The following is a 57,671-nucleotide window of genomic DNA, read 5'->3' as shown; positions in this document are numbered from 1 at the left end:
ACGCATAGCTGCAAAGTATATCTTATTCATCCCTCAGCATAAGAAGCGCTGCGAATTCATCATGTGTAAGTCTGCCGAAGAAGCTGTGCAGATCAACATCGGCGATTGCCTGCCTAATTGCAGCTTCCTCGTACCTGATTCCGGTCAGCAGAAGCTCGAGATCGGCTACATCCCGGACACCGAAAAAGTCACCATAAAGCTTGATGCCCTCGATATGACCATTCTCCACATAAAGACGGACATCAATAATGCCGGAGGTGAACTTACGTGCTCTCTCCAGATTAAATTTAGGCGACCGGCCGTAATTCCATTCCCAGTTCCGGTAACGTTCCTCCGCAAGCTGTTCGACAGCCTGCCAGTCCGCATCTGTCAGGGGGTACCGGGGAACCGCTTCCGGCTCGCACTGGAACAGCTCCCTCAGCAGCATGCTGCGAAATTCCTCCAACGAAATCTTAGTCTCCAGAAACTCCGAAATATTCGCCACCCGTCCCCGAACCGACTTGGTGCCTTTGGATTCAATCTTGATGGGTTTGACGCGCAGCGCGGAAGCAACATGCTCCATGGCAGAGTCGAACAGCAGCGTGCCGTGGCTGAACATCCGGCCTTTGCTGGCAAATTGGGCATTTCCGGATATTTTCCGCTCTCCGACCTGAATGTCATTGCGTCCGGTCAGCTCAGCTTCTACGCCCAGCTTCTGGAGAGCATCGATGACGGGCTTGGTAAATTTGGCGAAGTTGTGAAAGGACTCTCCGTCATCATTGGTAATAAAGCTGAAATTCAGGTTGCCAAGGTCATGATATACTGCACCCCCTCCTGACAGCCGGCGGACAACATGAATTCCTTGGTCATGCACATAATCCGTGTTAATTTCTTCCACGGTATTTTGATTTTTGCCGATAATAATGGATGGCTCATTCACATAGAACAGCAGATAGCTCTCCGGCATCGGCAGATTGCGAAGTGCATATTCCTCCAGTGCGAGATTGATTGAGGGATCGGTAATCCCTTTGTTATCGATAAACAGCATAGGTTCATCCTCCAGAAAATGAGATATTGCTTTCATTACAGCAGGACAGCCTTGGAAAGTCAAATGAGGTTTAGATGAACAGCTGCTGATCTTAATGTCAGCTGCTAGATTTTACGCAGGGAATCCGAGCCGCAAGGTCTGCTTGACGATTATGATAGCGCTTTTCTATAATGAAACCTAGTTTTATCATTATACCCTTAGGGTAATCCAGGAGGACGGAAGGGAGGCAATCGCATGGCATTTGAAGGTCAGCCGGTGCTGCCGGCCGTACGCAAGGTGAAGGATTTTGAGAAGCTTATGAAGCTGACCCATACGTATATCATTTTGCTGGATTGCCATATCAGTCAGCTATCCTCGCTTGTCGGTCTTGCCAAAGCAAATGGCAAAAAGGTGCTCCTGCATGCCGATCTTATTGAAGGTCTGAAGAATGATGAATATGCGGCGGAATATCTCTGCCAGGTCATTAAGCCTGAAGGAATTATTTCGACACGCAGCGGGGTTATAACCAAGACTAAACAGAACGGCTTGCTCGCCATTCAGCGTCTGTTCCTGCTGGATACGAATGCACTGGAAAAAAGCTATGTTCTTCTTGAACGTACTCGGCCGGATTTCATTGAAGTTCTGCCCGGCGTTATCCCTCATATCATTGCTGAGGTGCTGGAGCGTACAGGTATTCCAATTATTGCCGGCGGGCTTATCCGGTCGGCAGAGGATGTAACGCAGGCGCTTCAAGCAGGCGCCTCGGCTGTAACCTCCTCAAATTTTGGTCTGTGGAACCATCAATTTTCCTAAGATAGGGGAGCTTGCTTATGAAGCAGGGCTATGTTCTGGCGTTGGACCAGGGTACAACGAGTACAAGAGCAATCATATTTAATCATGACGGCGCCATTGTCAGCAGCGCGCAGCAGGAGATCAAGCAGCATTTTCCACAACCGGGGTGGGTTGAGCATAATGCGAACGATATCTGGCTGTCGGCACTTGGCGTTATGGCAGCAGCACTATCAGACGGGGACATCCGCCCTGAAGATATTACGGCCATTGGCATTACCAATCAGCGGGAAACAGCCGTGGTGTGGGACCGGCATACAGGCCGTCCGATCCACAATGCGATCGTATGGCAGTCCAGACAGACGGCTGAGATCTGTGAAGAGCTCAAGGAGGCAGGTCACGAGTCTATGGTCCGGAGTAAAACCGGCCTGCTGATTGATCCGTACTTCTCGGGAACGAAGGTTAAGTGGATTCTCAATCATGTGGAAGGCGCCAGAGAACGGGCGGGCAAGGGGGATCTCCTCTTTGGTACGATTGACACATGGCTGGTCTGGAAGCTGACTGGCGGCGCTGTGCATGTAACCGATTACACCAATGCCTCACGCACGATGCTGTACAACATTTATGATCTGCGATGGGATGATGACCTGCTTCAGATGCTTGACATTCCGCATACCATGCTGCCGGAGGTCCGCAACAGCTCGGAGGTATATGGAACTACGGTAGAGCACCACTTCTTCGGAAAAAGAATTCCGGTTGCGGGCATGGCCGGCGACCAGCAGGCTGCGCTGTTCGGCCAGGCTTGCTATGATGAAGGTGCTGTAAAAAACACATACGGTACTGGCTGCTTCATGCTGATGAATACGGGGTCAAAGCCGATCCGTTCCGAGCATGGGCTGCTGACAACGATAGCCTGGGGGCTTGGCGGCCGTATTCATTACGCACTCGAGGGCAGTGTGTTTGTGGCAGGCTCAGCGATCCAATGGCTTCGTGACGGGCTGCGCATGATCCGATCGGCTTCCGATACGGAGATGTACGCTTCAAGGGTGGAATCTACGGAGGGGGTTTATGTTGTCCCTGCTTTTGTTGGTCTAGGAACCCCTTACTGGGAGAGTGACGTTCGCGGAGCTGTATTCGGACTTACCAGGGGGACCTCTAAGGAGCATTTCATCCGGGCGGTTATAGAATCCCTGGCCTTTCAAAGTAAGGATGTGCTGATGGCGATGATCGAAGATTCCGGTCTTGAGCTGCAGACGCTGCGTGTGGACGGGGGAGCCGTACGAAATGATTTTCTGATGCAGTTTCAGAGCGACCTGCTGGGTGTTCCGGTGGAGCGACCGGTCATAAACGAAACGACTGCGCTTGGGGCTGCGTATCTGGCCGGGCTTGCAGTAGGCTTCTGGAGCAGCACGGAGGAAATCTGCGGCAAGCACCGGATGGAGCGGATGTTTGAGCCGGCCATGGAGAATGAACGAAGGCAGCAGTTGTACGGCGGATGGAAAAAAGCGATCCAGGCGGCGATCGCCTTCCAGTAACTATATTAGGCGTCCGGCCTGGTTGGCACCGTAACCCCCTTGTGTTATAATTATCACAACAAGTTAATATACCGGTCGGAGATTAGGAGAGACCACGAAGCCTTGCCCTTCATTTACATTTGGGCAGGGGGTTCGTGGTTTCTTTTTTTTGTTTTCCGGGGAAGGCAGCATCATTCAGAACATGGGGGGAATATGGGATGAACGGAAGTTTCTCAAGCTTGGAAAGAACGAATGTGCTGGAGCAGCTGGAGCATGAGCAGTATGATGTACTGATTATTGGAGGCGGGATAACAGGCGCTGGAATCGCGCTGGATGCTGCAACAAGGGGTATGAAGACGGCGCTTATTGAGATGCAGGACTTCGCGGCAGGTACTTCAAGCCGCTCAACTAAGCTGGTTCATGGCGGATTGCGTTACTTAAAGCAGTTGGAAGTTAAGATGGTGGCCGAGGTAGGCAAGGAGCGTGAGGTTGTCTACCGGAACGGGCAGCATGTGACAACTCCTGAGCGGATGCTGCTGCCCTTTCATAAGGGGGGGACCTTCGGCTCGTTTACAACCTCGCTCGGCCTTATGGTCTATGACCGCCTGGCAGGCGTGAAGAGGTCGGAACGACGCGTTATGCTGAGCCGTGAGGAGACACTTGCCCGTGAGCCGCTGCTCAAGCAGGAAGGCCTTCTTGGGGGCGGGGATTATGTGGAGTACCGGACCGATGATGCCAGACTGACAATTGAGGTTCTGAAGCGTGCTGTGGAACGAGGGGCTTGTGCGGCCAATTACCTCAAAGCTGAGAAGCTGTTGTATGAGGAAGGCAAGCTGTGCGGACTGCAGGCGCGAGATATGATTGAGGGAGACACGCTGACGATCCGGGCCCGGAAAATCGTGAATGCAGCTGGTCCCTGGGTTGACTCCATCCGTGAGCTCGACAAGTCAAAGAAGGGTAAGACTCTCCGTTTAACGAAGGGAGTTCATCTGGTCTTCGATCAGTCTCGGTTCCCGCTACGTCAAGCGGTATACTTCGATACGCCTGACAAGAGAATGGTGTTCGCCATACCACGGGACGGCAAGACATATGTCGGAACAACGGATACCGATTATAGCGGCGATATTGCGCATCCAACGATGTCAGCTGCAGACCGTGATTATATACTGCAGTCGATTCGGTATATGTTTCCGGATGTACGTGTTACCGGGTCTGATGTGGAATCAAGCTGGGCAGGCCTTCGTCCGCTCATCTATGAGGAAGGCAAGTCACCGTCGGAGGTTTCACGCAAGGATGAAATTTTCCTCTCTCCCTCTGGTCTCTTGACCATTGCCGGAGGCAAGCTAACCGGCTACCGGAAGATGGCCGAAACGGTCACCGACCGGATCGCGGCTCAGCTCGCCGCCGAAGGTGCTGGGTCCTTTGGTCCATGCGTGACAGCAGCACTGCCGATAAGCGGCGGAGACTTTGCAAAATGGGGAGATTTCGATAAGTTTGTATTGGCGATGACAGCTGAAGGGACCTCCCTTGGTCTGAGCAAGGAGGCTGCGGAGCGTCTGGTCAGAAGGTACGGAAGCAATGTAGGCTGGATATTCGGGCGAATGAATGGCTTTGCACAGGAGGCAGCTGAATACAATCTGCCCGTTGATGTATATGCCGAGCTGATGTATGCAATTGAGGAGGAAATGGCCGTTACACCGGTCGACTACTTCATGAGGCGTACTGGTACGCTGTTCTTTGATATTGATTATGTTACGCGGTGGATGAACCCTGTTTTATCCGTCATGGCTGACAGGCTGGGCTGGAGTGAGCAGCGTGCAGCGGCATACCGCTGTGATTTGGAACGGCAGCTGCATGATGCGGTAGTTCCTTCTGAGGAAACAGCGGAGGCAGCTGCGGGCATACTGTAAGCCCATCCTAATACAGGTCTGTACTGTACAATCTAACAGCCGATGCTATAATATGGTAACAGTTGATGCTGACAGGGGGCCGATTATAAATGGTGATGCAGCGAGGTAACTGCCCGGTGCAGTTGAGCGCAATCTGATAACAGATTGTACCGGGCTTGAGTGCTTGTTATCGGATGGCTTGTTCGACTGTACCGGTTCTCACGAATGAAACTTGTGAGAGGGGCACGAACAGGATGACAGAATACAAGAAACTATGGATGATAGAAGAAGAGAGAATATTTGAGGGCTGGAATTTTAGTTTTTTTGAGGGAAGAGTTGATGAAGACCCCCTTCATTGGGATTACAGAGATATTGTAAAGCGCTCGATCTCATCAGATAAGACGATACTGGATATGGGAACAGGCGGCGGCGAGTTTCTGCTGTCACTTCATCCGCCCAGCGGCCGCACTTATGCGACTGAAGCGTATCGTCCGAACTACGAGCTGTGCAAGCGAAGGCTTCCGCCCCATGGGATAGATGTCACCTTCATTGTTAAGGATGAGGAGCTGCCGTACGATTCGGGATGCTTTGATCTGGTAATGAACCGGCATGAAGCCTATTCGCCGAAGGAAGTGAAGCGAATCCTGAAGCCCGGGGGCATGTTCATAACCCAGCAGGTGGGAGGGCGGAACAACCGGGAGCTGTCAGCTTACCTGCTGGGCGATGAAGCGGCCAAGGTGGACGATGAATGGAAGCTGGAAGGCGCCATTAGGCAGTTAGCCGAAGCAGGCTTTGAAATTTTGCAGCAGGAGGAGCAATTTCCGGTCATTCGTTTTCGTGATGTGGGCGCTCTCGTCTATTACGCGAAAATTATTGAATGGGAATTTCCTGGCTTCACAGTCGAGAAATGCTTTGACAGACTAACTTCGCTGCAGGAGAGACTTGAGCGCCAAGGCTACGTGGAAAGTATGGAGCACCGTTTCTTAATTGTGGCGAGGAAACCTTACAGGCTAGATTAAGAAGAATATAGCTGTAAATAAAAAGGGGTGTCCTGAAAGTCGTGAAGACTGAGGACACCCCTTGCTTTATTTGTTATGCCTGAGCGGATCCGCGCCGCCGGATGATTAGTACGGCGATCAGAATTACAATCAGCAGGCCTGCATAAGGTAAACTCTGCTGTATATAACCTGCCTCTTCTTTATCCGGCAATGGCTGTCCATCGACCTCAACCTGTATCAGGCCATTTGAGGAGCGAATGGAAATATCCGCGATGTTTACTTCATTATTAATATTCTTGAGATCGAGCCACTTGGCATTTTTGATCGTGAGCATTTCATCAACCAGCGATTGCAGCAAATCAAACCCGAGATAGGGATGATAGAATCCCGCGATGTAGGAGTCCGTGTAGTTCTCATAAATGGCGGCTTTCTCCATCATGGCATCGACACCATTCTGATCACCGCTCTCTACATATCCAATCGTCTCGGGGAGCAGTCTCATGCCCTTCAGATAGCTGGGGTAGCTCTCATAGATCGGCGCATAATTGCTTGTCCAGGTCAAATCGGATAACTGGATCTGGCCGACATAGGTAGAAAAATGCTTCGCAACGGTCGCATAACCGGTTGATGACATCGCATAGTGAGGCGCTTCAAAGGCAAGCGGATAAAGCTTTAGGTCAATCAGCTCCTGCACGCCTTTCTCCAGCGTCTCCTTCACATAACGTTCCTCAAAGGCCTGTCCTTTCTTTAGATAGGCTTCGTAGGCTTCCTCTGTGTCAAAGTCATTCCTGCCGTACGATTGCTCATGAGCTGCCTGCGTGATCGGGTGATCATGCTCTGCGTCCCAATATTCGAAGCCCTCGCCTGTCTCGGAGTTCCTGTATTGATGGCGGTACCCGTGGAGTACGATGCTGCCGCCGTTATCCTGCGCATAACGAAGGGCTTTGACGAGCCTTGGCGAATCCTCCAAATGAATTTCCTTCAGTGTCTCGGGATTTGTATAGACCGGTATAACCGACAGCATATACGGAATGTTCTTGCTCTTCAAATACTTTGCAATCTCCATTACCTTCTTATGTTCTGTCTTCGGGTGGATGTCCTCCAAGCGAAGATAAAGGGTTGGCTGGCGAACGCCCTCCTGACCGAAGAAGGAAAATAAAGACTCACCAAGCAGATAGCCGATTGGATTGAATAACGATGCAGTGGCCAGATAATAGGAGTCGCCTTTGCGGGCAAGCAGAGGCACCTCACCTTGAGCCGTCGTTCCGGAAAGCAGCGTTTCGGCGTCCTGGCTGATTTGCACTTCAGCCGCAAGGCGCTCTTCTGGAAGCACGACGGTCTCGCTGGAGCCTGTAACAGTGACCGCGCTCATGAGAACCGAGCTATTGCGGGTTACGAAAGCGTACCTTCCGGGAAACTGCCTGACATTCTCATTGATCAGCATAACGGGACCCTTGAAGTTGTCGACGAATATAATAAGCTCAGCCGGCAGCTCCTTCTGCTGCAGACCGTAATAGAAGAGATGAGTGTATGTATCACCTGACACACTGGCAATATCTTCATCCGAGATGACCGTACTGTTCTTGGAGAAGTGTCCTGCCAGCATATCGAGAATCCTAACCTGGTGAATATCTTCCTTCTGCGCAAGGCTGTATATGATAAGCGCTCTTATATCTTTAGCGGAGGCTGGCTGGGGGCTGGCAGCTGTGACACTCCCGTGCGGATGGGATAGAAACGAAATAATCATCGCAATTAACATACACAAGATCATCGATTTTCTCATTAGAATTGTCTCCTATGATAATAATTAAAGAAACAGAGGATTAGTTTCTCATTCCTATAAATATTATCCATTGGACTGCTTAACGTCAAATAAAACTTTGGGACCATTGACGTGGATCATCGACCTTTCGCCTTGTGTTCCTTTATAATATAGTAAGACTATAGTTTGAGACACCGGAGGTGCCGGGTTGAAGATTAGACATTATATTACAGCAGCTGCAGTGATTTGTGCCGTGGGATTGAGTGCTTATCTCTATAGGATCGAGCTGGAGAAGGAGGTGTCTCCGACGGAAACATTTATCAGGACTTCAATGATTAATTCTAATGGCACCCTTGCAACCTACCTTCAGGAGGCAGAGAGTGAACACCCGGACCTTGCAGCCGGCAGGGAAGCGCTGTCCGAATCGTTAGGACTCTGGATGCAATATGCAGTGAGAGAAGAGGACGAAGAGCTGTTCCAGAACAGCTATCAGGTGCTGAAGAATATCTTCATGGGACCTGACCCGTATATTAAATGGAAGCTGCAGCCGGACGGTCATGCTCTCGTAACGACGAATGCGCTTGGCGACGATCTGAGAATTGTAGGGGCCCTGCTTGAGGCTTATAAGCAATGGGAAGTGCAGGACTATGTGAATACAGCGGGCAGGATTACCCGGAATTTATTGGCACAAGGGCAAATGAACGGCTATCTTACGGATTTTCATGATTTTAAGCTCCATGTAAGCTCGACTACCCTTAGCCTTGTCTATGTGGATACTGCATCCCTAAAAGCAATGCTCGATCATCGGCTGATTAGTCAGTCCGAGTATGATAACTATGTGAGCCTGCTTGACAGCATGCCGTCAGAGGGGCCGTTCTTTCCAAAATCATACGATGTCATAACGCAAGCGTATTCCTTTGACTCATCTGTGAACATCCTGGATCAGTTGATTGTTGCCATACATGCAGACGAGGCGGGAAGGGAAACGGGGGCGTTAATGAATTTTCTGCAAGCTGAGCTTCAGGAGAGATCCCTGTTTTACGGCCGTTATGATGCACGAAGTCTTGAGCCTGACGTCTCCTATGAATCCCCCTCCGCTTACGGGCTCGCCATACTGCTTGCTCTTCAAACGGGTGACCGTGAGTTTGCAGAGAAAATTTGGGAACGGCTGAGGGAGATGCGAGGACAGGACGAGCGGTATAAGGGAGGTTATGTATACGAAGGAAACACGCATATCTTTGACAACCTTTTCCCATTACTAGCCGAATCTGCGTTAAAATAGGTCCAATTAACTATTTCATGCTTGTCGAACACTGTTATAAGATAGGCAGTATAAACCAATAAACTCTATCTACAAAGGCAAAATTGCCGAAAGGCAATGACGCAAAGCAACGGGTCTAAGGCGCAAGCTAAGACAGCCGGGCTGCCGGTTTTATATAAATCGTGAGGAGTGGTCCCTATTTTCCGCATACTGTCATCAGGACGCCGTATAATGGCTGGTCTTGCCGTAATATTAGCGGTAAGTGCCGCGGCGCCTGCCGCCCAGGCATCAGCCGTCACCTTTTCCCCAACAGAAACCTTTATCCAATCCCATATGTATAATTCCAATGGTACCATTGCCACTCGACTGAGCTCCACTCAATCGTCGTCAGACCCTAACATGGCTGGCGGGCGTGAGTCTCTGTCCGAATCTCTGGGTTTGTGGATGACCTATGCCGTTCTCAAAAATGATGCTGCTTTGTTTAAGAGCGGTTTTGACCAATTACAGCGCAATTACTTGTCAACATCTGGGCTTGTCTATTGGAAGCTGTCTGCAGACGGGACAAGCGGAGTAACGACGAATGCGCTGATCGATGACCACAAGATTATTGACGCGCTGTACAGCGCGAATCAGAAGTGGGGAAATCCGGAATACAAGCTGCTTGCTGACAAGCTGAGTACATACAGCAGGATGAATAACGGGCGTAACGGTCTCTTCACAGATTATTATGATGAAAACTCTGGTTATGTATCTGAATCGGTAACACTCTCTTATATTGTGCCTACGGCACTGAAACGGATGTACAATGCTCGCCAGATTGACAAGTCGGTTATGAACCAGAATTTAAACCTGTTGAAGACGATGCCGACTGACGGGACATTCTTCCCTAAAAATTATAATATAAAAACCAAGCAGTTTACTTATGATTCAACCGTTAACATGATTGATCAGATGTATATAGCCTTGCACCGTGCGCAGAACGGACTGGCCTCGCCGGCTCTCTACAAGCTGGTGAAGAAGGACTTCTATGCATACAAATACCTCGTTGCAGGCTATAATCGGGCTTCTGCTGCACCAAGTGTTACCTTCGAATGCCCGGCGCTCTATGGCTTAACCATTATGTATGCACTGGAGACGGGTGACCGCAGCTTCGCATTGGATCTGTATAATCGGATGATCGTCTGGCGTGTGAATGATCCCCAGGATTCCATGTATGGCGGTTATGTCAGCGGTGGAGATTCCTACTCCTTCGATAATCTCTATGCCCTGCTGGCGGAACAAGCATTAATTAATCTTAAGCTCATCTAAACAATAAAAAGGCATGCCGTGTCCTTGCGACACTGGGCATGCCTTTATGTTTACGGGAAAGTAGTCGGCTTATTATTGCTTAAGCTCTAGAATCGTACTGTCTTGTCCCACACGACATCTTCTTTCTTCCAAGCCTTCTTGATCTGTAAGTAGATCGCACGGGCAAGCAGAACCATGAACAGCTGTGCGTAAGTAAAGTACATAATAACGGCTATAAACATATTCTTGGGTGTCAATGACCGGTCTACAGTCAGAGCGCTTAACAGCTGCATCAGATAAACGAGGTAGGATTGGAACCAGAGAATAAGCAAGGGCGTTGTAATATCGGTTCCCGCTTTGCCGAGGAGCCCCAGAATGAACCATATGTCAGAGATAATGAGCAGCAGGACAAAACCTACATACACAATAAGCTGATGGAAGGAATGGGCGAAGGTGCGTCCTTTAAACCAGCTGGGCTTGCGCAGACTCTTCAGAATAATATACAGGTTCCCCTCCATCCAGCGGGTACGCTGCTTGAGCCAAACGCGGAACGTCTCGGGTTCCTGCTCCCAGGTCCTGGATTCAGGGACGATGGGCAGCAGGCCGCCTGCCGCCGTAATGGTCATGGTCAGGTCGGCATCCTCAGCAAGCGCGTAAGGGTCCCATCCGCCGTTCTTGATCATTGTTTCCCTGGATACAAGCATGTTCGTCCCTGTTAGTGAGCCGGTCTTGAACATCAGCCAGCGGCCGCTCTGCATCAGGAGCTGGAAGACTTTGAACTCCATTGCAATCATTCGGGTAAGCCAGTTCTTCGTTTCGTTAACTGTCCACACATATCCGACCGCGCCGACAGCCCCGGGAACCTGCTCAGCCCGCTCAACAAGCAGCTTCAGTGCTTGCGGCTCGGGCTGGTTGTCAGCATCATAGACGCAGATATAGTCGGAATCGGATATGGAGAGTCCGTAGTTCAGCACCCGTGACTTACCGCTCGGCTTGCCGGGTGGTACATGGATGTGCTTGATCCGGGGGAATGTGCTGGCATAGAAATCCGCGATCTCTCCGGTCTCATCCTTGGAATTGTCATTGAGCAGGTAAATGACCAGCTCGCCGGGATACTCGAGCTTCACCATCGCATCCAGCGTTTCGGCCAAGACCTTGCCTTCATTATGTGCGGGAATAAAGATGCTGACGCTCGGATACTTTTCCAGCGGCTTGAAGGTATTCGGTTTGGAACGGTACAGAATGCCTGCTACTGTAAGGATCGAATAAAACACAAGCAGGGTCCAGAATAGTGTGGAGCTGACAATCATAATTAAGGTCGTGTTCACTATGGGCCTCCTTCAGCCGTACATGGTGTATTAGGCCACTATAGCCTGCGTTTCGCTCCAATTATCAGGCAGTTCCAGCAGGCTGGTTTCATAGAAGCTCTCCGGAACGTTCACCTCTTGGTGCAGGTAAGCCTTGAAGCGTTCCTCTACGATCAGGGCGCCATCACGGTTTGTGTTTTGCAGCAGAATGACGAGCTCATAGTCAGATACTTTTCCAACGAGATCATACTGCTCTCTTACCGATTTCAATGCAGCTGTGGCAAAGGCGTGGAACACGCTTTTCTTCGCAAATTCTTTGCCGGCCGCATTAATTTTGATCCTCAGCAGATAGCCTTGTTCCTTACGGCGACGCATGGCTACGAAGATCGATTCCATGCGGTACATGAACTCATTAATTGTCAGCACCGAGGCATCCTTCTCATACTTTCGCAGTTCCTGCAGCTCCTCATCCATCTCGGTGTAAGCCTGTCCATACTTAACAAGCTGGGAGACGGTCAGCCACAGGCATATCACACAAGCCATGAAAGCCAGATTGGTCAGAATAGCGTGTGCTTGCTCTGAGCTGTCCCATTCGTTCATGTAGCCTTGAAAGGCCAGCCAGAAGCCAGTTCCCAGCATTTCGACAACAAGCAGGGCAAAGCTTTGGAGCGGTTTCAGGTAGGCGAAGCATACAGCTGACAGTACGACAATGGTGCAGAAGGCCAGCAGCTCTTCACCTTCCGCCGAAGCTACTAGAGCCACAGCGGCACCCACAGTTAAAATAAACAGCCATACAATCAGTCTTTCGCGTTTCATTGGGTCACCTTCTTAATGAGAGTTCAAACCATATTATCCAGCTAATTATAAATGAAATAATACATAAAGCCCATCATAATTCGACAAATATTATCATATTTTTATGTTAATTAGATTTAGTGCTACTAATGACCTATTGAATTGTGAAAGACAATCATTGGGCAGTTTTCTTTGATGCCTGTCCCTGCTGCCAGAAGCCGCTCATTATAATATGAACCGTCCCCCGGCACAACTGGGCGATGGTCTGAGCGCTCGCCATGCATAGGTCCGGTTGCAAGAACCAACCGAGGTCTGATTCAGAATTTACACCCCTCTTATAAGATGGAGTTGGATAATCTTGCAGAAAAGAGGGTGTTTAGTTTGGGCAATCAGCAGGCACAAGAATGCATACATCCGGTAAAGCTGTTTCAAGGCGAGAAGTGGATGCTTCTGACTGGGGTGCTGGGCTTTATCCTTGCCGGTATCTGCGCGGTATGGGTGATGCTCTATGGGGGTCCGGTGGCGCCTGACGGCGATGTATCAAAGGCAATATCATTTAATGCGGCTCTCGGGATCTTCCTTATCTCAACAGCAGCGATTGCTCCCTTGTCAGGCATGGGGAGGAGAAGTCTTGCCGTCTTCCGCTGGTCCTACATTATATTGGCCCTGTATGGCTACTTCACGGAAACGATTCAGAATTTTCGCGGACTAAATCCGAGGTTTACGGAGGGCGGAACGGCTTTGGACAGCTTTATCAGCTTGTTATTCGTCATCGATGCTTTGCTTTTGCTGCTCCTGTATGTTTGTTTTGCTATTCCGTTCTTCAGCGGCAAGGCTGCGAAGAGACGACCGCTGCTTGTCATGGCTGTGCGGTATGCCATGGCGGCAACAATGATATCCTTTGTTGCCGGGATCTGGCTCTCGGTTAACGAGGGCCGGTTCACCGGGACGGAAGGAAATATTATATGGCTGCACGGCTTTGGGTTTCATGCGCTGCAGGCTGTGCCCTTGGTGGCCTGGCTGGGGGAGCGTTCCAGCTTAAGTGAGGCTGCACGCCGCCTATTGGTTCATTGGACTGGAATTGCTTACACATTAGGGCTGTTATTTATCGGCTGGCAGACTTATCTTGGTGAGGCGGTGTTTAGCTGGTCTATACTATCGGTCCTGGGTGCATTGAGCTTTCTGGCCGCTCTGCTGCCTCTACTGATGCTGCTGCGCAGCATTTTACAGCAGCCTGACAAACATGCTGTAAGGGGATGACGAGCTCATGAGACACAGCGCTGCCATTGCCTGTTGCTGCCGGAGAACGTACAATAAAGAGGTCAGGACTAACTAGTGAACGGAGGATGGTTCATGAGTGAATCAAATCGTCTGCCTCGCAGTACCCCGGAAGAACAGGGAATATCATCCGCTGCTGTTGAAGCTTTTCTCAATGCTGTGGAAGCCAGCGGTCAGGAGCTCCACAGCTTTATGCTTGTGCGTGGAGGGAAGGTCACTGCTGAAGGGTGGTGGCATCCGTATAAACCGGATGAACCGCATCAGATGTTCTCAGTGAGCAAGAGTTTTACAGCGACAGCGATCGGGTTAGCCGTTAATGAAGGACTTCTGTCAGTAGACGATAAGGTTCTTTCATTTTTCCCCGAGAAAGCGCCTTCAATACCTTCGGAGAATCTGCAGGAGATGCGTGTGCATGATTTGCTTGCAATGGGAACGGGTCATGAAACCGATGTGACAGGTCCGATGATTCAATGTGAGGATGGCGACTGGATCAAAGCATTTCTTGAGCAGCCGGTCCAGCATAAGCCGGGCACGCATTTTGCATATGACAGCGGTGCCAGCCATATGCTTTCCGCAATTCTGCAGAAGGTGGCCGGTGTAACGCTGTTTGACTATTTGCAGACAAGGCTGTTTCAGCCGCTCGGGATCTCGACAGCAGTATGGGATACGTGGCCGGATGGGACCACAGTCGGCGGATATGGTTTGAGGACAACAACAGAATCGATAGCCAAGCTGGGACAGTTATACCTGCAGGACGGTGTCTGGAATGGCCGGCAGCTGGTTCCTTCGGAGTGGATCAGACAGTCCTCCATGAAGCAGATTGATAACGGCAGCGACCCGGATAATGACTGGCATCAGGGCTATGGCTACCAGTTCTGGCTGTGCCGTCATGACGTGTACCGGGCTGCCGGCATGTTTGGTCAATATATCTTCGTAATGCCAAAGCAGAATGCCGTCGTAGCGATTACAAGCGGGCTGCAGGAGGAGAAGCCGATATTGGATGCCGTGTGGGAGCATCTGCTGCCTGCCATGAAGGAACAGCCCTTGCCGCCTGCGCAAGCTGCGTACAGCAGTCTTGCAGCCAGGCTTCGCAGTCTGAGACTTGATCATGCTCCAGCTGAGGCCAATGGTGGGGAGCTTGTTAATCAGCCGGATGATGTGCTGCAAATCCCAGCGGGACGGACCTATCATTTTGACGATGACCAGAGCTTTATCAAGACGTTTGAGCTTCAAGTCGATGGCAGTTTTATAACACTGATTAAGGATGAAGATGAGCACTTCTCTTTTGGACTGGATGATTGGAAGGAAGGCCGTGCCGAGGCAGGGGTGATGAAGGGGGAGCGAATGCTCGGCCGGGCCTTTGTCTATCGGAAAGCTGGAAGCCTTGTTCTGGAGCTGAACTTCCGGTTCATTGAAACACCTCTAAATATGCGGATGGTATGCAGGTTTGAGGGAAGGGAGCTGCAAGCAGCCATAACCCAGAATATAGGACTGCAGTCTGGTGTCCCCGAGAAGGCTGCGGGAAGGTATGCAGAATAATGCAGCCTGCCCCCCGTTCAGCTGAAGAACCGGACATACGCTTGAACGAACGCGTCAGCCTGCGGCGCATGCTGGCCTTCTTCGTGCCGCTTGGATTATCGGCAAGCCTAGTAGCCTTGTCGCATGTAATTGTCAACGGAACATTATCCCGCTCCTTGAACCCTGAAGCAACGATCGCGGGCTACACCATTGCGATGAGCTTGTTCATCATTACCGAGCGTCCAGTCGTCTTCCTGAGACAAACCTGTTCGGCGCTTGCAGGCGACCGGGTCGCTTTTCGGGCGGTCGGGTGGGTGACGCTCTACCTGCTGCTGTTCACTCTGGTGTTCGGCTCGGTTATGTCTTATTCGCCTCTCGGGGCCGCACTGTTCCGAGGCGTGTATACCATTGGAGACGAGCTTGTGGCAGAAGTGCTTAAAGGATACCGGGTTCTCTTCCTCGTGACGGTATTTTCAGCGATACGCTGTTTATACCACGGAATAATTATCCGGAATATGCAGACCAAGTGGCTGACAATCGGCATGGTTGTACGGCTTGCGGCTATGTATCTGCTTTCCCTCTATTTTATAAGCTCCGGGCATGAGATAGACGGTCGGACCGGGGCGCTTATCTTCCTGGCTGGGATGATGGTGGAGGCGCTGGTCAGCTGGCTGGAAGGCAGGCGGATCTACAGAGTTATGCCTGAGAAGCACGCTTCATCGGGTGTAAGCAGGGTGCGGGATGTCTTTCCGTTTTACCGTCCGCTGATTATGACCTCTTTCCTGTCAGTTCTTATCGGGCCGTCGATTAATGCCATGCTGGGCAAAACGTCACAGATTGAGCTCGCCATCGCTTCCTATGCGATTGCCCTCAGTGTCACGACGCTGATTACGAGCTTCTATACGTATGTGCACCAGATTGTCTTAAATTTCTATCAGGAAGATCCCCGGGGAGTCTGGCGGTTCGCCCTGCTGTTTCACACGGTTCCGGCTCTGCTTGTAGCCCTGCTGGCTTTCACGCCAGCTGGTCCTGTTATAGTGGGCTTTGTGATCGGGGGCGAGGGACAGCTGCTGGATGAAAGCCTCCGCGTATTGCGCGTCTTCGTGCTGTTTGCACTGGTATTCCCCTGGGTAGACTTCGGTAACGGGCTTGTCATGCTGCGCAAACAGACCCGGCTGATGGCATTCTCCCAGCTTGGGAATGTCATCGTTACCGTCGCGGCCCTGCTGGTGGCTGCAGCAGCCGTTCCCGGCTGGAACGGCATGGTCGGTGCTCTGGCGCAGTCATGCGGCCTGGCTGCAGAGGGGCTTGTACTGCTAGTGCTGCTTCGGCGGCTGAAGGAGTAGATAATGCATATGCAAGAGGCCGCATCCGGTTCGTGATGCGGCCTTTTTAGCCTAGATATAGAATTTATCTCCCTTCGTACCCTATATGGAGGGAGGATGCGGGATTGGAGCAAGCTGTGAACGCTTGTATGCTGCAGGGGTCATGCCGCTTACCTTCTTGAACATACGGTGAAAATGCGGCAGGCTCTCAAACCCGCAGCGTTCTGCAATCTGACCGACATTATCATCAGTTGCGACCAGCAGCTCCTTCGCAAGAATAACCCGTTTGGCCGTCACATATTCGGTTACATTCATGCCGGTCAGCTGCTTGAAGACTCTTGAAAAATGGGCTGGGGTGACAGCGGCCCGTTTTGCCAGCTCGGTCAAGCCCAGCTGTCCGGCCGGATTCTCATCAATATACTGCAGCATGCTTCTCATCCACAGCGGCCGGGTGGCATGCTCGGCCGAATGCTCGCTGCCCGCAGGAGTTAACTGCCTGTTCAAGAAGAGCAGTATTTGCTGGAGCAGCAGAAGAACCGCCTGACGGTAGCCGGTTAGCTGTTTGACGTGCTCGGTGTGAATTGCATCGATCCACTGCTCGAGCTGCCGCTGGTCATCCGCCTGCAGCCGCAAGCGGTAGCTCTGCTGCTTGCGTGCATGCTCGAAGCAGCGCAGATAGGTAAAGGCCTCGCCCAGGGCCGGCTGTTGCACAAGCGCCCCGCTGAAGAAAATGGCGGTTGAGACAATCCGGTCATCCGGGTCCGGGAGGGAGCGGTGGATGGAATTGGACGGGAGCATGAACAAGTCGCCCTGCCGCATGTCATACAGGGTCCGGTCGACAAAGAACGAACCGCTGCCCGCGTAGATGTACACCAGCTCATACCACTCATGCAGATGGTCCGGCAGCTCGGTGAGCGGGTGCTTCGTATCACGATAGTTATATTCAAATGGAAAAGGAGTTTGCAGGTCAAACTGCTTCCGCACCGGCTTCATCCGCCCAAACCTCCTTCAAGGATCGCAGTATTACAGCTAGAATATCAAAAAAGAGTATAAATGTGTGGGAATTCGTTATTTTATCCTGATTTTATTCCTTTTATAATGAAGGAAGCTGGTAAAGTAAAGCGCTATCATAGCTGTAAAGGAGCTGAAATGCCGCTGTGCGTATTGATGCCCATCAGCATTACTGGTCGATTGAACGAGGCGATTACGGGTGGATAACGCCGGATATTCCGGTGCTGTACCGGGATTATCTTCCGGAGCATCTGAAGCCGGAGCTTGCACGACACCGTATAGACCGGACGATACTCGTTCAGGCTGCGCCGACCGAAGCAGAGACGGAATATATGCTGGGATTGGCTGAGCGTTACGATTCCATCGGCGGAGTGGTCGGCTGGCTGGATCCGGCGGAGCCAGCCTGTCTCTCTCAATGCAGCCGGCTCAGGCAGCATCCTAAGCTGGTCGGGTTCAGAGTCATGATTCAGGAGATGAAGGATGCAGCGGAATGGCTTACTCCCTTGTTTATTGAGCATATGAGCTATCTCGCAAAACAGAAAATCCCGGTTGACCTGCTTGTCACCGCATCTCAGCTGAATGATACGCTGCGGCTTCTCGAACAGGCACCTGGCCTTCAGGGGGTGCTGGATCATCTGGGAAAGCCGCGGATAGCGGCAGGGGAGCTGGAGCCTTGGCGCAGCCAGTTGGCTGAAGTGGCTGCCCACCCGGGGATGTACTGCAAGCTGTCAGGCATGGTCACTGAAGCCGATCACCAGGCATGGCAGCCGGATGATTTTGTGCCGTATGTGCGTCATGCGGCCGAAGTATTCGGACCTTACCGCGTTATGTTCGGCAGCGACTGGCCGGTATGCCGCATGGCGGCCGAGTACGGGGATGTGGTTAACGTGCTGCTGTCCGCGCTGCCAGGTAGCTGGGGCGAGCCTGAGTACGACCGATTATTCGGACTAAACGCAAAGGAGTTCTATCAATTATGAGTGAACAGGTTCTGACGAAAGAGCTGTTGAATGCCGGGCAGCAGGAGCTTCTTCCTGCAGTCAAGGACAGTCCGGTAACGATGCTGCAGATTGGGGAAGGCAACTTCCTGCGCGGGTTTGTGGACTGGATGATTCATGAAGCCCGCAAGCAGGGACGCTATGAAGGCAGTATTGCCGTGACGCAGCCCCGGCCATCGGGGAGCGCCAAGCTCGCTGAGCTGGCGGGGCAGGACGGCTTGTATACCCTTGTAACCCGGGGGCTGGAGAATGGCAGGCAGGTAGAGCGCAAGGATGTTATCTCGGTATTCTCGCAAGTTATTGACCCTTACAAGGATTGGGAAAGGTTTCTGGCGCTGGCGGAGAGCGCCGAGCTGCAGGTTGTCGTCTCCAATACGACGGAAGCGGGCCTTGTCTACCGGCAAGAGGAGCTGAAGGAAGGCCAGCCTATCCTCTCGTTTCCCGGGAAAATGGCTTATTTCCTGTATCGGCGTTACGAGGCTTTTGGCGGAGCGCCTGACAAGGGGCTGGTGTTCCTGCCTTGTGAGCTGCTTGAACGCAACGGGGATGAGCTCAAGGCCTGCATCCTTCGTTATTGTACGGATTGGCAGCTGCCGCAGGCGTTCATACAGTGGGTAACCAGCTGCAGCCGCTTCTTGAACTCTCTGGTCGACCGGATTGTTACCGGTTATCCGGATGAACAGGCTGAGCAGTGGTTTGAGGAGTGGGGCTACCGGGATGCGATGCTCAATACGGCGGAGCCGTATCACTTCTGGGCAATCGAAGCGGAGCAGGAGCTGGAAGGTCTGCTTCCGTTAAAAACCGCTGGCTTTAATGTGGTATGGACCGATGATCTGAAGCCGTACCAGCAGCGGAAAGTGAGAATTCTCAACGGTGCCCACACGCTGATGACGCCAACTGCCATCCTGCACGGCTTCAGGTATGTGAGAGAAGTGATGGAGGATCTAGAATTTGGGCGCTATGTACGTGAAGCAGTAAATGAGGACATCATACCGTCTATGCCGATGGACCGTGCCGAACTGCTCGACTACGCAGAAACTGTGTTCGAGCGGTTCAGTAATCCGTTCATCAAACACCGGCTATCTGATATTGCCATGAACAGCGTGAGTAAATTTAAAGTGCGCCTGCTGCCGAGCATCGCTTATTACGCAGAACAGGGCCAGCCAGTGCCTAACAGGCTGGCCCGCGCACTGGCAGGTCTGCTCCGTTACGTGAAGGTTAGGCAGGATGGCGGCGGCTATGTGGGACGTACATTAACGGGTGAAATTTATGAGGTACGAGACGACGTACAGGTGCTTGAACAGTTTGCCGCAGTCTGGAAGAAGACGGAAGAAGCAGGCCTGCCGGCAGCTGAGACGGCGCGCGAGCTGCTGAGTTTGCCAGTATGGGGAGCGGATCTGTCGAGCTGGCCAGGACTTGCGGAAGCTGTCAGCCGCTGCCTGGAAGAATGGAGCTGATAAGATGAGCAGGTGGATACGTCTTCATGAGCAGGATCATGTCGTGATTGCGCTGGAGGAAATTCCGGCGGGAGCAAGATTGAAAGGGATTACTCCTGGTGGGGAGAACGGAGGGGAGTGGTTGACTGCAGCTGATACCATCCCCAAGGGACATAAGATACTGACCCGCAGGGTGAGGGCGGGAGAGCACATTCATAAATTCGGCTATTCCATTGGCGTGGCTAAGCAGGATATTGAGCCGGGAACCTGGGTGCATACGCACAACCTTGCAAGCGGGCTGAAGGGGATATTGGATTATTCGTATGAGCCGGATCAGGATCAGACCGGGCGGCCCGCTGCGGAAACAGCAGCGGGCGTATCGGCGGAAGCCGCAGCCGGCCCAGCTGACAAGCCTGCAGGCCTTGCTGCTGACGATGCCTTGCCAGTCAAGAATGTGCCGGCTTCTCAAACCTTTAAGGGCTATGTGCGCAGCAACGGTGAGGTCGGTATCCGAAATGAAATCTGGATCATTAATACAGTAGGCTGCATTAATAAGACCTGCGAAATTCTGGCGCGACGCGGCAGTACCATATTCGAAGGCCGGGTAGACGGCATTTACCATTTTGCGCATCCGTTCGGCTGCTCTCAGCTTGGGGATGATTTGACATATACGCAGAAGCTGCTGGCCTCGCTCGTCAACCACCCGAACGCCGCTGGCGTACTTGTGGTCGGGCTTGGCTGTGAGAACAATCAGATTGACGCGTTTAAGTCTGTCATCGGTAATGCTGATCCGAAGCGTGTAAAATTTATGAAGTCACAGGATGAAGAGGATGAGCTCGAGGCTGGACTCGAACTGCTGGAGGAACTGGTCGTTTATGCAGAACGCTTTCAACGCGAGCCTGTACCGGTATCCAAGCTGAAGCTGGGCCTCAAGTGCGGGGGGTCGGACGGCTTGTCCGGGATTACGGCCAACCCGCTCGTAGGCGCTGTTTCCGACAAGCTGATAGCAGCCGGCGGAACTGCAATCCTGACAGAGGTTCCCGAAATGTTCGGAGCCGAGACTATTCTGATGAACCGGGCCGCAGATGAGCAGGTGTTCAGCCGGATCGTTAGTCTGGTAAACGATTTTAAGCAGTATTTTATCCGCCATGGCCAGGAGGTCTATGAGAACCCGTCTCCCGGGAACAAAGCAGGCGGAATCAGCACACTGGAGGAAAAGTCGCTCGGCTGCACACAGAAGGGCGGGCATGCGACCGTTACAGATGTACTGCCGTATGGCGGACGCGCTTCCCTGCCAGGGCTTACGCTGCTGGAAGCGCCGGGTAATGACCTTGTCTCCGTCACAGCGCTGTCCGCAGCAGGAGCTCATATCGTGCTCTTCACAACGGGGCGCGGCACACCGTTCGGCGGGCCGGTTCCTACTGTGAAGATTTCAACGAACAGCGAGCTGGCGGCGCGTAAGCGCAACTGGATAGATTTTAACGCGGGCAGGCTGCTGGAGGGTGTATCGATGGAATCGTTGACTGACTCGCTGTGGGCATACCTGATCTCACTCGCTTCCGGCGAGGTTCAGACGCACAATGAAGCCAATGGCTTCAAAGAAATAGCGATCTTCAAGGATGGCGTCATTCTATAGCGTAGTTTGACATCGGGAGGGAAAACGGATGAAATACAGGCCGCTTGGCAGCACGGGCGAGGATGTGTCGGTACTCAGCTTTGGCGCTTCATCACTTGGTTCCGTATTCCGGGAAACCGATGACCTGGAGAGCATACGTACCGTGCATGCAGCTCTCGATGGCGGAATCAACCTGGTCGATGTATCTCCCTATTATGGGCTTACCAAGGCGGAGACGGTGCTTGGTGAGGCGCTGCGCCAGGTGCCTCGCGATCGGTATTTACTTGCAACCAAGGCGGGAAGATATGGCGAGCGGGAGTTTGATTACAGCCGGGATCGTATCCTTCGCAGTGTAGAGGAGAGCTGCATGCGGCTCCATACGGATTATGTGGATATTCTCTTCTTGCATGATATTGAGTTTGTTCCCTATGAAGAAGTGGCTGCAGAAGCGTTCGACGTATTGAGAGAGCTGAAGCAGCAGGGAAAAATAAGGTTCAGCGGCGTATCCGGCCTGCCATTAACCGTACTGGCAAGGGCGCTGGAGGATGAGGCAGCGCCTGTCGATGTCATTCTCTCCTATCGCCATTATGCGCTGAACGACACAACTTTGCTCGGTCTGCTGCCTTTACTCGAGGCCAAGCGGGCCGGATTAGTCAACGCTTCACCGCTGTCGATGGGGCTGCTGTGCATGCGCCCTGCGCCGCAATGGCACCCGGCATCAGAGGATATCCGGCGCGCCTGCCGGGAGGCAGCCTGTTACTGCGAATCGCATGGCAGCGATATTGCGAAGCTTGCCATACAGTTCGCTACAGCAGATATACGAATTCCTACGACGCTTGTGAGCACTGCCAGCAGCGATAATATTATCCGCAACATCAGCTGGACGGATGAGCCGCTCGATGAGGAGCTGCTGCACGAGGTACTCGATATATTGGCGCCAGTGCAGGGTATGAGCTGGCCAAGCGGGCGGGAGGAATATAACCAACAGATAAGAGCCTGAACCCAGCATTATTAGGGCCAGGGACGAAGGAGCTGGGATACATGCAAGCCATCGTATGTGAAAAGGCGGGCCGGCTTATAACGGCCGAACGTCCGGTACCCGTCCCGGCCGCCGGAGAGGCGCTGATCCGGATTCGGAGGATCGGGGTGTGCGGCACAGATTTGCATGCCTACCAGGGCAATCAGCCTTATTTCACCTATCCGCGTGTGCTGGGCCATGAGCTTGCAGGGGTAGTTGAAGCAGTCGCGCCCGAGATGGATCGAGAGTGTGGGGTTATAGGGCTGGACGGGAAGCAGTCCGCTCTTCATAGAGGCGATCAGGTCTGCCTGATACCTTATCTGCACTGCGGCTCCTGCATTGCCTGCCGGTCCGGAAAGACGAACTGCTGCAGCAAGATGCGGGTAATGGGGGTACATGTGGACGGAGGCATGCAGGAATGGGTTACTGTTCCGCTGGCTAATCTGATCCGTACGAACGGACTGACACTGGAGCAGACTGCCGTTATGGAGCCGCTCAGCATCGGGATGCATGCTGTCAGGCGGGCTGATCTGAAGCGCGGGGAGGACGTGCTGGTTATTGGCAGCGGTCCCATCGGTCTGGGTGTCATGACTGCGGCCAAAAGAAGAGGCGCACGGGTTATTGCCATGGATTTGAGCGCGGACAGGCTGGCGCAAAGCAGGGTGTGGGCAGGAACGGATGAGACAGTCCTGGCCGGTGAAAACGCAGAGCGGCGCATTGCGGAGCTTACGGGCGGAGATTTTCCGACGGCAGTCTTTGATGCCACGGGCAGCAGGCATTCCATGACTGCGGCCTTCCGTTATGTAGCCCACGGGGGAAGATTGATATATGTCGGACTTGTGAAGGATGAGCTAACCTTTAGCGATCCGGAGTTTCACAAACGGGAGATGACTCTGATGGGAAGCCGCAATGCAACCATAGAGGATTTTCTGCTGGCTGCGGATTCGCTGCGCTCTGGTCATGCTAACGCGGGAGAATATATTACGCACCGTTGTCCGTTTGATCAGGCTGCAGAGCGGTTCCACGAATGGACCGGTCCGACAGCCAAGGTGCAAAAGGCGATGATTGAGCTTTGAGGGGATCGCGTGAGTCTAAGGAAAAGCTTCGACAACGGCTGAAGGTCAGGTATACTGATAGAAAACAAGCCAGGCATGAACAGGTAATTTGAGAGGAGTTTTCTTATCATGAACCAACCGAATGCAAACCATAAAGCCGTATTCTTCGATTTGGATGATACACTGTACGACCAGCTGATCCCGTTCCATAACGCCGCCGAGCGTTATGTTCCCGGAGAGCTGCTGGCCAAGGTGCCGGCATCTGATCTGTTCCGTACCATGCGCAAGCACAGCGATGCGCTCTGGGAGCCCTATTTGCGGGGGGAGCTGCCGCTTGATGTTATGCGAGTTCAGCGAATTCAAAAAGCTTTTGCCGAGTTCGACATCCATCTCGAAGAAGAGGCCTGCTCCAAGATCCAGGACGAATACCTGGCTGAGCAGGGGCGGATCAAGCTCCTTCCAGGCATCGCGGACTGCCTGACCGAGTTGAAGCAGAGCGGCTGGACGATCGGCGTGATTACGAACGGTCCGGCAGAACATCAGCGCCGCAAGGCGGCTGCCCTGCAGATTGATTGGTTTATTCCAGAAGAGCATATTTTCATCTCCGGTGCCGTAGGCATAGCCAAGCCTGACGCACGTATCTTTGAGCATGCAAACCGGGTTACGGGTACACAACCCGAGAACAGCATCTATATCGGCGATTCATGGGCTAATGATGTCGTAGGTGCACGGGCGGCCGGCTGGCAGTGCATCTGGTATAACAAGCGGGGAGCGGAGCCGGGTGAAGGACAGATGCCGGAAGTAACAGTAACTACATTTGAAGGGCTTGCTTCCCGTTTATATGGTCTTGCTGCAGAGAGGGAAGAGGCTCTGCCCGAAGGAAGGATGAAGCAGAAATGATAGACAGGGAAGAAATATTATTGTGGCCGGATGGGGCGCCGCTGGCAAATGGAACCGGACCGGAGCACGAGCCGGCTCTGACTCTCTACCCTGCACAGGGAAAGCCAAGCGGAGCAGCAGTTATTGTATGTCCCGGCGGCGGATATGTGTACCGCGCAGAGCATGAGGGCGGGCCGGTCGCGGAACGTCTGTCCAGGCTGGGAATCGCTGCATTCGTGCTTCGCTACCGGGTGGCGCCTTACCGTTATCCGTGTGCCAAGCTGGATGTACAGCGCGCAATACGGACAATCAGACACCGCGCATCTGAGCTCCGTATTGACCCGGCGCGGGTAGGCGTGCTGGGATTCTCGGCTGGCGGACATCTGGCGGCCACGGCGGGCGTCCATTATGACGCGGGCCAAGCTGACTCGGAGGATGAGGTGGAACGGCTCTCCAGCCGTCCTGACCTGACGATGCTGTGTTATCCGGTCATCACCATGCAGGATAATTATACGCATCAAGGTTCCCGTGAAAGCCTGCTTGGGACCGATCCAGACCTCGAGCTGAGGGACCTGCTCTCTAATGAGCGGCATGTCACTGCCGATACACCGCCAGCTTTCCTGTGGCATACTTCGGACGATGGCGCTGTTCCGGTTGATAACAGCCTTTCGTTTGCCTCCGCTCTCCGGCGCCACGGCGTGCTGTTTGACCTGCATGTGTACGCAAGCGGCCGTCATGGCATGGGCCTGGCGGAAGATAGCCCGCATGTCGGCGGCTGGAGCTTGGCACTGGAATCCTGGCTCAGGACGAACGGGTTTTGTGAATGATACCGCTTCCCGGTCTGCTTGTTTCCTGTATAATGAGGACATATGGACTGCTTCTACCGCTAACTGAAATTTCTGGAGCGGGATAAAGTATGGTTGGGAGGCATCAGAGATGGAGAGAACGGACGGCTGCAAAGGCTGCTCCAGAGATGTGCAGGTCAGCGAAGCACAGATTGAGGCAATGGTTAACAAGCTCGATTCAAGAGGCTTCGACTGCGTTTCCGATGACGTGTATGAGCAAAGGCTTGCTTCCTGCAGCAGCTGCGAGTCGCTGTCATTTGGCCATACCTGCAAGTTTTGCGGCTGTATTGTTCGGGTGAGAGCGAAGCTTGCGGACAAGACCTGCCCTAATCCGGCGGGCAGCAGATGGCAATAATACTTACATGGATAAGAGACGCCCGGTGCTTACAGTACTGGGCGTCTCTTCTTGTCTGAGGCAGCGGATCCAAGCTGCAAGGTGACCAGCTTACGTACCTAGTACCGGAAGATCAGCTCAATTCAACGGGATACGCTCGATAAAGGTTGATGCCGCGCTGGTGAGGGGCATGTTCTTGAGTGTGATAATGCCTACCCTCGACTGCGGAATCGGCACATCCAGCTTGATTTCGAACAGACTTTCTTCTTCCAGCTCCTTCGTCACAAATTGCTTGGTTACATAAGAGATGCCGAGTCCGGTCTTGGCAAATTCAATCAGCAGGTCGACACTGCCCAGTTCAAATTCCGGAGCCAGCACCAGTCCGTGGTCACGGAACAAGCCGGTGATGGCATAGCGGGAGTGACTGTTGCGGGAGAAGAGAATGATCGGATAGTCAAGCAGCTTCTCGAGGGAAAGAATTTGCCCGGCCAGCTCCCTGTACTTTGAACCGGCGACGAAGCAGTCCTGAATCAGGATGCCTTCCCGGACCTCTAACTGGATATCGTTGACCGGCATGCGTACAACTCCCAGATCAATTTTGCCTTCCTTCAGATAGGTGACGATTTCGGGTGTCGTGCCGTGAACCAGATGGATTTTTACATTCGGATGCTGGGCATGAAAGACTTCAAGATAGGGCAGCAGATAATGCTTGCACAGTGAATCGCTTCCCCCTATACGGAGCTCTCCGCCCTCCAAATTCTTAAGCTCGGACATCTTATCCTCAGCGAGGGAGAGGAAAGTAAAGGCCTGCTCCACGTAGGAGTGAAGGACTTGCCCCTCCTTGGTAAGCACCACGCCTTTGGAGGTACGGGAGAAGAGCTCCAGGCCGAAGCCCTCCTCCAGCTGCTTGATCGCATGGCTGACACTGGGCTGAGTAATATATAAGGCCTTTGCGGCTTTGGACAAGCTCCCAAGCTGGGCGGTCAAATAAAATACCTTGTATAACTCAAAGTTGATCATATAGACACCTTCTATAGCTGGTATTTGAATTATTAATTACGTATATAGCTGGTGCAATCATTATAATAGAGGCAGGAGTGGTGCATCAACAGTTGTTAAAGGAGGAAACAAGTTGATTTCGACAAGCTCGATTGAAACGTTAAGCATCAATGCGATCAGAACTCTGACGATCGATGCCGTGGAGAAAGCTCAAATGGGTCATCCCGGCATGCCAATGGGGGCGGCGCCTATGGGCTATACGCTGTGGACCCGTCAGATGAAGCACAATCCAGCCAATCCGGAATGGTTCAACCGCGACCGGTTCGTATTGTCCGCAGGACATGGCTCCATGCTGCTGTACAGTCTGCTGCACCTGAGCGGTTACGACCTGACTTTGGAGGATTTGAAAGCGTTTCGCCAATGGGGAAGCAGAACGCCGGGCCATCCGGAATTCGGCCATACGGCTGGTGTGGAAGCAACGACAGGCCCGCTCGGGCAGGGCTTTGCCATGGCAGTCGGCATGGCGATGGCTGAAGCGCATCTTGGTGCCGTATATAACCGTGAAGGCTACCAGCTGGTTGACCATTACACATATACGATCTGCGGCGATGGCGATCTTATGGAAGGCGTGGCGGGCGAAGCCGCTTCCTTGGCCGGCCATTTGAAGCTGGGCAAGCTGGTCGTTCTGTATGACTCCAATGATATTTCGCTGGACGGCGAGTTGAACATGTCCTTCTCGGAAGATATCAAGGGCAGGTTCGAATCGTATGGCTGGCATTACTTGCGGGTGGATGAGCAGAATGACGTAGCTGCAATATCGGCTGCAATCGAGCAGGCAAAAGCGGAAACCGGCCGCCCGACTTTAATCGAAATTAAGACAACAATCGGATATGGCAGCCCGAACAAGGCAGGCAAGGGCGGACATGGCGGCACGCACGGCAGCCCCCTCGGACAGGAAGAGCTCAAGCTGACCAAGGAAGCGCTCGGCTGGCCGCTGGAACCAGACTTCCATGTACCGGACGAAGTATACCAGGACTTCGCTAAAGTGAAGGAAACCGGTGCAGCGGAGCAGGCGAAATGGGAAGAACTGCTGAACCGTTACCGTCAAGCGTTCCCTGCAGAAGCTGCCCAGTTCGAGCAGCTTATCAAGGGTGAGCTGCCAGAGGGATGGGATGCCGATCTTCCGGTATACGAAGCAGACGGCAGCCATATCTCGACCCGCGTAGCTTCAGGCAAGGCAATTCAGGCTCTCGCTGACCGTGTTCCTCAGCTTGTAGGCGGATCAGCTGACCTTGCAAGCTCGAACATGACCGCAATGAACAAGTATGGCAATTTCAGTTCGGACAGCTATGAAGGCCGCAATCTCTGGTTCGGTGTTCGGGAATTTGCAATGGGAGCCGCACTTAACGGCATGGCGCTGCACGGAGGCTTGAAGGTTTACGGCGGTACGTTCCTTGTTTTCAGTGACTACCTGCGCGGCGCAATCCGGCTGTCTGCATTAATGAAGCAGCCTGTCGTCTATGTATTTACACACGACAGCATCGCCGTTGGCGAAGATGGTCCTACTCACCAGCCGATTGAACAGATTCCGTCTCTGCGAATGATTCCTGATCTGACGCTGTTCCGTCCGGCAGATGCGAATGAAACATCCGCTGCATGGCATTACGCCCTGCAGGCGAAGGAAGGCCCGTTCGTTATGGCGCTTACCCGTCAGAACCTGCCTGTGATGGAAGGCACGAAGACGCTGGCTCGCGAAGGCGTAGCGAAGGGCGGCTATGTGTTGGCTGATGCTGAGAACGGGCAGCCACAGGTACAAATCGTGGCTACTGGCTCTGAGGTCAGCCTGGCGATGGACGTTCGCGCAAAGCTTGCGGAGGAAGGCATCGGCGTTCGTGTCATCAGCATGCCAAGCCGTGAGCTATTTGAGGCACAGTCCGAGGAATACCGTAATTCCGTTGTTCTTCCTGAAATAGAGAAGAACGTTGTTATCGAGATGGCATATCCAGCCGGCTGGGACGACGTCATCAGCGGCAGCAAGCTTCAGATCGGCATTCGCAAATTCGGCGCCTCGGCGAAAGCGGCTCGCGTTATTTCCGAGTACGGCTTTACGGTCGATGGCGTTATCCAGCAGATCAAATCGCGTTTCTTTAATTAGTTTTCTGTAAAGGACTTTAGCAGCCTTTGCATCTTGATGAAAGTTGTCCTAGAATAATAGGTGACCATAATAATTGGAAAAGAGGGATAAACCATGAAATTGTTTATTGATACGGCTAATGTTGAGGAAATCCGCAAGGCACACGAGCTGGGCGTTATCTCCGGTGTAACGACGAATCCTTCCCTGATCGCGAAGGAAGGCAGGGACTTCTTCACCGTCGTAAAAGAAATTATTTCGGTTGTAGGCGACATTCCAGTCAGCGCTGAAGTTATCTCCCTTAAAGCCGACGAAATGGTTGAGCAGGGCAAGAAGCTGGCAGAAATCGGCCCTGGCATTGTCATCAAGCTCCCTATGACACTTGAGGGCTTGAAGGCGACTTCGAAATTCAGAGAGCTTGGCATCAAGACAAACGTAACCCTGATCTTCAGCTCGCCGCAGGCGCTCCTGGCTGCCCGTGCAGGTGCAACGTATGTTTCGCCTTTCATCGGCCGTCTGGACGATATCAATCAGGTTGGTATCAACTTGATCAAAGAAATCCGTCAAATCTTCGTAGCGGGCAACATCGAGAGCGAAATTATCTCAGCGAGCGTCCGCAACACGACACATATTATTGAAGCGGCTGCTGTAGGTGCAGATATCGCGACAGTACCTTATAAAGTTATTGAATCGATGGCTAATCATCCGCTGACCGATGCGGGCATTGAACGCTTCCTGAAAGACTGGGAAGACGCAAAGCAAGGCCAGTTCTAATAACAAACAGATTTACTTAGATAAAGTATAACGAGTATGACCAAAGCAGCCCCATGAAGGATCCAATCCGATTGGGGCTGCTTTTTTATGCTTTCTAGTAAACGCTTGCAACAAACTCAGTTATTTGGTAAACTAAATTCGAGTTTTAGTAAAATTGTTAACTAAACAAAAGGTTTGAAATAGAATGGCGGTGACTGGTGTTGGCTACAATCAAAGATATTGCACTAAAGGCCGGCGTGTCGGCGGCGACCGTGTCACGTGTGTTAAATAACGACCCCGCACTGTCGGTAAGCGAGGAGACAAGGGGCAGGATTTTTGCCATCGCGGAAGAGATGGGCTATAAGCCGTCCAGACTGCGCAGGCAGAAGCGGGTCAAGGAGCTGGCAAGGCAGGAGATTGGCCTGTTAATGTGGTCGTCACCAGAGCAGGAAAGGGAGGACCCCTATTTCTCAGCCATTAGACGCGGTATAGAGCTGCATGGGGAGGAGCTCGGCATCGCCGTCAGCAAGATTATCAGAGGCAGCGCACCGCTTGATCCCATGCTGTTCCAGCAGCTTGACGGGCTGATTGTCATCGGGTCAATCGATCACGAAGATGTGCTCAAGCAGCTTGGGCGTGAAGACCGCGTTGTATTCGTCAACCATTCCATCCAGCGTCCCGGCTGTGATTCGGTTAATCTGCACTTCGAGGAGGCGGTAGGATCGGTCATTGACCATCTGGTATCCCTTGGACACCGGAGAATCGGCTATATTGGCGGGTATGACTGGATTCACTATCTGGGTGACGAGGCAGGAGGCCGGCAGGTAGCGGAAGCCAGACGCATATATACGGAGCGCATGCTGACAGAGAAAGGGCTGCTGAACCCGGAGCTTGTGCTGGAGGGGGATTGGACCACCACTAGCGGCTACAGACTCATGAAGCAGCTGCTCGCTTCAGGCGAGCGGCCGACAGCCTGCTTCATTGCAAGTGATCCCATGGCAATTGGAGCCCTGAGGGCTCTGCAAGAGGAAGGCATCCAGGTGCCGGCAGAGATGGCCGTCGTCGGGTTTGACGATATTGAGGTGGCCGCTTATGTTAACCCTCCGCTCACTACTGTTAAGGTATACACCGATCAGATGGGCCGCTCGGCTGTACAGCTTCTGCTTGAGCGCCTGGAGGGAAGGGAGGCGGCCATCCATGCAACGGTCGGTACCAGGCTCATCATTCGGGAAAGCTGTGGAGGGGCCCGAGCAGAAGCTTAAATCTCGAAGGCTGTATATTGAAGGCGATGATTATTTAGCCTCGGCGGGCTGTTTCCTGTAATAGTGTTCAGCCCCCGCAAATCCACATCATTGGAGGAATAACTATGGGTATTCATGTTGATTCACAGCGGCAATTGTTCCATCTGCAGGCCCGCAATAACAGTTATGTGTTTCAGATAGTCGGCAGAGGCTACCCGGCGCATCTGTACTGGGGCAGACGGGTGCGGGGTACGAGGCTGGAACATCTGCTGGAGCTGACTCCGCGTGCCTCTTTTAGCCCTAGTACAGCTGATGACAACCCGGCCCTGTCCCTTGATACACTTCCACAGGAGTATCCGGGCTACGGGAGTTCGGATTTTCGAAATCCTGCTTACCAGATCGAACTGCCTGACGGTACAACCGTTGCGGAGCTGATCTATGACTCCCATGTCATTCAAAAAGGGAAGCCTGGTCTTGAGGGCCTGCCGTCTACTTATGTGGAAAACGAGGAAGAGGCTGAGACGCTTGAACTGACGCTTAAGGACGCATACAGCGGTCTCCGCGTTGTGTTGACCTATACCGTGTTCGAGAACCTGGATGCTATTACCCGCTCCGCCAGGCTGGTGAATGACGGCAGCGGGGTACTGCAGCTTAAGCGGGCGCTCAGTATGAGTCTGGATTTTGCTCATGACCAGTATGAAATGGTGCAGCTGTCCGGTGCCTGGGCGCGGGAACGTTATCTGCACAAGCGCAAGCTGGTGCCGGGCATGCAGTCCGTCGAGAGCCGCAGAGGAGCAAGCAGCCACGTACAAAACCCGTTTCTCGCCCTGATGGCCAATGGTGCGGATGAGGACCATGGCGATGTGTACGGCATCAGCCTGGTGTACAGCGGAAGCTTCCTTGCGGGGGTGGAGGTGGATCAGTTTCACAGCGCCCGGCTGTTTATGGGGCTTAACCCTTTTGATTTCGGCTGGCGGCTTGAACCTGGAGCTTCGCTGCAGACACCGGAGGTTGTCATGGTGCACTCGCATGAAGGTCTTGGGGGGATGTCGCGAACCTATCATGATCTCTATCGTTCCAGGCTTTGCAGGGGAGTGTTCCGGGATCAGACCAGACCGATACTGGTAAACAACTGGGAAGCCACGTATTTCAATTTCAATGCGGATAAAATCGAATCCATCGCGAAGGCGGGCAAGGAGCTCGGCATTGAGCTGTTCGTGCTTGATGACGGCTGGTTCGGCAAGCGAGATGACGACACGTCATCGCTTGGCGACTGGTTCGTGGACCGGGGAAAGCTGCCGAACGGCCTGGAGGATCTTGTGGAACGCGTGCGGAGCATGGAGATGCAGTTCGGGCTCTGGTTTGAGCCGGAGATGGTTTCACCGCAGAGCGAGCTGTACCGAAAGCATCCGGACTGGTGTCTTCATGTAGAAGGCCGCCGCCGGACAAAGGCGCGCGAGCAGCTGATTCTGGATCTGTCCCGGAAGGATGTACAAGATTATATTGTTCAGGCGGTATCGGATATTTTGGCAAGCGCGCCTATAACGTATGTCAAATGGGATATGAACCGCAATATGACGGAGATCGGCTCGGCTCTTCTTCCGCCGGAGCGTCAGCGCGAGACGGCTCACCGCTATATGCTTGGCCTGTACAGTGTACTGGAGCGCATTACAAGCGCCTTCCCGCATATTTTGTTTGAGAGCTGCTCGGGAGGCGGCGGGCGCTTCGATCCAGGTATGCTGTATTACATGCCTCAAACCTGGACCAGTGACAATACGGACGCCATTTCCCGTCTCAAAATCCAGTACGGCACAAGCCTTGTGTATCCGGTAAGCGCGATGGGCGCACATGTGTCGGCAGTACCTAATCATCAGGTCGGACGTATAACGCCTCTGGAAACACGCGGTCATGTCGCATTATCCGGCAACTTCGGCTATGAGCTGGATCTTACCAAATTCTCCGGGGAGGATAATGAGATTGTGAAGAAGCAGGTGGAGCTGTACAAGGAAATCCGGCACCTTGTGCAATTCGGTGATTTTTACCGCCTGCTGAGCCCGTTTGAGGGGAATGATACGGCTTGGATGTTTATCTCGAAGGATAAACGGGAAGCCTTCGCGGTATATGTGTCCGTTCTTAAGGAGCCCTACGCGCCGCTGTCCCGCTTCCGCTTAAAAGGGATGGACCCGGACATGAATTACCGTCTTGATCTGGATGGGAAGCAGTATGGCGGTGACGAGCTCATGTATGCAGGTCTTCCGGTGCCGCAATTCCACGGTGATTATGAGAGCCGTGTTTACCGGTTTACAGCCGTGGAATGAACTAGGCAAGTATAGCCTGCAACTTTTTATGGGCACATTCGTTAATAGTTACGGAGGTGTTCATACAGATGAACCGAAGCAACAACAAATGGATAACTATGGGGATAGCCATGCTGCTCGCAGTTTCTTTATCGGCCTGCAGCGGAAACAACAAGGAGGACGCTCCCGCAGCAAACAACGGCAGCAGCCAGAACATAACTGAACCGGCAGAGCAGCCGGATGGGCAAACCGGAGAAGATACTGTCCTTCAAGGTAGTGGCATATATAAGGGACAACAGGACAGCCATTCGATTGAAATCGAGACTGAGGAGGGTCCCAACACCTACGAAATCTCTGAGGGCATGGAAGAGGTGGTCGCGGGGCTGGCTGAAGGCGATAAGGTGAAGTTTGAATACACGGAGCTTATGCTTCAAGGCAGTGAGTCAGTTAAGCAGCGGCAGCTGACCAAGCTGTGGAAGGAGACCCCGGAGACAAGCGGCGGAGGCGAGACAGATCCGGCTGAGAGCGGCCAAACCGCTCAGCTGCCATCCGAGCAAGCCTTCGAGCTGGAGATGGAAGGGATGAAGGAGAGCCGGACAGCGAAGCTGGCTGAGGCCGACGGATACTCGCTGTATATATTCGAAGGCTTCACCTTCAGGCCTGAGGAGAGCCGGCTGGTTATGGATATTGATAACGAGTACTATGTGGATATTACGAAGCTGCCCTCCGGTTATAACTTGGAAGAATTGCGCCAGGAAGCCATAACCGACCTGAAGGAAATCGGTGACGTCCGGGAGTTGACCGGAGAGGAGATCTATCCATCTATGCGGGATGCTTCCCTGTTCCTGGTGAGTACAGGCGATGATCTGACGAGGGAGATGATCGTGAAAGAAGTGGATGGCCAGGGTTATGTCTTCCACGTCAATATGCCGCATGGTGAAGCATCAGCAGGATTCGGCACGCTTGCCTTTACATCGATGGGTTCGCTGGTCAATTCATAGATTAGGCCGCATTCTAGCAGTCCACAATGCGATCCAAGACAGACCGTTCAGCAGTGTGAATTCACAAGGCTGCACGGTCTTCTGTCTATTAACTGCCTGCTGGTCATATTCGGTACACACGGGTAATGGGTGTTATGGATGCAAGCTGACTTTAGATCGCTTGAACTTAAGGAGGGTGACAATGGATAAACAGAGCTTGGCAAAGGAGATCTGCAGTCTGTCCAAATTAACCGGGCAATACCGCCTGAAGACAGGCGGCCTAGCCGATACCTATATTGACCACTACATGTTTCAGTCCAATCCCAAGCTGCTCAAGCGGGCGGCGGCTTACCTCGAGCCGCTGATTCCGCCGGGAGTTGACGTGCTGGCTGGAATGGCAGTCCGTGGTGTGCCAATAGCGACCGCACTCTCTCTGCAATCCCAGATACCGGCAGCATTTGTCCGCAAACACGCGGAGCCCTATGGCACCTGCAAGCAGGCAGAGGGCATAGGTATTGAAGGCAAGCGGGTGAGTCTGATTACGGATCTTGTAGATGAGACAGATGAACTGATTGAGCGGGCTTTCGAGCTTCGTAAGGGTGGCGCAGCCGTAGAGGATGTAATAGCTGTTATCGTGTGGAATCCTGCGGCGGAGGAAGAGCTGAAGCGGGAGGGGCTGCAGCTGCATGCTTTATATGAGAAGGATGAACTGCTGAATGTCCCGGAACAAATTGAGGACTAGTAATCGTACGGCTGTTTAACCAAGGAGAGGAAAGGAATTGAAGGTGGACAGAGAATGGATATGAAGCAGCTGCTAGGGGATTTTCTAGTGCTATCTGGGCCGATGGACCAAGGATGGATTAAGGCCCGGTTTATTCCGGTTGAAGGAATGGAAGCGGTAGATGAGTCACTGGTAAGCAATATAAGCATCATTCCTGTCGTGGGGGATCAGTATGCTGTCATGCAGCTGGCTGACGGCAGGTGGGAGCTTGCAGGAGGTACGCTGGAACCGGGTGAGCACTATATGGATGCCCTCCGTCGGGAGGTGATGGAAGAGCTGGGGTCTGAGCTGGTGTCCTTCCGGCTGATGGCCCAGATTATAAATCATTCCAGTGCCCCGGAGCCCTACAGGCCGCATATTCCACACCCGGTGTGCATTCGTCTGATTGGCTTCGGGGAGATCAGAATGGTTTGCGATCCGCTGAACCCGCCCGGCGCTGAACAGGTGGCCGCAGTAGAGACGGTATGTATAGACGAGGCTGTCCGGCGCTTTCGCTCGATCGGCAGGGATGATATCGCCGAGTATTATCTGTTCGCTCACCAGCTGCGGACAGCTGCCGGATAATCAGATTTGCAATACGACAGACACCAATTATCAGTTAAGTGTTCAAGTGGCAGGCGATGAGCTGATTGGCTCTTGGCAGTCGGATGCGATGCCGGTCTATACCAACAAGGTATATGAGCGGGAACACAGAATACAGGCTGAACCTTGGGGGGCGTATACCCGTCATAACGAAATTTGGCGGCATGTTTATAACATGGACGGGGAACTGGTTAAGGATGAATACATAACCGAGAATCATGCCTTAATGATGTATGAGCCGCTCCTGGCTGAAGCAGCCGGGAGCACAGCTGATATGCAGCAGGCTTAGGTCATGGACAACCCGCAGCAGTGTGGAGTAATCTAGTATAAGATTAAGCCAGCATACGACAGGAAAGGTTGAGAGCCAGTTGAAATTTAGACCATGCATTGATCTTCATCAAGGGAAAGTCAAGCAGATCGTAGGAGAAACACTGCAAGAGGACCACAACCTGGTGGTGGAAAATTTCGTATCCGAATATACACCTTCCTATTATGCGGAGCGGTTCAAGCAGGATGGGTTGACCGGCGGTCATGTCATTATGCTGGGCGCTGGCAATGAGGGAGCGGCCGAGGAAGCGCTGCAGGCTTATCCGGGAGGTCTGCAGATTGGCGGCGGCATCAAAGCAGATAACGCTGCAGGGTGGCTTGAACACGGAGCTTCGCATGTTATCGTCACGTCGTATGTATTTCAGGACGGACAGCTTCGTATGGACCATCTGGACCAGATCGTGTCGGAAATTGGCAGAGAAAAGCTGGTGATTGACTTAAGCTGCAAGCAGAAGGACGGTTCTTGGTATGTCGTGACCAACCAGTGGCGTACCTTCAGTGATTTTGAGCTGAACCAGGACAACATCCGGATGCTGGAGCAGTATTGCGACGAGTTTTTGGTCCATGCAGTTGATGTAGAAGGCAAACGCACCGGTATCCTGGAACCACTGGTAACCAAGCTGGCGGAATGGGTAACCATACCAACCACTTATGCCGGGGGAGCGAGATCGCTTGAAGATTTAGCCCGGTTCCGCGAGTTGGCGGGAGGCAAAATGGACATAACGGTCGGGAGTGCATTAGATTTGTTCGGCGGCAGTCTGTCTTACAAGGAAGTTTTGTCCTACTGCAGGTAACAGATGGATAGTTCTATTAATAGTTTACAGGGTCCATAGTCATATATTGTAAAATAGTGCTGCGGCTACTACTGTTTTTGTCATCGCTTGATATGATTAGTTAGGTTTCTAATTATATTATCGGGAGGATGAATTAATGAAAAGAAGTAAGTGGTTTGCGGCATTGTTCCTGAGTATTACCATGATGGTAACGGTGGCGGTTGGTTATAAGCCTTCGGAGGCTTCCGCTGCGACTGCCCGGACACCTGTAGTATTTGTACATGGTTTGTCCGGCTCGGACACCAACTTCTCTTATATCAAGAGATATCTGCTTAGCCAGGGCTGGACGAGCAACGAATTGTATGCGATTGACCTTCCGAGCAAGCAGGGCAACCAGCTGTTGAATTCTGCAGCAATCGAGAACTTTGTGGATGATGTCCTGGCAAGAACTGGTCATAGCGAAGTTCATCTGATTGGCCACAGTATGGGTGGAGCGAACAGCCTGTATTACATACTGAACCGTGGCGGAGCTGCCAAAGTAGACAAGCTGATCACGCTTGGCGGGGCAAACCGTCTGACAACAAGCTATGCTCCTGCCGGAGTTGATGTCACTTCGATATACTCGACAAGCGACACAATCGTTTCACCTTCGCTCTCCAGACTGTACGGAGCGAATAACATTCAAATTTCGGGTGTTTCGCATGTCGGTCTTATTTTCAGCTCTTATGTAAATAGTCTTGTAAAAGCAGCCCTTCTGGAGTAGTTAAACTCCTTTACTGCTTAATCCTGGTCTTTGCAGCTTATCTGCTGCATAAGGCCAGGATTTTTGCTGTCTTTAGCACAAAATTGCTCAGAGGCATATGGACGGCATCCCTTCCAATGAAGTAAAGTAAGATAGAACAGCTCTTGGCAGTTACGGATATGTAAGCGTTTAATATGATTGGAAAGCAAACGAACACTTGGAGAGGAGTATACATATGAAGCTGGAGCAGGGACAGAAGCTGTTATTCATAGGCGACTCAATTACAGATTGCGACCGGGCAAAGCCGGAAGGGGAGGGGCTGTTTGGTGCACTGGGCAAAGGATATGTGTCCCTTATTGATGCACTGCTGCAGGCCGTCTATCCAGAGCTTGGCATCCGGGTTGTCAACAAGGGAATCGGCGGCAATACGGTTCGTGACCTGAAGGCAAGATGGCAGGAGGATGTCATCAATCAGGAGCCAGACTGGCTGGCGGTAATGATAGGTATTAATGATGTTTGGCGGCAGTTTGATGTACCATTAATCAAGGAATGGCATGTTTATATCGATGAATATGAAGCGACACTTCGGGAATTAACCGCTGCCGTTAAGCCGCGGGTTAAGCAGCTGGTTCTGATGACCCCGTTTTACCTAGAGCCCAATGAACAGGACAAGATGAGGCAAAAGATGGATGAATACGGCTCCGTAGTTAAGCGAATTGCACAGGAGCAGGGTGCGCTGTTTGTCGACACTCAAGCTGCTTTTAATGAGGTTATGAAGGAGCTTTACCCCGCTACCTTAGCATGGGACCGGGTGCATCCGACTCAGGCAGGACATATGGTGCTCGCCCGTGCGTTCCTGAATGCGGCTGGATTTGAATGGAAGCGCGCCCAGTAAGATTAATTATTTGATTAATAACCTGTGCAGCTAAAAGAAGCGGCAGTCTGATATCTGGTTAAGGGGCGATTGCTCCGCATACAGATACAGTCTGCCGTTTTTGTTGTTATAACGGCTCAGCATCCTGCTCTCGCCTGCGGTACGTAACTGGTGTGCAGCCGAAGCGCTGCTTGAATAGTGTATTAAAATAACTGAGATTATTGAAGCCGACATCAAGTGCCACTTCCATTACCTTCTTGTCGGTTTGACGAAGCAGCTGTGCTGCCTGCTGTACGCGGTAATCATTAATGTAAGATACGGGACTCTTCGTTGTGATATTTTTGAAGAACCGGCAAAAGTACGCCTCGCTCATGGATAGCTGGCGGGCCAGGTCCTTCAGCTGGATAGGCTCCTGGTAATGCTGCTCGATATACTGAATAACCTTCTTCAGCCGGTCAATCCGGTAGCTGCCTGTTCGTGCTTTCTTGCCTACCTCACCGGGAACGCCAAGCAGCAGGAGCTTAGAGAGGATCAGGCAGAGCAGGCCCTTGGTTGTCAGCTCGTAAACCGGGGACTTGGACCGGTTGATCGCAAACAAGCTGACGAGCATGCTGAGTATATCGCGCCCCTCTTCGGTCAGTCCCGTAATGTGGATTGGGACGGTGTAATTTTTCCTCATAAGCGGCTGTATATATTGATTATGCACGATGTCGATTGCACCGCCCGCCAGAAGCTCCGGATGGAAGACAACCGCCTCGAATGAGCAGGCAGTACCGCCTGCCACTGAACCCGAATGAAGCTCACCGGAATTGACGAAGATGGCTTCACCGGCTTTCACCTCGTAGTCATGAACATCAATACGGAAGACGGCCTGTCCTTCTGTTACTAATAGCAGCTCAAGCTCCTCATGCCAATGGAGGTCCAGCAGCGGCTCGTCCGAAGTAACATGCCTATCATAGATGCTTACCGGATAGACCGGATCGCCGTGCTTACGGTTTTCCTTCAGCGTTGCCTTGTTCATAGACCTACCCACCCCTCGTGATTAATCATGGTATATGTCAAAATCGTGATATAAGTAGGCAAAATCAAGTGAGAAATGAAGACTATTTGTCAATATCATTATAAACATAGACGAGGAGGGATCTCAAATGAAGTTTACCGACGGTTATTGGCAAATACGTGAAGGCGTTACCATTTCCTATCCGATCGATGTTCGTGATGTGCAGGTCAGCGGCAGCGATCTATCCGTATATTCCGCGTGCAAATTTGTTGAGAAGAAAGGCGATACCCTGAACGGTACGATGCTTACTGCCGAATTCAGTTCGCCGCTTAAGGATGTTATCCGTGTTCGCTGGACGCATCATGCCGGCACCCGCAAGGTCGGACCGGAATTTGAGACGGCACGGGATGCTTCAATTCAAGCTGAAATCGCTCACAATGACGGCCATGTTCTGTACCAGAATGGCTCGCTGACTGCCAAGATCCGTACCAAAGGCGGATTCGCACTGGATTTCCTGTATGGCGGGAAACGGCTGACAGGCACCGCTATTAAAGGGGCAGCTTACCTTAAGGATGAGAAGGGGCAGCCGTATTTCCGTGAGATGCTGGATCTTGGTGTAGGCGAACAAATTTATGGTCTAGGGGAGCGCTTCACTCCTTTCGTTAAAAATGGACAAGTGGTTGATATCTGGAACGAAGACGGCGGTACAAGCAGCGAGCAGGCTTACAAGAACGTGCCGTTCTACCTGTCTAGTGCCGGTTATGGCGTATTCGTCAACCATCCCGAGCGCGTATCCTTTGAGGTTGGCTCCGAGGTGGTATCCAAGGTGGGCTTCAGCGTTCCGGGAGAGAGCCTGGAATACTTCATTATTGGCGGCGACACGCTGAAGGACGTACTGGATAATTACACTGCGCTGACAGGCAAGCCCGCACTCCCGCCGGCATGGTCGTTTGGCCTATGGCTGACCACCTCGTTCACGACCGACTATGATGAAGCAACAGTCAACAGCTTTATTGAAGGCATGGCAGAGCGTAATATCCCGCTGCATGTATTCCATTTTGACTGCTTCTGGATGAAGGAATACCAATGGTGCGATTTTGAGTGGGACCCGGACATGTTCCCTGACCCGGAAGGCATGCTGCGCCGTCTGAAGGACCGGGGCCTGAAGATCTGCGTATGGATCAATTCTTACATTGCCCAGAAATCACCGCTGTTCAAGGAAGGCGCCGAGAAGGGTTATCTTGTGAAGAAGCCGAACGGGGATGTGTGGCAGTGGGACAAATGGCAGGCCGGCATGGGGCTGGTCGACTTTACGAATCCGGATGCTGTTCGCTGGTACAAATCGCATCTGGAGCGTCTGGTTGATATGGGCGTCGACTGCTTCAAGACAGACTTCGGCGAGCGCATCCCGACTGATGTCGTCTATTATGACGGCTCTGACCCGCAGAAGATGCATAACTACTATACGTTCCTGTACAACAAGGCGGTATTCGAGGTGCTCGAAGACAAGCTTGGCAAAAATGAGGCGATGCTGTTCGCACGTTCCGCGACGGCCGGCGGCCAGCAGTTCCCGGTTCACTGGGGCGGCGACTGCTCGGCGACATATGACTCCATGGCAGAAACGCTGCGCGGAGGTCTGTCGCTCGGCCTATCGGGCTTTGGCTTCTGGAGCCATGACATAAGCGGCTTCGAGGCGACGGCTCCGCCTGATATTTACAAGCGCTGGGTAGCCTTTGGCTTGATGTCCTCACACAGCCGCCTTCACGGCAATGAGTCGTACCGTGTGCCATGGCTGTTTGACGAGGAATCTGTCGATGTGCTCCGCTATTTTACAGAGCTCAAGAGTGCGCTGATGCCGCATCTGTTCCCGTACGCGGTTGAAGCGAGCAAGCGCGGCCTGCCGATGATGCGTGCGATGGTACTGGAATTCCCTGAGGATCGTACAACTCACCATCTGGACCGGCAGTATATGCTGGGTGAACAGCTGCTCGTGGCACCGATCTTTAATACGGAAGGCTTGGCTGATTACTACGTGCCGGCTGGCCGCTGGACGAATCTGATCACCGGTAAAGTCATTGAAGGCGGCAGGTGGGTGCAGGAGCAGCACGGCTACATGACGATGCCGCTGCTTGTGCGGCCGAACAGCCTGATTGCAATCGGCAAGGATAATCAGCGTCCGGATTATGATTTTGCCGATGATGTAACGCTTCATCTGTTTGAGCTTGAGGATGGCGCCGAAGCAAAGACGGTTGTCTGCGCAATGGACGGCAGGGAAGAGCTGACAGTCCGTGCAGTTCGTACAGGCAGCACGATTGAAGTTACCGCTGAGGGCGCATCGAAGCCATGGCATCTTGTGCTGCGCGGCATTTCAAGCATTACATCAGTGGAAGGCGCAACGCAGGCTGATTCGGCTGAAGGCGTGAAGCTGACACCAAATGCCGGAAACCTGACTATTCAGCTGTAGTGAAGCATGAAAGGTACTAAGAAATTAGAGGACTGCCATAACCGGGGATATCCGGAGGCAGTCCTCTTCTTTGTGACTAGGTGCCAGACTTCTTAATGACAGACATTTTTCCATTTGTCTCCAGGATGACGGCCTCAACTTGATCAAGCCCCATCATTCCCTGGGTGCGTACATACTGCATCACTTCATTCTCCACCACTCGTTCTCTGCGCATGGCTTCCCGCCTGAACTCTCCTTTGTAATACAGGAGCTGCGGCTCCGACTTAATCATTTCCTCAAACCGGCCGCTTCGTACAGCAGACCAGGCGACCAGGTACTGCAGGGCGACCAGCAGAGTCAGCGCCAGTATGCCTTCGGTAAGTGAAATGTCCTTGTTAAGCACGACCGTTGCCAGCGTGGAACCGATCGCAACCGTTACAACGAGGTCAAAGGCATTCATCTTTGAGAGGGTGCGTTTGCCTGCAACCCGGACCAGAATGACTAAATAAGCATAAGCAAGTATGCCAATCACAAGGATTCGCAGAAGATCCATCCAAGAGTCAAAAAACATACCGTTCTCCTTTCTGCATCGTTAGGGTTCCTGTAGCTTACGTATACCCGGCTAGACACTATTTAAAAAGTTGAACAAGAGTCTTAAGTAATGAGACACTATGCAATCTAAAGATTTGTCTTCAGGAATTCTGCTTACAATCCGATATAAAAATTGTCAACTAGTCGTATTGGAATGGAGAGGACCCAGTGGAGGTTTTAACACTTGTCTATGCTGTCTGTTTTTTTGGTGCAGCCATTTTTGGCGTGAGTCCTGCAGATTTAGTATTTCAGCTTGTAATTGGTATGATTTTGCTCGGGGTTTACTTGGTTCTGCGGCATGACCGGCGTGAGCAGGAGAAATTTCGAATGTGGCTGGATGCGAACCGGCTGCAAATATTATCGGACCGGGCCTTTTATAACCATATCGAGATTGACCGTCATACGAAGTTTGTACAATTTGATGCAGCGGTCTCATTTGGGATATTCAGTACTCGGCGGACGAGCCGCTTGTTTGTGAGAGAAGTTCATTTCACTCTACTGCAGGGAATGCTGTTCAGTTTGATCACATTGCTGTTTGGCTGGTGGGCCTTGCCGGTCGGTCCGTTCAGATCCATATCGGTACTATGGCGCAACGTTAGAGGCGGGCACAAGATAACAGCTCAAGAGCTTATAGGCTGAATATCTAGAAGCATATATATAACAACAGGAGGCAGTACGAACAACATGGATGAATTCTACGGTATTATAGCAATCGGCATTGTCGTGGCAGTAGGGCTGTATTTGGTATTCTGGTTTCCGAAAGTGGTGAAAGGCTGGATCGATGCATTCAAAAAAAGGCTGCCTGTCCGCCATTATGCAACTACTGAATCCCAGCAGGTTATGAATGAGATGGAGCCTGGCGCGCTAAATGTGCTGCTTCTCTATATGAACGGCTTTAATCGAAAAATGAGCACTCACCGTGATATCGTAACACCGGCGTTTTTGAAAGAAGCGTACTTTCCCGAGACAGATACCTTCGATCCTGACGTCCCATTTGAAACGATGATCGAATACTTTGACAACGATTATCCTAATCGTCCAGGAATCAAGTCATATTTCTTCGATAGTATGGAACGGCTGTCAGACGGCAGTATCGCCGTAGGAACCTCTCGGTTGTACCATAGTGGCGGTACCTCGCGGATCCGGTATATTGTGACTCAGAACAGCGTCACCGGACATTGGTATATGGATCACATTGCACGCAATTTCACCGGGACGCTAATCGACCGGTTCGAGACGTCGCGTGGCACACAGATGTATGTGCTGGAGTTCGAGGAGGATAGCTACCTGCTCTATGAGACTGCAAATAACGTCCCAGGTGTACAGGTAGGGGATTTCATCTATGCAGAAGGATATTTGGTCACAGATGAGGAACTGGACGGGTCTCCCTATTACCGGCTGACGCAGATGCATCGTCTGGAGCAGGAAATAGCTGTATAGCGGACCTGTCGTTCACACTCACCAATGTGAACCGGTTCCTGCGTAATGGCCAATAAAATAACAGCGCCTTGAGCCGGCTGGCTTAAGGCGCTGTTTGCTATTTGCCCGAGAGCTGTATTATACGGTAAATCGGAACCAGCTAAGCTTAACCGGCGATTGAGCTGCCAGATACACGGATTGTCTGCCTGAAGCTCCCTCGATTGCACAGGTAAAGGACCGCCATTGCTCGGCACCGCCTGTAGCAGGCACCGTGCATGTGCCTGCCAGCTTGCCGTCCGGATTGCCTAGCCGGATCTCAACGACCGAGTCAGCGCTGCTTGCTGCACGCAGTTCAAGGGAGGTAACGCCTTCGCCAAGCTCAGCATCATGGAAGGCAATCCAGCCGCCCGCAGAGAAGCTGGCGCTGCTGCCGCCTTCCCGGCATTCATCAATAATAACGCCTGCGTATCCGGCATAGTCATCATAGTTGACAGCGCGGGTAACCTGACGCAGGTCACGCGGAGGGATGACTTCTCCGTCAACCTCTACCTTGGCTTGCAAACGGACATCGGCAGAGCTTGCTCCGATCATGATGCTATAAGTTCCGCTTTCCACGCAGTAACGTTCACGAGTCACATCCCAGAAGGCGAGCTCTTGAGCATGAAGCTTCATGGTAACGTCTCTGGTTTCGCCAGGCTGCAGGTACAGGCGGTCAAAGCCTTTGAGCTGCTTCAACGGGCGCTTGACACGTGATTCATTGGCTTTCACGTAGAGCTGCACAACCTCCTCGCCTGCTAAGCTGCTGTTATTCGTTACCTGGAATTGCACGGTCACTTGTCCATCAGCGCTGATTCTGCTGTTATCCAGCTGCAGGCCGCCGTAACGGAAAGTGGAATAGGAGAGTCCGTATCCGAACGGATAAAGCACTTCGCCGTCAAAGTACTGATAAGTCCGCTTGCCTTTAATAATATCGTAATCCATGAAGTCCGGAAGCTGCTCAACCGATTTGTACCATGTCATGTTCAGGCGGCCTGCCGGGTTGTAATCCCCGAAGAGCACATCGGCGACCGCTGTGCCGAGTTCCGAGCCGGCATGCGAAGTATATAGAACTGCCGGGATGTTGGCATCCACCCAGTTGATGGCGTACGGGTAGCTGCCTACGATAACAACAACGGTGTTTGGATTAACAGCATGCACCTCGCGGATCAGACGCTCCTGTGACTCGGCAAGGGTAATGTCGGGACGGTCCATCGTTTCCTTGCCGTTGATCAGCGGGTGGTTGCCGACAACAACAACAGCCACTTCAGCTTTCCGTGCTGCTTCAACCGCTTCCTTAAGACCATCGGTCACCTTGTCAACATGGAAGATGTCTGCCTCATCCCTTGAGCCGTCCTGAACGCGAAGGTTACCGGCGGTGCCGTCTACTTTAACCGGCCGGTCATTCCAGGTTGTCAGCTTCACTTGATTATCCTCTGAATCCGGACGAACGTGGAACACTTCCTTCGTGAACCACTCCCAGATCTGGGTAGAGGACGCGGTAACCTTCTCATCATCAGTGGTTAAATATTTACCGTTCTCCTCTGCAATGAGCGTATGGCTGGCCCAGCCCCAGTCCGTTGCTTCAAACACAGAGGCCCGCTCGGCTGTTGCTGCGTCAGCTGTAAGCGGGCTGTTCTCCGAATCGGAGAGACGCACATACTGTCCGTTTGCCGCGGATTTCAGCCTTACTCTGTCGCAGGCATTATGAAAGGAGACCTCTTTGCCCGGAAGCTTCGCCTGTATGCCTGCCAGCGGCGTAACGGCATACGGCAGCGTGCCGCTGTACCAGTCGCGATATACGATGCCGCCGAGCGGACCGATTACAGCGGCCTTGTGCAGCTTGTCGGCAGACAGAGGGAGCATACTGTTCTCATTTTTCAACAGAACGATGTTCTTCTGCGTTGCCTCAAGTGATAATGCCTTGTGCCCATCGTTCAATATGATGGATTCGTCTATTGCAGCGTACGGGTTACGCTCATCCGGGTCGAACTCGCCTAGACGGAAGCGGACACGGAAGGTATTGCGGAGTGCAATTTCCAGATCGTTCTCTGTCAGTAACCCCTCAGCGAGAGCATCGCGTATAGCCTGCTTGGAAATGTCTGCATCATCGGTTATGGAATCAATGCCGCTTTTGATGGTAAGAGCTACGGACTCCTTGTAGGTTTCATGATATTTATGATCATTAACAGTGCCGAGTACATCCCCGGCGTCACTTACGATGAATCCGTTCATACCCCACTGCTGTTTAACGATGCGGACTACATCCGGATTCAAGTTGGCCGGAACGCCATTGACGGAGTTGTATGCCGTCATCATGGACTGGGCGCCGCCCTCCTTGAACGGCATTTCGAAGGCCGGGAGGTAGTATTCATACATATTGCGCGGGTCAATGCTGACCGAGCATTCGCCGCGGTCGATTTCATTATTGTTGCCGAGGAAGTGCTTAAGGGACGCAACAGCCTTCAGATAAAAGGGATGGTCGCCCTGAATGCCCTTAATAAGCTCGGTAGCCAAGCGGCCCGTCAGATACGGGTCTTCACCATAGGCTTCCTCTGTCCGTCCCCAGCGGGGATCACGCTCCATGTCAACCGTAGGCGCCCACAAGGTTAGGCCGTTAACAGCCGGATTACGCTTATAGAAGGCGCGCGCTTCGTCGCCGATCGCGGCTCCCACCCGCTTCAGCAGCTCTTCATCCCAGGTACAGGCAAGGCCGATCGGCTGGGGATAGGTCGTGGCTTCGCCCAGCCAGGCAATGCCGTGAGCGGCTTCGGTGCCGTGTTTATAAGGCTTTACACCCAAATGGGCAATTTCATCCTGGTATTGGCACATCTGATTGATCTTCTCATCAAGCGTCATCCTGGAGACGAGATCGTTGACGCGGGCTTCTACCGGAAGATCGGGGTTCTGGAACGGAAACTTGTACGTAGTCGACATGTATACTTCACTCCTTATAATTATTGCACTTGCAAAAACGCATAACGCGAGAGTATATAAACTCTAGAAGATTACATTTAGGGAGAAGCCTGAACGAGCTTAGCTTTATCCCGTTTCTCATCCTTTCGATGACTGTAATCGCATACATTTACGCGTAACGATCAGATATGTACAGCTGGGGACTGACGGATAGCAAATGTAAACGTCCTCATTTTAACATGGACCCGCCGCCCAACATACCCGCATAATCTCGACAGAAATCCGGGCTAAATTAGTTTATTTTTCGCAGGTCTTTTCATGAAGACAGTCAATGAAGCTTGCGAAACTGCTCGGGGGGTATGCCGACATGCTTATGAAAGGTGGCGACAAAATGGCTTGCATCCCGGAACCCGACCTGTTCGGCGATACGCCTGACTGTAAGGCCGGGGCTGCTGACTAGCAGCTCCTTGGCTTTACCGATTCGCACTTGAATGAAGTATGCATAGGGAGAGAGCCCGAAGAGATGGCGGAACAGATCATTAAGCCGCCGAACGGACAGAGGGAGCACCTCGGCGATATCCTTAAGCCCGATATCAGGATTGCTGTAGTTCGCCTCCATCCATTCAATCATGGTCCGTACCCGCTCGATGTTACCGCTGCTTCCGGCCGTTGAAGCCGGATTGCCGTACCGGCTGAGCATCAGCAGGAACCGGTAGCAGTCCGCAGATATGTCGTGGCCGAACACATCTGCCCGTGACTCCAGTCTGCTCAGCATGCCTGCTATATAGGGATGGAGAGGGGATAGAGCATCCCACCGGAAGAAGGCGCTTTGCCGGATATGGAGGGTCCCTAGTATACTATCAGCCGCAGGTCCGCCAAACGTCAGATAGACGGTTTCCCAGAGCTCATCAGCCGCAGCATAACTGTGCGGAACATGCGGGAAGAGCAGCAGGCCCGTCCCGGCTGGCAGCCGGACAGTCTGGTCCTCGAAATGGATGACTCCCTCACCCGAGGAGGTTTGCAGCCAGTGATAGACAGGGTATCCGTCCGGTCTTGTGATGCTTTCCTGGTCGGGATTGAGCCCGATGCTCTCGACAAGCAGGGGGAGAGTATGGTTTTCGGATGGAGAAGGAACGAAACGGCGGTGGGGCTTGGGACCAATCGGATCGGGCATGCAAATCATCTCCTTGCCAGATTCTTATATGATAAATCTATAATATTATATTTAACCGTATGTTGAGAGCGATTACAATGATATTAAATTTATAGACGAAGGGATGAGCGGCATTGATCAACGACAAATTGCCTAAGATCTGGTACGGCGGCGACTATAATCCGGAGCAGTGGGACGCGGAAATCTGGGATGAGGATGTGCGGATGTTTAAGCTGGCTGGCATTGATGTGGCTACCTTGAATGTGTTTTCGTGGGCGCTTAACCAGCCGGATGAAGATACCTATGACTTTGCATGGCTGGACGAAACGATCCACCGGTTATACAAGAATGGCATTTATACCTGCCTGGCGACAAGCACGGGCGCTCATCCAGCCTGGATGGCGAAGAAATATCCGGATGTCCTGCGTGTTGACTATCAGGGACGCAAGCGGAAGTTCGGCGGCCGGCATAACTCCTGTCCGAACAGTCCAACTTACCGGAAGTATTCCAAGCTGATAGCCGGCAAGCTTGCGGAGCGGTACAAGAATCATCCGGCTGTTCTGATCTGGCATGTCTCGAACGAGTACGGCGGTTACTGCTACTGCGACAATTGCGCGGCCGGTTTCCGCACCTGGCTGCAGCAGCGATACGGCACGCTTGAGAAGCTTAACAAGGCGTGGAACACGCGCTTCTGGGGACATACCTTTTACGACTGGGATGAAATTGTGGTACCGAATGAGCTGAGCGAGGAATGGGGCGGCAACCGGACGAACTTCCAGGGAATATCACTGGATTACCGCCGCTTCATGTCGAACAGCCTGCTGGAATGCTACCGGATTGAATATGAAGAGCTGAAGAAGCATACGCCGGACCTGCCGGTCACAACCAATCTGATGGGCTTCTATCCGGAGCTTGATTATTTTGAGTGGGCCAAATATATGGATGTGGTATCTTGGGATAATTACCCTTCTTTTAACACGCCGTTCAGCTTCACCGCGATGACACATGATCTGATGCGCGGGTTGAAGAGCGGCCAGCCTTTCATGCTGATGGAGCAGACGCCAAGCCAGCAGAACTGGCAGCCGTACAATTCCCTCAAGCGTCCGGGCGTTATGCGTCTGTGGAGCTATCAGGCCGTGGCGCGGGGGGCAGACACGGTCATGTTCTTCCAGCTCCGCCGGTCAATCGGGGCCTGCGAGAAATATCATGGCGCGGTAATCGAACATGTGGGGCATGAGCACACGCGGGTGTTCCGTGAATGCGCCGAGCTAGGCAGTGAGCTGAAGCAGCTGTCCGACAGCGTGCTGGATGCCCGGGTGGACGCGAAGGTCGGCATTATCTACGACTGGGAAAACCGGTGGGCGGTCGAGCTGTCCAGCGGACCTTCCGTCGGTCTGAACTATGTGGACGAAGTGCATAAGTATTACGCGGCGCTCTTCAGCCGGAATGTCCAGACTGATATGATCGGCGTGGAGGAAGACCTAGGAAGGTATGATGTCGTCATTGCACCTGTCATGTACATGGTCAAGCCGGGCTTTGCAGATAAGGTGGAGGCATTTGTTAAGGATGGCGGCACATTCCTGACTACCTTCTTCAGCGGTATTGTCAACGAGAATGATCTTGTGACGACAGGCGGTTACCCGGGCGAGCTGCGCAAGGTGCTCGGCATCTGGGCAGAGGAAATCGACTCCCTGTTCCCGGATCAGCGCAATCAAATTGTGATGAAGAGCAAGCTTGGCAGTCTCGAGGGCAGCTATGAATGCGGTCTGCTGTGCGATCTGATCCATACAGAGGGTGCTGAAGTAGTAGCGGAGTACGGGGATGATTTTTACGCTGGAATGCCGGTTGTTACTGTTAATAAATTCGGCAAGGGTGAGGCGTGGTATGTGGCATCGAGTCCTGACCAGGCATTCCTGAACGGTCTGCTTAAGCATATCTGCGACACCAAGGGCATTAGCCCGACCCTTGATAACGTACCAGAGCAGGTAGAGGTCGCACGGAGAGTGAAGGATGGCAAGGAGATTCTGTTCCTGATGAATCACGGCAAGCAGCCGGCTGTTGTACCGGTTGGTCAAACCCCGGCGGTAAATTTGCTGGATGGGGCGGAGCTGCAAGGAAGCGTTGAGCTTCCCGCGCATGGGGTGACGATTCTGCAGCGTACCGTACAGTCACAATGATATGAATTGCCTGCGATGAATATCTCCCGGCCAATACGGTTGGGAGTATTCGTCTTTTTTATGCTGGAGCTGGCCAGAGTTGGAATTGCGTTCATGGCAAGAACGTGGGATAGTATAGAATATAAATAGTGTAAACGCTTGCTTATACGGGGTGAAAAGATGTTTAACAGCTGGGTTCGCAAATTTAACAGCATAAAGCTCCGAAACAAAATGATCCTATCCTATGTTTTTGTTATCGTCATTCCACTCATTATTGTCGGTCTCTTCCTCGTCGAGCAGTACCGGCAGCTGGCACTCGACAACGCGATCGAGCAGACGGAGAATAATGTTCTGCGCGTCAAGCAGCGTACGGCTGAGGTGCTCAGTGTTGCTATTGACCTGTCCAGCCGGCTGTCGCTCGACTCCCGTCTTGAGGATATCGCCAACAGGCGTTATACGGATACGATGGAAGTGTTTCAGGCATACAGCGATTATGATACGATCCGCAATTATCTGGACTTCAATTCCGAGGTATCGCGTATTAAGATGTACGTGGACAATCCTACCCTGATCAACAACTGGGAGCTGATTCCGCTCGACGAAGCAACCCGGGGCTCCTTCTGGCATCAGGCTGCCATGCAGAACAGAGGGACCATCGGCTGGTTTTACTTTGAGGATGAGGCCCGCAGCTGGAACAGCAGGCTAAGCATGGTCAGAAGGGTGCAATTCCCGGAGTATATGAGTGCAGGCGCTCTTGTTATCGACATTAATACGAACTACCTGAATGCTTCTCTTAACCAGGAACCGTTTGAAACCTACATTATGGATCATAATGATGTGATTGTGGCATCCAATGTTTCCTCGGTTATCGGCAAGAAGCTGTCCGAAACGCATCTTGGTCATGAGGTCGCCATGGCGGGGGTAGGCGCTCACGAGATTTCTGTTGGGGGTAAAGCCTCCAAGGTATTCGTCGAAGAGTTCAGGCCGGAGACAAGCTTCAATTCCCTGAAGTTCGTGTCAATCTTCTCTATCGAAAGCATTGTCTCGGAAGCCAACCGGATCAGCAGGTTCGGGATGACGATCATCGCCATCAGCTTTATGATTGCGCTTGGGCTCATTTATGTCATCTGTACCATACTTGCGAACCGGCTGCTTACGCTGAACAAGCAGATCAGCAAGGTGTCCAAGGGTAACTTGAACACGGTGGTCAAGGTAGATGGCAATGATGAAATCGGACTGCTGTCCAGACAATTCAACCAGATGGTGACCAATGTCAAGGATCTGATGGAAGAAGTCCAGCATTCCCATGAACAGAAGAACCAGCTGGAGCTCAAGCAGAATGAAATCAAGCTGAAAATGCTGGCTAATCAAATTAATCCGCATTTTCTCTATAACGCTCTGGAATCCATCAGGATGAAGGCTCATCTTAACGGGGAGAAGGAGATCGCGCAGACGGTCAAGCTTCTCGGCAAGCTGATGCGGAAGAACCTGGAGATAACCGGCAAGTCCATTATGCTGAAGGATGAGATTGAAATCAGCCGCTGTTATCTGGAAATTCAAAAATTCCGTCATGATGAACGGCTTGACTATGAGCTGGATATAGACCCGGAAACCGAGCATGCCCATCTGCCCCCGCTTATCATTCAGCCGCTCGTCGAAAATGCTGTAATTCACGGTCTTGAGCGGACAAGCAGAGGGGGCAAGGTATCTGTCAAGGCGCGGATGCATCAGGGCCATATCCATATTACGGTAACGGACAACGGGGCAGGCATTGCGCCGGAAAAGATGAAGCGGATACAACAATTCCTGGAGGATCAGGACGGTGACCGGATCGGCCTTACTAACGTGCAGCAGAGGCTGAAGCTCACCTATGGCGCGCAATATGGACTGGAGATCACGAGTACGCCTGACCAGGGTACGAGCATTCATTTTGCCATTCCGACGGAGGTTGACCATGTACAAAGTATTAATAGCAGATGATGAGAAATTAATCCGCGAGGGTCTTACCTCGATAGTGGACTGGGAAGAACAAGGATTTGAAATCGTGGGAACGGCTGCTGACGGAAATGACGCCTATCTGAAATATCAGGAGCTTCATCCGCATCTGATGCTGGTCGACATCCGTATGCCTGAGATGAATGGGCTGAAGCTCATTGAGCTGATTCGTGAGCAGGATGAGCAGATGCATTTCATCATATTGAGCGGCTATGCCGATTTTGACTATGCCAAAAAAGCGATCACGAGCCGAGTGGATGGATATATTTTGAAGCCGGTCGACGAAGATGAGCTGCTGGAGTATGTAGGCAAGGTAAAGGCGGAACTGGATAAGCAAGCCGTTTCTGCCGGTCAGCATAATGAGGAGGATAAGCGCAATCGGCTGCTGCAAGCGCTTTTCAGCGGGGATATGCCTGATCAGGTTGTTGTGCAGTCGCTTGCAGCCGAGCTGGATTTACAGGCGGATTCATATCAGGTTCTAATGGTATTAATTGAACCGGATCAGAATGGCAGAGATCAAACCGCAGAAGCGAAGCGGCAGTTCACCGCTGCTAATGAACGGCAGGGCTGGGGAATCGCTACTTTGGTAGAAGGAACATTGATTTTGCTGCTCCGTGAAGCCTGCGAATCAGAAGCCGCGCTTGGCCGTCTGTATTCCTCCATAGCGGAAGCCTTGGTCCGTTATGATATCCGTCTTACCCTCTCTTTGGGCGATCCAGTACAAGCTTTGGAACAGATCAAACAATCGTATGAGCAGGCCAGCCGGCGGATGGGGAGAAGATTTTTTGAACAGGAAGGCCGGATCATCTATCAGAGCAGGTACATCAGAGCTGAGGACAAGGAAGGTAGCTCGGAAGAGAAGGGATTTCAGCCGGCCGTTTTCTCTGAAAACCTCTATTATGCCCTAGATATCGGGAATAAGCAGAGTATGGCTAATGTGCTGGAGCAAGCCGGGGATACGATGATCAGAGCGGGGCTTAATGAGGAGGATATCAAGGGTACGTATGCCCAGATGGTCACTACAACGCTCACTAAGGTTGCCCAGAGTTATCCGGAGCTGCGGCCGGATGTGCAGGAGGCGATTGCCTGGATCATTAACCTATATAAGCAGCCGACCCTGAGGCTGCTGCAGGAAGTGGTTCTGGAGCGGTTAGAGCCGCTTGCGGATAAACTCGGGAGCGCCGATTCCGACCAGCTTGTCAAGAAAATGACCGATTTAATCCAGCGTAATTACGGTGAGAATCTTAAGCTTGAGCAGCTCGCTGAGGTGTTTAACTATAACAGTGCTTATCTCGGTAAGCTGTTCAAGAATTTCACCGGCGAATATTTCAACACGTATCTGGATAAAGTGAGGATTGAAAAAGCCAAGGAGCTGCTGGATCAGGGCTTGAAGGTGTATGCGGTAGCCGAACGTGTAGGCTATACGAATGTAGACTATTTTCACAGCAAATTCAAAAAATACGTAGGCCTTTCACCGTCGGCATATAAGAAGAAATAATATGATTGCAGGGTATCTCGCAGGTTATGATCCTGGAAGAGATGCCCTGTTTTGTCATCGGCGTATGAAGCCAGGCCTCCTGAATCCCCCCTGGTACAATCATGAAAACATAAATGAAAGCGCATGCAATTTGTATATGATTTTTGTGCAAATCTACATGGTACTAGGGATCGGTAAAATGCTCTAACATAGAGCTATAGCAGTTTAGGAGGGAGCAACATGGAAACGATTACACAACCATCCAAACCGGTCGATGTTAAAAAGATAAAGTCGAGGCGGTTCTGGAAAACAGCAGTTCAGCAGCGATACTTGTACCTCATGTCACTGCCATTTGTCATCTGGGTTTTTGTATTCAATTACATTCCGATCTGGGGATGGACGATGGCATTTCAGAAGTACAAACCGGCCAAAACGTTCTTCGAGCAGGAGTGGGTAGGCTTCAAGTATTTCCAGGAGCTTCTGGCCGATGAACGATTTTACCTGGTGCTTCGCAATACTCTGGCCATGAGCTTCCTAGGCCTCCTGGTAGGTTTCACGGTACCGATTCTGTTTGCGGTTTTGATTAATGAATTGAAGGGACGGTTCTTCAAACGGTCGCTGCAGACCATATCGTACCTGCCTCACTTTGTATCCTGGGTTGTCGTAGCAGGTATCGTATATAAGATGCTCTCGACGGAAAGCGGAGGCATTAATGATTTGCTGCTGTGGCTTGGAGTTATTGATACTCCGATTCAGTTCATGGCGAAGGAAACGTGGTTCTGGGGTATTGTTACCGTCTCCGACCTCTGGAAAGAGATGGGCTGGAACTCGATTATCTTCCTTGCGGCCATAACGGGCATTGACCCCGAGCAGTTCGAAGCAGCCAAGGTGGACGGCGCAGGGCGCTGGAGACAGATTTGGCATATTACGCTCCCGGGCATCCGCAGTGTTATCATTGTCCTCTTGATTCTGTCGATCGGCAATCTGATTTCCATCGGTTTTGAGAAGCAGATGCTTCTCGGCAACCCGCTCGTCGTAGACTATGCTGAAGTGCTTGACCTCTATGCCCTTAATTATGGTATTGGGCTTAACCGGTTCTCATTTGGTACGGCAGTCGGGATATTCAACTCGTTCGTCAGTATTATCCTGCTGTTCACGGCCAATGGCATATTTAAGCGCTACAGCAAAGAAAGCGTAATGTAGGGGGGAGCACAAATGGCAAAGCTATCCGCATCATATGGCAGACAGACACTGGGTGACCGTGTATTTGATATCGGCAACGTCATCTTCATGACGCTTGTGCTGATCGCCACGCTGTACCCGTTCCTGAACGTACTGGCTGTTTCCTTCAACGATTCAGCCGATACGGTCCGCGGCGGCATCACGATATGGCCGCGCGAGTTCACGCTTGAGAATTACAAGGTTATTTTCTCATACGGAACGCTCGTTACAGCATTTCAGATTTCTGTACTCCGGACAATCGTCGGCACGATTCTTAGCTTGACAGCTTGCTCGATGGTGGCCTATACGCTGAGCAGGCGTGATTTTCAGGGCCGCAAATTCATCTCGGTGTTTCTGGTGCTGACACTGTATGTATCGGGCGGTCTGATTCCGGGCTTCCTGCTTATGAAGAACCTGGGCCTGATGAATTCGTTCTGGGTATATGTCCTGCCGGGTATGGTCAATGCATTCTATATTTTCATGATCCGCTCGTTCATGGATAATCTGCCCTATGCGCTTCAGGAATCGGCAAAGCTTGACGGGGCTAATGACTTCACGATCTTCTGGAGAGTTATTCTTCCGCTCTGTAAGCCGGTTCTGGCGACGATTGCGCTGTTCGTGGCGGTCGGCCAGTGGAACGCATGGTTCGATACCTATCTGTACAACGGCTCCAACCCAAGTATGACGACCCTGCAGTTCGAGCTGATGAAGATCCTGCAGAGCACGACATCAGGTGCAGATCAGGCGAGAGGCAGCAATATCCTGGAGCAGATGCGCAACGTCTCGCCGGACTCGGTCAAAATGGCCATCACAATTGTTACAATTGTACCTATTCTGCTCGTATATCCGTTCCTGCAGCGTTACTTCGTGCAGGGTATGACGCTTGGCGCGGTGAAGAGCTAGTAAAGCCGAGCGTGCTGCAGAGGCAATAGTCACACTGGTAGTTACGGGGCAACCTGTTCTTACAATAATACACTGCAAGATAAAAGGGGAGGAAATACACAATGAAGAAGAAATTCTCCAAAGCGGCCGGATCGCTAGTTATCGCTTCGCTGCTTGCCTCCGTAATAGGCTGCAGCAATTCGGGCACAAGCAACGACCCGGCCAATAACACGGGCAATAGCACTGGTGGGAACAATACGGGGGCAGTTAGCACAGAACCGATGACGCTGACCGCGTTTTTCCCGGATCCGAATACGACATGGAATAACATGCAGGATGACGTCGGGAAGTACATTACAGAGAAAACGGGCATAACTCTTAAGCCTGAATTTGCCGTTGGCGATCCCGAACAGAAAATCAACCTGATTGCCGCTTCCGGCGAATACCCGGACCTGATCTCTCCTAAAGGTACGTCCGGCGCCCTCATTGACGCAGGTGCACTGCTTGACTTGACTGATCTGATTGAGGAGCATGCTCCTAATATCAAGGCTATGCTGGGCGACCAGATCAACCGACTTCGCTACAGCAATGAAGATCCGTCGATTTACTTTATTCCAAGCTTGGAAGCCATTGACCAATATTATTTTGATGCAGGCGGTCCATTCAATCTTCAACATGAGGTAGTTAAAGAGCTTGGCTACCCGAAGATGCGGACGCTTAAGGATTATGAGAACGCTATCAAGGCATACAAGGAGAAGCATCCGACCATTGACGGTCAACCGACGATCGGCCTGTCCCTCTTGGCAGATGACTGGCGGATTATGATCTCGACGACGAACCCTGCGTTCTGGGCAACCGGCGCACCGGATGACGGCGAGTTCTACATCGATCCCGAAACATATGAAGCCATCCTTCACTACAAGCGTCCGGAAGAGCGCGAATACTTCCGTTGGCTGAACCATATGAACGATATCGGCCTTCTGGACAAGGAAAGCTTCGTTCAAAAGTATGACCAGTACAAAGCGAAGATCGCTTCCGGCCGTGTTCTGGCGACGATAGACCAGCAGTGGGAAATTGACGAGCCTGAAGCCACGCTGAAGGCTGCTGGTAAGCATGAGCGCACTTACGGACACTATCCGATCACACTTGATGAAACCTACAAGGCAGCTAACTTCCAGCAAACAGGCTTCAACGGCGGCTGGGGATTAGGTATCACGACTGCCGCTGAGGATCCTGTTCGTATTATCAAATTCCTTGACTGGCTCGCTTCCGAAGAAGGCCAAATCCTCATTAACTGGGGTATTGAAGGCAAGCACTATGAGTATGTTGATGGAAAACGCGTGTTTCTGCCGGAAATACAGGATATTCGAGTCAATGACAACAACCGCTTTAAGAAGGAATTCGGTATCGGCAACTATAACCTTTCCCTTCGTTATGGTGATGGCGTGAAGGATTCCACAGGCAATTACTACACAACAAACAATCCAGAGCAGGTTTTGGAGGCTTACTCCGATGTTGAGAAGGAAGTGCTGGCAGGCTATGGCGCTACGTACTGGAAGGATCTCTTCCCGCAGGAGGATGAGTTTGAAGTTAAGCCATGGGGCGCTGCATGGAACATTCCGGTTCCGACTGACTCTGTCATTCCTGTAACACAGCAGAAAGCGAATGACATTGTCCGCAAGCGGATTCCGGAAGCTATACTGGCGAAACCCGCTGATTTTGACAAAGTATACGATACCATGCTTGCAGAGCTTGATAAGGCGGGCGTAAAAAAGATGGAAGAAGAGTATACCGAGCTTGTAAGAGCAAGGGTTGAACTCTGGAGCGGCCAAGTTACGAAGTAAAAGATCAGACAGATGGGAGGGCTCGATATCATATCGGGCTCTCCCCTGTTTTGGTTCCAAAATAGATTCAATAATGACAGCTGTAGGAGGACCAGGCATGAATAAGCAGGGGTTGGAACAAGCGGGTCAAACGAACTGGCG

The 57,671-nt window shown here is 52.1% G+C and carries 48 protein-coding genes and 1 riboswitch (1 of these 49 running past the window's edge); of the genes, 38 read left to right on the top strand and 10 right to left on the bottom strand.

The window, feature by feature from the left end; all coding sequences use genetic code 11:
- Positions 1-22: 22 nt before the first annotated feature.
- Positions 23-1,027, bottom strand: a complete 1,005-nt coding sequence (locus L1N82_RS14770; protein ID WP_235288231.1) for a lipoate--protein ligase — start codon at positions 1,025-1,027, stop codon at positions 23-25.
- A 234-nt stretch (positions 1,028-1,261) separates the two neighbouring features.
- On the opposite strand from L1N82_RS14770, the gene L1N82_RS14765 reads away from it, so the two are divergent.
- The 4 genes from L1N82_RS14765 to L1N82_RS14750 all read left to right on the top strand — a co-directional run bounded on the left by L1N82_RS14765 (position 1,262) and on the right by L1N82_RS14750 (position 6,217).
- Positions 1,262-1,819 carry a glycerol-3-phosphate responsive antiterminator gene (locus L1N82_RS14765; RefSeq protein ID WP_235288204.1) on the top strand — a complete coding sequence of 186 codons (558 nt, stop codon included), beginning with the start codon at positions 1,262-1,264 and terminating at the stop codon, positions 1,817-1,819.
- Between the two features lie 17 nt (positions 1,820-1,836).
- Complete coding sequence (glpK, locus tag L1N82_RS14760; RefSeq protein WP_235288203.1) at positions 1,837-3,330, top strand: glycerol kinase GlpK; 1,494 nt, start codon at positions 1,837-1,839, stop codon at positions 3,328-3,330.
- A gap of 197 nt (positions 3,331-3,527) precedes the next feature.
- Complete coding sequence (locus tag L1N82_RS14755; protein ID WP_235288202.1) at positions 3,528-5,219, top strand: glycerol-3-phosphate dehydrogenase/oxidase; 1,692 nt, start codon at positions 3,528-3,530, stop codon at positions 5,217-5,219.
- Positions 5,220-5,452: 233 nt separating this feature from the next.
- Complete coding sequence (locus L1N82_RS14750) at positions 5,453-6,217, top strand: class I SAM-dependent methyltransferase (RefSeq protein WP_235288201.1); 765 nt, start codon at positions 5,453-5,455, stop codon at positions 6,215-6,217.
- Positions 6,218-6,290: 73 nt separating this feature from the next.
- On the opposite strand, the gene L1N82_RS14745 is transcribed toward L1N82_RS14750, so the two are convergent.
- Entirely contained in the window at positions 6,291-7,979 is a 1,689-nt protein-coding gene (locus L1N82_RS14745) for a DUF2334 domain-containing protein (protein ID WP_235288200.1), read from the bottom strand.
- 187 nt (positions 7,980-8,166) lie between these two features.
- Here L1N82_RS14745 and L1N82_RS14740 point away from each other — a divergent pair, with 187 nt between their 5' ends.
- Entirely contained in the window at positions 8,167-9,240 is a 1,074-nt protein-coding gene (locus tag L1N82_RS14740) for a glycosyl hydrolase (protein WP_235288199.1), read from the top strand.
- 66 nt (positions 9,241-9,306) lie between these two features.
- Positions 9,307-9,389: riboswitch (cyclic di-GMP riboswitch) on the top strand.
- Between the two features lie 61 nt (positions 9,390-9,450).
- Entirely contained in the window at positions 9,451-10,527 is a 1,077-nt protein-coding gene (locus L1N82_RS14735; protein WP_235288198.1) for a hypothetical protein, read from the top strand.
- A gap of 86 nt (positions 10,528-10,613) precedes the next feature.
- Here L1N82_RS14735 and L1N82_RS14730 read toward each other — a convergent pair whose 3' ends face one another.
- On the bottom strand, positions 10,614-11,816 hold the full coding sequence (locus L1N82_RS14730; RefSeq protein WP_268821996.1) for a glycosyltransferase family 2 protein: 1,203 nt from the start codon (positions 11,814-11,816) through the stop codon (positions 10,614-10,616).
- Between the two features lie 48 nt (positions 11,817-11,864).
- Positions 11,865-12,629, bottom strand: coding sequence for a GGDEF domain-containing protein (locus L1N82_RS14725; protein ID WP_235288196.1), 765 nt, complete (start codon positions 12,627-12,629; stop codon positions 11,865-11,867).
- 360 nt (positions 12,630-12,989) lie between these two features.
- Here L1N82_RS14725 and L1N82_RS14720 point away from each other — a divergent pair, with 360 nt between their 5' ends.
- From L1N82_RS14720 to L1N82_RS14710, 3 genes are all read left to right on the top strand, one after another.
- Positions 12,990-13,868, top strand: coding sequence for a hypothetical protein (locus L1N82_RS14720; protein WP_235288195.1), 879 nt, complete (start codon positions 12,990-12,992; stop codon positions 13,866-13,868).
- 93 nt (positions 13,869-13,961) lie between these two features.
- Entirely contained in the window at positions 13,962-15,425 is a 1,464-nt protein-coding gene (locus L1N82_RS14715; RefSeq protein ID WP_235288194.1) for a serine hydrolase domain-containing protein, read from the top strand.
- Positions 15,425-16,750, top strand: coding sequence for a multi antimicrobial extrusion protein MatE (locus L1N82_RS14710; protein WP_235288193.1), 1,326 nt, complete (start codon positions 15,425-15,427; stop codon positions 16,748-16,750). The genes L1N82_RS14715 and L1N82_RS14710 overlap by 1 nt, the downstream gene beginning before the upstream one ends.
- A gap of 81 nt (positions 16,751-16,831) precedes the next feature.
- Here the strand turns inward: L1N82_RS14710 and L1N82_RS14705 are convergent, their stop codons facing one another.
- Positions 16,832-17,722 carry an AraC family transcriptional regulator gene (locus tag L1N82_RS14705; RefSeq protein WP_235288192.1) on the bottom strand — a complete coding sequence of 297 codons (891 nt, stop codon included), beginning with the start codon at positions 17,720-17,722 and terminating at the stop codon, positions 16,832-16,834.
- Between the two features lie 164 nt (positions 17,723-17,886).
- On the opposite strand from L1N82_RS14705, the gene L1N82_RS14700 reads away from it, so the two are divergent.
- From L1N82_RS14700 to L1N82_RS14665, 8 genes are all read left to right on the top strand, one after another.
- Positions 17,887-18,717, top strand: coding sequence for an amidohydrolase family protein (locus tag L1N82_RS14700; RefSeq protein ID WP_235288191.1), 831 nt, complete (start codon positions 17,887-17,889; stop codon positions 18,715-18,717).
- Entirely contained in the window at positions 18,714-20,192 is a 1,479-nt protein-coding gene (locus tag L1N82_RS14695; protein ID WP_235288190.1) for a tagaturonate reductase, read from the top strand. Before L1N82_RS14700 ends, L1N82_RS14695 begins: the two co-directional genes overlap by 4 nt.
- Positions 20,193-20,196: 4 nt before the next feature.
- The gene (locus L1N82_RS14690) at positions 20,197-21,807 is read left to right on the top strand and encodes a UxaA family hydrolase (RefSeq protein WP_235288189.1); all 1,611 of its coding nucleotides are present in this window, start codon (positions 20,197-20,199) and stop codon (positions 21,805-21,807) included.
- 28 nt (positions 21,808-21,835) lie between these two features.
- Positions 21,836-22,786: an aldo/keto reductase gene (locus L1N82_RS14685; protein ID WP_235288188.1), complete on the top strand. Its 951-nt coding sequence runs from the start codon at positions 21,836-21,838 to the stop codon at positions 22,784-22,786.
- 41 nt (positions 22,787-22,827) lie between these two features.
- Entirely contained in the window at positions 22,828-23,880 is a 1,053-nt protein-coding gene (locus L1N82_RS14680; protein WP_235288187.1) for a zinc-binding alcohol dehydrogenase family protein, read from the top strand.
- A gap of 108 nt (positions 23,881-23,988) precedes the next feature.
- Positions 23,989-24,759, top strand: a complete 771-nt coding sequence (locus tag L1N82_RS14675) for an HAD family hydrolase (protein ID WP_235288186.1) — start codon at positions 23,989-23,991, stop codon at positions 24,757-24,759.
- Positions 24,756-25,565 (top strand): alpha/beta hydrolase, encoded by an 810-nt coding sequence (locus L1N82_RS14670; protein ID WP_235288185.1) that lies wholly within the window; start codon positions 24,756-24,758, stop codon positions 25,563-25,565. The genes L1N82_RS14675 and L1N82_RS14670 overlap by 4 nt, the downstream gene beginning before the upstream one ends.
- Before the next feature lie 109 nt (positions 25,566-25,674).
- On the top strand, positions 25,675-25,938 hold the full coding sequence (locus L1N82_RS14665) for a DUF6171 family protein (protein WP_235288184.1): 264 nt from the start codon (positions 25,675-25,677) through the stop codon (positions 25,936-25,938).
- A 117-nt stretch (positions 25,939-26,055) separates the two neighbouring features.
- On the opposite strand, the gene L1N82_RS14660 is transcribed toward L1N82_RS14665, so the two are convergent.
- Positions 26,056-26,937: a LysR family transcriptional regulator gene (locus L1N82_RS14660; RefSeq protein WP_235288183.1), complete on the bottom strand. Its 882-nt coding sequence runs from the start codon at positions 26,935-26,937 to the stop codon at positions 26,056-26,058.
- Positions 26,938-27,049: 112 nt separating this feature from the next.
- On the opposite strand from L1N82_RS14660, the gene tkt reads away from it, so the two are divergent.
- From tkt to L1N82_RS14605, 11 genes are all read left to right on the top strand, one after another.
- On the top strand, positions 27,050-29,071 hold the full coding sequence (gene tkt / locus L1N82_RS14655; RefSeq protein ID WP_235288182.1) for a transketolase: 2,022 nt from the start codon (positions 27,050-27,052) through the stop codon (positions 29,069-29,071).
- A gap of 93 nt (positions 29,072-29,164) precedes the next feature.
- A complete protein-coding gene (gene fsa, locus L1N82_RS14650) occupies positions 29,165-29,821 on the top strand; it encodes a fructose-6-phosphate aldolase (RefSeq protein WP_235288181.1) in 657 nt (218 codons plus the stop codon).
- Positions 29,822-30,021: 200 nt separating this feature from the next.
- Complete coding sequence (locus L1N82_RS14645) at positions 30,022-31,062, top strand: LacI family DNA-binding transcriptional regulator (RefSeq protein ID WP_235288180.1); 1,041 nt, start codon at positions 30,022-30,024, stop codon at positions 31,060-31,062.
- 104 nt (positions 31,063-31,166) lie between these two features.
- Positions 31,167-33,359 (top strand): alpha-galactosidase, encoded by a 2,193-nt coding sequence (locus L1N82_RS14640; protein WP_235288179.1) that lies wholly within the window; start codon positions 31,167-31,169, stop codon positions 33,357-33,359.
- A 68-nt stretch (positions 33,360-33,427) separates the two neighbouring features.
- On the top strand, positions 33,428-34,339 hold the full coding sequence (locus L1N82_RS14635) for a hypothetical protein (protein ID WP_235288178.1): 912 nt from the start codon (positions 33,428-33,430) through the stop codon (positions 34,337-34,339).
- 181 nt (positions 34,340-34,520) lie between these two features.
- On the top strand, positions 34,521-35,060 hold the full coding sequence (locus L1N82_RS14630; protein ID WP_235288177.1) for an orotate phosphoribosyltransferase: 540 nt from the start codon (positions 34,521-34,523) through the stop codon (positions 35,058-35,060).
- Positions 35,061-35,120: 60 nt separating this feature from the next.
- Positions 35,121-35,663 carry an NUDIX hydrolase gene (locus L1N82_RS14625; RefSeq protein ID WP_235288176.1) on the top strand — a complete coding sequence of 181 codons (543 nt, stop codon included), beginning with the start codon at positions 35,121-35,123 and terminating at the stop codon, positions 35,661-35,663.
- Entirely contained in the window at positions 35,608-35,970 is a 363-nt protein-coding gene (locus L1N82_RS14620) for a hypothetical protein (protein ID WP_235288175.1), read from the top strand. The genes L1N82_RS14625 and L1N82_RS14620 overlap by 56 nt, the downstream gene beginning before the upstream one ends.
- Positions 35,971-36,049: 79 nt before the next feature.
- A complete protein-coding gene (hisA, locus tag L1N82_RS14615) occupies positions 36,050-36,802 on the top strand; it encodes a phosphoribosylformimino-5-aminoimidazole carboxamide ribotide isomerase (RefSeq protein WP_235288174.1) in 753 nt (250 codons plus the stop codon).
- Between the two features lie 136 nt (positions 36,803-36,938).
- Positions 36,939-37,544: an esterase/lipase family protein gene (locus L1N82_RS14610; protein ID WP_235288173.1), complete on the top strand. Its 606-nt coding sequence runs from the start codon at positions 36,939-36,941 to the stop codon at positions 37,542-37,544.
- Between the two features lie 214 nt (positions 37,545-37,758).
- A complete protein-coding gene (locus tag L1N82_RS14605) occupies positions 37,759-38,418 on the top strand; it encodes an SGNH/GDSL hydrolase family protein (protein WP_235288172.1) in 660 nt (219 codons plus the stop codon).
- Positions 38,419-38,524: 106 nt separating this feature from the next.
- On the opposite strand, the gene L1N82_RS14600 is transcribed toward L1N82_RS14605, so the two are convergent.
- Positions 38,525-39,418, bottom strand: a complete 894-nt coding sequence (locus L1N82_RS14600) for an AraC family transcriptional regulator (RefSeq protein ID WP_235288171.1) — start codon at positions 39,416-39,418, stop codon at positions 38,525-38,527.
- A 127-nt stretch (positions 39,419-39,545) separates the two neighbouring features.
- Between L1N82_RS14600 and yicI the strand changes: the two genes are divergently transcribed.
- Complete coding sequence (gene yicI, locus L1N82_RS14595) at positions 39,546-41,861, top strand: alpha-xylosidase (protein WP_235288170.1); 2,316 nt, start codon at positions 39,546-39,548, stop codon at positions 41,859-41,861.
- Between the two features lie 76 nt (positions 41,862-41,937).
- Here the strand turns inward: yicI and L1N82_RS14590 are convergent, their stop codons facing one another.
- The gene (locus tag L1N82_RS14590) at positions 41,938-42,393 is read right to left on the bottom strand and encodes a DUF421 domain-containing protein (protein WP_235288169.1); all 456 of its coding nucleotides are present in this window, start codon (positions 42,391-42,393) and stop codon (positions 41,938-41,940) included.
- A gap of 206 nt (positions 42,394-42,599) precedes the next feature.
- Between L1N82_RS14590 and L1N82_RS14585 the strand changes: the two genes are divergently transcribed.
- Together L1N82_RS14585 and L1N82_RS14580 are read left to right on the top strand one after the other, a co-directional pair.
- Positions 42,600-43,070 carry a hypothetical protein gene (locus tag L1N82_RS14585; protein WP_235288168.1) on the top strand — a complete coding sequence of 157 codons (471 nt, stop codon included), beginning with the start codon at positions 42,600-42,602 and terminating at the stop codon, positions 43,068-43,070.
- Between the two features lie 45 nt (positions 43,071-43,115).
- Entirely contained in the window at positions 43,116-43,871 is a 756-nt protein-coding gene (locus tag L1N82_RS14580) for a hypothetical protein (RefSeq protein WP_235288167.1), read from the top strand.
- Positions 43,872-43,988: 117 nt separating this feature from the next.
- Here L1N82_RS14580 and L1N82_RS14575 read toward each other — a convergent pair whose 3' ends face one another.
- A complete protein-coding gene (locus L1N82_RS14575) occupies positions 43,989-46,823 on the bottom strand; it encodes a glycoside hydrolase family 3 protein (protein WP_235288166.1) in 2,835 nt (944 codons plus the stop codon).
- Between the two features lie 307 nt (positions 46,824-47,130).
- Positions 47,131-47,976, bottom strand: coding sequence for an AraC family transcriptional regulator (locus L1N82_RS14570; RefSeq protein ID WP_235288165.1), 846 nt, complete (start codon positions 47,974-47,976; stop codon positions 47,131-47,133).
- Positions 47,977-48,089: 113 nt separating this feature from the next.
- On the opposite strand from L1N82_RS14570, the gene L1N82_RS14565 reads away from it, so the two are divergent.
- The 7 genes from L1N82_RS14565 to L1N82_RS14535 form a co-directional block, all read left to right on the top strand.
- Complete coding sequence (locus tag L1N82_RS14565; protein ID WP_235288164.1) at positions 48,090-50,132, top strand: beta-galactosidase; 2,043 nt, start codon at positions 48,090-48,092, stop codon at positions 50,130-50,132.
- Positions 50,133-50,342: 210 nt separating this feature from the next.
- Entirely contained in the window at positions 50,343-52,091 is a 1,749-nt protein-coding gene (locus L1N82_RS14560) for a sensor histidine kinase (RefSeq protein ID WP_235288163.1), read from the top strand.
- Positions 52,066-53,604 (top strand): response regulator transcription factor, encoded by a 1,539-nt coding sequence (locus tag L1N82_RS14555; protein ID WP_235288162.1) that lies wholly within the window; start codon positions 52,066-52,068, stop codon positions 53,602-53,604. The genes L1N82_RS14560 and L1N82_RS14555 overlap by 26 nt, the downstream gene beginning before the upstream one ends.
- A gap of 219 nt (positions 53,605-53,823) precedes the next feature.
- Positions 53,824-54,786, top strand: a complete 963-nt coding sequence (locus tag L1N82_RS14550) for an ABC transporter permease (protein ID WP_235288161.1) — start codon at positions 53,824-53,826, stop codon at positions 54,784-54,786.
- Positions 54,787-54,798: 12 nt separating this feature from the next.
- Positions 54,799-55,707 (top strand): carbohydrate ABC transporter permease, encoded by a 909-nt coding sequence (locus L1N82_RS14545; RefSeq protein WP_235288160.1) that lies wholly within the window; start codon positions 54,799-54,801, stop codon positions 55,705-55,707.
- Positions 55,708-55,808: 101 nt separating this feature from the next.
- A complete protein-coding gene (locus L1N82_RS14540; RefSeq protein ID WP_235288159.1) occupies positions 55,809-57,530 on the top strand; it encodes an ABC transporter substrate-binding protein in 1,722 nt (573 codons plus the stop codon).
- Positions 57,531-57,627: 97 nt separating this feature from the next.
- On the top strand, positions 57,628-57,671 hold the start of the coding sequence (locus L1N82_RS14535; RefSeq protein WP_235288158.1) for a glycoside hydrolase family 95 protein. The gene runs 2,329 nt beyond the window's last position; the window shows 44 of its 2,373 coding nt (coding positions 1-44); the start codon lies at positions 57,628-57,630; the stop codon falls past the right edge of the window.

The organism is Paenibacillus tarimensis (assembly GCF_021532315.1).
GTDB classification, from domain to species: Bacteria; Bacillota; Bacilli; order Paenibacillales; family Paenibacillaceae; genus Paenibacillus_I; species Paenibacillus_I tarimensis.
The sequence above is the reverse complement of the archived record's forward strand: the minus strand, read 5'-3'. Positions and strand labels throughout refer to the sequence as shown.

Bases quoted from the DNA above. Each gene is read 5' to 3' on its own strand.
- L1N82_RS14560 (WP_235288163.1), top strand. From the start codon at position 50,343: ATGATCCTATCCTATGTTTTTGTTATCGTCATTCCACTCATTATTGTC.
- L1N82_RS14750 (WP_235288201.1), top strand. From the start codon at position 5,453: ATGACAGAATACAAGAAACTATGGATGATAGAAGAAGAGAGAATATTT.
- L1N82_RS14610 (WP_235288173.1), top strand. From the start codon at position 36,939: ATGAAAAGAAGTAAGTGGTTTGCGGCATTGTTCCTGAGTATTACCATG.
- L1N82_RS14670 (WP_235288185.1), top strand. From the start codon at position 24,756: ATGATAGACAGGGAAGAAATATTATTGTGGCCGGATGGGGCGCCGCTG.
- L1N82_RS14695 (WP_235288190.1), top strand. From the start codon at position 18,714: ATGAGTGAACAGGTTCTGACGAAAGAGCTGTTGAATGCCGGGCAGCAG.
- L1N82_RS14575 (WP_235288166.1), bottom strand. From the start codon at position 46,823: ATGTCGACTACGTACAAGTTTCCGTTCCAGAACCCCGATCTTCCGGTA.
- L1N82_RS14555 (WP_235288162.1), top strand. From the start codon at position 52,066: ATGTACAAAGTATTAATAGCAGATGATGAGAAATTAATCCGCGAGGGT.
- L1N82_RS14635 (WP_235288178.1), top strand. From the start codon at position 33,428: ATGAACCGAAGCAACAACAAATGGATAACTATGGGGATAGCCATGCTG.
- L1N82_RS14590 (WP_235288169.1), bottom strand. From the start codon at position 42,393: ATGGATCTTCTGCGAATCCTTGTGATTGGCATACTTGCTTATGCTTAT.
- L1N82_RS14545 (WP_235288160.1), top strand. From the start codon at position 54,799: ATGGCAAAGCTATCCGCATCATATGGCAGACAGACACTGGGTGACCGT.
- L1N82_RS14730 (WP_268821996.1), bottom strand. From the start codon at position 11,816: ATGATTGTCAGCTCCACACTATTCTGGACCCTGCTTGTGTTTTATTCG.
- L1N82_RS14755 (WP_235288202.1), top strand. From the start codon at position 3,528: ATGAACGGAAGTTTCTCAAGCTTGGAAAGAACGAATGTGCTGGAGCAG.
- L1N82_RS14710 (WP_235288193.1), top strand. From the start codon at position 15,425: ATGCAGCCTGCCCCCCGTTCAGCTGAAGAACCGGACATACGCTTGAAC.
- L1N82_RS14675 (WP_235288186.1), top strand. From the start codon at position 23,989: ATGAACCAACCGAATGCAAACCATAAAGCCGTATTCTTCGATTTGGAT.
- L1N82_RS14690 (WP_235288189.1), top strand. From the start codon at position 20,197: ATGAGCAGGTGGATACGTCTTCATGAGCAGGATCATGTCGTGATTGCG.
- L1N82_RS14660 (WP_235288183.1), bottom strand. From the start codon at position 26,937: ATGATCAACTTTGAGTTATACAAGGTATTTTATTTGACCGCCCAGCTT.
- L1N82_RS14725 (WP_235288196.1), bottom strand. From the start codon at position 12,629: ATGAAACGCGAAAGACTGATTGTATGGCTGTTTATTTTAACTGTGGGT.
- L1N82_RS14770 (WP_235288231.1), bottom strand. From the start codon at position 1,027: ATGCTGTTTATCGATAACAAAGGGATTACCGATCCCTCAATCAATCTC.
- L1N82_RS14580 (WP_235288167.1), top strand. From the start codon at position 43,116: ATGGATGAATTCTACGGTATTATAGCAATCGGCATTGTCGTGGCAGTA.
- L1N82_RS14605 (WP_235288172.1), top strand. From the start codon at position 37,759: ATGAAGCTGGAGCAGGGACAGAAGCTGTTATTCATAGGCGACTCAATT.
- L1N82_RS14765 (WP_235288204.1), top strand. From the start codon at position 1,262: ATGGCATTTGAAGGTCAGCCGGTGCTGCCGGCCGTACGCAAGGTGAAG.
- yicI (WP_235288170.1), top strand. From the start codon at position 39,546: ATGAAGTTTACCGACGGTTATTGGCAAATACGTGAAGGCGTTACCATT.
- L1N82_RS14640 (WP_235288179.1), top strand. From the start codon at position 31,167: ATGGGTATTCATGTTGATTCACAGCGGCAATTGTTCCATCTGCAGGCC.
- L1N82_RS14745 (WP_235288200.1), bottom strand. From the start codon at position 7,979: ATGAGAAAATCGATGATCTTGTGTATGTTAATTGCGATGATTATTTCG.
- L1N82_RS14685 (WP_235288188.1), top strand. From the start codon at position 21,836: ATGAAATACAGGCCGCTTGGCAGCACGGGCGAGGATGTGTCGGTACTC.
- L1N82_RS14705 (WP_235288192.1), bottom strand. From the start codon at position 17,722: ATGAAGCCGGTGCGGAAGCAGTTTGACCTGCAAACTCCTTTTCCATTT.
- L1N82_RS14625 (WP_235288176.1), top strand. From the start codon at position 35,121: ATGAAGCAGCTGCTAGGGGATTTTCTAGTGCTATCTGGGCCGATGGAC.
- fsa (WP_235288181.1), top strand. From the start codon at position 29,165: ATGAAATTGTTTATTGATACGGCTAATGTTGAGGAAATCCGCAAGGCA.
- L1N82_RS14600 (WP_235288171.1), bottom strand. From the start codon at position 39,418: ATGAACAAGGCAACGCTGAAGGAAAACCGTAAGCACGGCGATCCGGTC.
- L1N82_RS14620 (WP_235288175.1), top strand. From the start codon at position 35,608: ATGATATCGCCGAGTATTATCTGTTCGCTCACCAGCTGCGGACAGCTG.
- L1N82_RS14735 (WP_235288198.1), top strand. From the start codon at position 9,451: ATGGCTGGTCTTGCCGTAATATTAGCGGTAAGTGCCGCGGCGCCTGCC.
- L1N82_RS14570 (WP_235288165.1), bottom strand. From the start codon at position 47,976: ATGCCCGATCCGATTGGTCCCAAGCCCCACCGCCGTTTCGTTCCTTCT.
- L1N82_RS14715 (WP_235288194.1), top strand. From the start codon at position 13,962: ATGAGTGAATCAAATCGTCTGCCTCGCAGTACCCCGGAAGAACAGGGA.
- L1N82_RS14550 (WP_235288161.1), top strand. From the start codon at position 53,824: ATGGAAACGATTACACAACCATCCAAACCGGTCGATGTTAAAAAGATA.
- glpK (WP_235288203.1), top strand. From the start codon at position 1,837: ATGAAGCAGGGCTATGTTCTGGCGTTGGACCAGGGTACAACGAGTACA.
- L1N82_RS14540 (WP_235288159.1), top strand. From the start codon at position 55,809: ATGAAGAAGAAATTCTCCAAAGCGGCCGGATCGCTAGTTATCGCTTCG.
- L1N82_RS14665 (WP_235288184.1), top strand. From the start codon at position 25,675: ATGGAGAGAACGGACGGCTGCAAAGGCTGCTCCAGAGATGTGCAGGTC.
- L1N82_RS14680 (WP_235288187.1), top strand. From the start codon at position 22,828: ATGCAAGCCATCGTATGTGAAAAGGCGGGCCGGCTTATAACGGCCGAA.
- L1N82_RS14630 (WP_235288177.1), top strand. From the start codon at position 34,521: ATGGATAAACAGAGCTTGGCAAAGGAGATCTGCAGTCTGTCCAAATTA.